Annotated in this window: 44 protein-coding genes and 7 pseudogenes (1 of these 51 cut by a window edge); 23 read left to right on the forward strand and 28 right to left on the reverse strand. The window is 63.0% G+C overall.

What is annotated here, in order from left to right; all coding sequences use genetic code 11:
* Positions 1 to 20: 20 nt before the first annotated feature.
* A pseudogene (locus RBRH_RS18075) lies at positions 21 to 1,308 on the reverse strand (helix-hairpin-helix domain-containing protein); the annotation flags it as partial.
* A 1,027-nt stretch (positions 1,309 to 2,335) separates the two neighbouring features.
* Here RBRH_RS18075 and RBRH_RS14355 point away from each other — a divergent pair.
* The 8 genes and pseudogenes from RBRH_RS14355 to RBRH_RS20680 all read left to right on the forward strand — a co-directional run.
* Entirely contained in the window at positions 2,336 to 2,920 is a 585-nt protein-coding gene (locus RBRH_RS14355) for a hypothetical protein (RefSeq protein WP_041754867.1), read from the forward strand.
* Positions 2,921 to 3,085: 165 nt separating this feature from the next.
* On the forward strand, positions 3,086 to 4,585 hold the full coding sequence (locus tag RBRH_RS14360; RefSeq protein WP_157864564.1) for an NfeD family protein: 1,500 nt from the start codon (positions 3,086 to 3,088) through the stop codon (positions 4,583 to 4,585).
* Complete coding sequence (locus RBRH_RS14365) at positions 4,585 to 5,349, forward strand: slipin family protein (RefSeq protein WP_013428839.1); 765 nt, start codon at positions 4,585 to 4,587, stop codon at positions 5,347 to 5,349. Before RBRH_RS14360 ends, RBRH_RS14365 begins: the two co-directional genes overlap by 1 nt.
* 205 nt (positions 5,350 to 5,554) lie before the next feature.
* Positions 5,555 to 6,616 carry an NAD(P)/FAD-dependent oxidoreductase gene (locus RBRH_RS14370; protein ID WP_041754868.1) on the forward strand — a complete coding sequence of 354 codons (1,062 nt, stop codon included), beginning with the start codon at positions 5,555 to 5,557 and terminating at the stop codon, positions 6,614 to 6,616.
* 375 nt (positions 6,617 to 6,991) lie between these two features.
* Positions 6,992 to 7,225, forward strand: a pseudogene (locus RBRH_RS19415) (Tn3 family transposase); the annotation flags it as partial.
* 259 nt (positions 7,226 to 7,484) lie between these two features.
* Complete coding sequence (locus RBRH_RS14380) at positions 7,485 to 7,739, forward strand: type II toxin-antitoxin system prevent-host-death family antitoxin (protein ID WP_013428844.1); 255 nt, start codon at positions 7,485 to 7,487, stop codon at positions 7,737 to 7,739.
* Entirely contained in the window at positions 7,736 to 8,161 is a 426-nt protein-coding gene (locus RBRH_RS14385; protein ID WP_013428845.1) for a type II toxin-antitoxin system VapC family toxin, read from the forward strand. Before RBRH_RS14380 ends, RBRH_RS14385 begins: the two co-directional genes overlap by 4 nt.
* A 154-nt stretch (positions 8,162 to 8,315) precedes the next feature.
* Positions 8,316 to 8,428 (forward strand): annotated as a pseudogene (locus RBRH_RS20680) (integrase core domain-containing protein); the annotation flags it as partial.
* Positions 8,429 to 8,573: 145 nt separating this feature from the next.
* Here the strand turns inward: RBRH_RS20680 and RBRH_RS20685 are convergent.
* Together RBRH_RS20685 and RBRH_RS20690 are read right to left on the reverse strand one after the other, a co-directional pair.
* Positions 8,574 to 9,443, reverse strand: coding sequence for a hypothetical protein (locus RBRH_RS20685; RefSeq protein WP_232509386.1), 870 nt, complete (start codon positions 9,441 to 9,443; stop codon positions 8,574 to 8,576).
* Positions 9,379 to 9,930 (reverse strand): hypothetical protein, encoded by a 552-nt coding sequence (locus RBRH_RS20690; RefSeq protein ID WP_041754871.1) that lies wholly within the window; start codon positions 9,928 to 9,930, stop codon positions 9,379 to 9,381. Before RBRH_RS20690 ends, RBRH_RS20685 begins: the two co-directional genes overlap by 65 nt.
* Before the next feature lie 178 nt (positions 9,931 to 10,108).
* Here RBRH_RS20690 and RBRH_RS19420 point away from each other — a divergent pair.
* A pseudogene (locus RBRH_RS19420) lies at positions 10,109 to 10,515 on the forward strand (hypothetical protein); the annotation flags it as partial.
* Positions 10,516 to 10,631: 116 nt separating this feature from the next.
* On the opposite strand, the gene RBRH_RS14405 reads toward RBRH_RS19420, so the two are convergent.
* Together RBRH_RS14405 and RBRH_RS14410 are read right to left on the reverse strand one after the other, a co-directional pair.
* Positions 10,632 to 10,943, reverse strand: a complete 312-nt coding sequence (locus RBRH_RS14405; RefSeq protein ID WP_049786552.1) for a hypothetical protein — start codon at positions 10,941 to 10,943, stop codon at positions 10,632 to 10,634.
* Between the two features lie 673 nt (positions 10,944 to 11,616).
* Positions 11,617 to 11,949, reverse strand: a complete 333-nt coding sequence (locus tag RBRH_RS14410) for a DMT family transporter (protein ID WP_013428850.1) — start codon at positions 11,947 to 11,949, stop codon at positions 11,617 to 11,619.
* Between the two features lie 492 nt (positions 11,950 to 12,441).
* Between RBRH_RS14410 and hpnD the strand changes: the two genes are divergently transcribed.
* From hpnD to RBRH_RS14425, 3 genes are all read left to right on the forward strand, one after another.
* Complete coding sequence (hpnD, locus tag RBRH_RS14415) at positions 12,442 to 13,251, forward strand: presqualene diphosphate synthase HpnD (protein WP_041755045.1); 810 nt, start codon at positions 12,442 to 12,444, stop codon at positions 13,249 to 13,251.
* 61 nt (positions 13,252 to 13,312) lie between these two features.
* Positions 13,313 to 15,313 (forward strand): squalene--hopene cyclase, encoded by a 2,001-nt coding sequence (shc, locus tag RBRH_RS14420; RefSeq protein WP_083813549.1) that lies wholly within the window; start codon positions 13,313 to 13,315, stop codon positions 15,311 to 15,313.
* The gene (locus tag RBRH_RS14425) at positions 15,313 to 16,083 is read left to right on the forward strand and encodes a phosphorylase family protein (protein WP_041754872.1); all 771 of its coding nucleotides are present in this window, start codon (positions 15,313 to 15,315) and stop codon (positions 16,081 to 16,083) included. Before shc ends, RBRH_RS14425 begins: the two co-directional genes overlap by 1 nt.
* Before the next feature lie 149 nt (positions 16,084 to 16,232).
* On the opposite strand, the gene RBRH_RS14430 is transcribed toward RBRH_RS14425, so the two are convergent.
* From RBRH_RS14430 to RBRH_RS14450, 5 genes are all read right to left on the reverse strand, one after another.
* The gene (locus RBRH_RS14430; RefSeq protein WP_013428854.1) at positions 16,233 to 17,387 is read right to left on the reverse strand and encodes a glycosyltransferase; all 1,155 of its coding nucleotides are present in this window, start codon (positions 17,385 to 17,387) and stop codon (positions 16,233 to 16,235) included.
* Positions 17,388 to 17,390: 3 nt separating this feature from the next.
* On the reverse strand, positions 17,391 to 18,386 hold the full coding sequence (gene hpnA / locus RBRH_RS14435; protein WP_013428855.1) for a hopanoid-associated sugar epimerase: 996 nt from the start codon (positions 18,384 to 18,386) through the stop codon (positions 17,391 to 17,393).
* Positions 18,386 to 19,507 (reverse strand): adenosyl-hopene transferase HpnH, encoded by a 1,122-nt coding sequence (hpnH, locus tag RBRH_RS14440; protein WP_013428856.1) that lies wholly within the window; start codon positions 19,505 to 19,507, stop codon positions 18,386 to 18,388. Before hpnH ends, hpnA begins: the two co-directional genes overlap by 1 nt.
* Positions 19,508 to 19,523: 16 nt before the next feature.
* Complete coding sequence (gene ispH, locus RBRH_RS14445; RefSeq protein ID WP_041754873.1) at positions 19,524 to 20,447, reverse strand: 4-hydroxy-3-methylbut-2-enyl diphosphate reductase; 924 nt, start codon at positions 20,445 to 20,447, stop codon at positions 19,524 to 19,526.
* Between the two features lie 119 nt (positions 20,448 to 20,566).
* Positions 20,567 to 21,199: an MlaC/ttg2D family ABC transporter substrate-binding protein gene (locus RBRH_RS14450; RefSeq protein WP_013428858.1), complete on the reverse strand. Its 633-nt coding sequence runs from the start codon at positions 21,197 to 21,199 to the stop codon at positions 20,567 to 20,569.
* A gap of 145 nt (positions 21,200 to 21,344) precedes the next feature.
* On the opposite strand from RBRH_RS14450, the gene hpnN reads away from it, so the two are divergent.
* On the forward strand, positions 21,345 to 23,999 hold the full coding sequence (gene hpnN / locus RBRH_RS14455) for a hopanoid transporter HpnN (protein ID WP_049786553.1): 2,655 nt from the start codon (positions 21,345 to 21,347) through the stop codon (positions 23,997 to 23,999).
* Between the two features lie 19 nt (positions 24,000 to 24,018).
* Here hpnN and RBRH_RS18100 read toward each other — a convergent pair whose 3' ends face one another.
* The 12 genes and pseudogenes from RBRH_RS18100 to RBRH_RS18105 all read right to left on the reverse strand — a co-directional run bounded on the left by RBRH_RS18100 (position 24,019) and on the right by RBRH_RS18105 (position 37,665).
* On the reverse strand, positions 24,019 to 24,471 hold the full coding sequence (locus RBRH_RS18100; RefSeq protein WP_013428860.1) for a hypothetical protein: 453 nt from the start codon (positions 24,469 to 24,471) through the stop codon (positions 24,019 to 24,021).
* Between the two features lie 202 nt (positions 24,472 to 24,673).
* Positions 24,674 to 25,756: a hypothetical protein gene (locus RBRH_RS14465; protein ID WP_013428861.1), complete on the reverse strand. Its 1,083-nt coding sequence runs from the start codon at positions 25,754 to 25,756 to the stop codon at positions 24,674 to 24,676.
* A gap of 146 nt (positions 25,757 to 25,902) precedes the next feature.
* Positions 25,903 to 27,807, reverse strand: a complete 1,905-nt coding sequence (gene dxs / locus RBRH_RS14470; RefSeq protein WP_049786554.1) for a 1-deoxy-D-xylulose-5-phosphate synthase — start codon at positions 27,805 to 27,807, stop codon at positions 25,903 to 25,905.
* Positions 27,808 to 27,921: 114 nt separating this feature from the next.
* Positions 27,922 to 29,001 (reverse strand): 2-aminoethylphosphonate aminotransferase, encoded by a 1,080-nt coding sequence (locus RBRH_RS14475; protein ID WP_041754876.1) that lies wholly within the window; start codon positions 28,999 to 29,001, stop codon positions 27,922 to 27,924.
* The gene (gene aepY, locus RBRH_RS14480; protein ID WP_041754877.1) at positions 29,001 to 30,170 is read right to left on the reverse strand and encodes a phosphonopyruvate decarboxylase; all 1,170 of its coding nucleotides are present in this window, start codon (positions 30,168 to 30,170) and stop codon (positions 29,001 to 29,003) included. The genes RBRH_RS14475 and aepY overlap by 1 nt, the downstream gene beginning before the upstream one ends.
* Positions 30,163 to 31,857: a phosphoenolpyruvate mutase gene (gene aepX / locus RBRH_RS14485; RefSeq protein ID WP_041754878.1), complete on the reverse strand. Its 1,695-nt coding sequence runs from the start codon at positions 31,855 to 31,857 to the stop codon at positions 30,163 to 30,165. The genes aepY and aepX overlap by 8 nt, the downstream gene beginning before the upstream one ends.
* Before the next feature lie 20 nt (positions 31,858 to 31,877).
* A complete protein-coding gene (locus tag RBRH_RS14490; RefSeq protein WP_013428867.1) occupies positions 31,878 to 32,654 on the reverse strand; it encodes a phosphocholine cytidylyltransferase family protein in 777 nt (258 codons plus the stop codon).
* An 86-nt stretch (positions 32,655 to 32,740) separates the two neighbouring features.
* Positions 32,741 to 33,742, reverse strand: a complete 1,002-nt coding sequence (locus tag RBRH_RS14495; RefSeq protein ID WP_041755050.1) for a lysylphosphatidylglycerol synthase domain-containing protein — start codon at positions 33,740 to 33,742, stop codon at positions 32,741 to 32,743.
* 8 nt (positions 33,743 to 33,750) lie between these two features.
* Positions 33,751 to 34,458: a HalD/BesD family halogenase gene (locus RBRH_RS14500; protein WP_157864629.1), complete on the reverse strand. Its 708-nt coding sequence runs from the start codon at positions 34,456 to 34,458 to the stop codon at positions 33,751 to 33,753.
* A 71-nt stretch (positions 34,459 to 34,529) separates the two neighbouring features.
* A complete protein-coding gene (locus RBRH_RS14505) occupies positions 34,530 to 35,207 on the reverse strand; it encodes a CDP-alcohol phosphatidyltransferase family protein (protein ID WP_415878044.1) in 678 nt (225 codons plus the stop codon).
* A 231-nt stretch (positions 35,208 to 35,438) separates the two neighbouring features.
* A pseudogene (locus RBRH_RS14510) lies at positions 35,439 to 37,212 on the reverse strand (cation:proton antiporter domain-containing protein).
* Between the two features lie 198 nt (positions 37,213 to 37,410).
* Entirely contained in the window at positions 37,411 to 37,665 is a 255-nt protein-coding gene (locus RBRH_RS18105) for a hypothetical protein (RefSeq protein ID WP_162145565.1), read from the reverse strand.
* 19 nt (positions 37,666 to 37,684) lie between these two features.
* Here RBRH_RS18105 and RBRH_RS18110 point away from each other — a divergent pair, with 19 nt between their 5' ends.
* The 8 genes and pseudogenes from RBRH_RS18110 to RBRH_RS14555 all read left to right on the forward strand — a co-directional run bounded on the left by RBRH_RS18110 (position 37,685) and on the right by RBRH_RS14555 (position 47,058).
* The gene (locus tag RBRH_RS18110) at positions 37,685 to 37,999 is read left to right on the forward strand and encodes a hypothetical protein (RefSeq protein ID WP_049786556.1); all 315 of its coding nucleotides are present in this window, start codon (positions 37,685 to 37,687) and stop codon (positions 37,997 to 37,999) included.
* A 518-nt stretch (positions 38,000 to 38,517) separates the two neighbouring features.
* Positions 38,518 to 39,802, forward strand: a pseudogene (locus RBRH_RS14520) (dicarboxylate/amino acid:cation symporter).
* A gap of 61 nt (positions 39,803 to 39,863) precedes the next feature.
* The gene (locus tag RBRH_RS14525) at positions 39,864 to 41,753 is read left to right on the forward strand and encodes a sensor histidine kinase (protein WP_013428875.1); all 1,890 of its coding nucleotides are present in this window, start codon (positions 39,864 to 39,866) and stop codon (positions 41,751 to 41,753) included.
* A 46-nt stretch (positions 41,754 to 41,799) separates the two neighbouring features.
* Positions 41,800 to 43,152 (forward strand): sigma-54-dependent transcriptional regulator, encoded by a 1,353-nt coding sequence (locus tag RBRH_RS14530; protein ID WP_013428876.1) that lies wholly within the window; start codon positions 41,800 to 41,802, stop codon positions 43,150 to 43,152.
* Positions 43,153 to 43,607: 455 nt separating this feature from the next.
* Positions 43,608 to 44,324: an ABC transporter permease gene (locus tag RBRH_RS14540; RefSeq protein WP_041754882.1), complete on the forward strand. Its 717-nt coding sequence runs from the start codon at positions 43,608 to 43,610 to the stop codon at positions 44,322 to 44,324.
* Between the two features lie 19 nt (positions 44,325 to 44,343).
* On the forward strand, positions 44,344 to 45,246 hold the full coding sequence (locus RBRH_RS14545; RefSeq protein WP_013428878.1) for a glycine betaine ABC transporter substrate-binding protein: 903 nt from the start codon (positions 44,344 to 44,346) through the stop codon (positions 45,244 to 45,246).
* A 13-nt stretch (positions 45,247 to 45,259) separates the two neighbouring features.
* Positions 45,260 to 45,913, forward strand: a complete 654-nt coding sequence (locus RBRH_RS14550) for an ABC transporter permease (RefSeq protein WP_013428879.1) — start codon at positions 45,260 to 45,262, stop codon at positions 45,911 to 45,913.
* Positions 45,910 to 47,058 carry an ABC transporter ATP-binding protein gene (locus RBRH_RS14555; protein WP_013428880.1) on the forward strand — a complete coding sequence of 383 codons (1,149 nt, stop codon included), beginning with the start codon at positions 45,910 to 45,912 and terminating at the stop codon, positions 47,056 to 47,058. Before RBRH_RS14550 ends, RBRH_RS14555 begins: the two co-directional genes overlap by 4 nt.
* An 886-nt stretch (positions 47,059 to 47,944) precedes the next feature.
* Here the strand turns inward: RBRH_RS14555 and RBRH_RS14560 are convergent.
* A complete protein-coding gene (locus tag RBRH_RS14560; RefSeq protein WP_041754883.1) occupies positions 47,945 to 48,406 on the reverse strand; it encodes an NUDIX hydrolase in 462 nt (153 codons plus the stop codon).
* A gap of 53 nt (positions 48,407 to 48,459) precedes the next feature.
* A complete protein-coding gene (locus RBRH_RS14565) occupies positions 48,460 to 50,715 on the reverse strand; it encodes an amylo-alpha-1,6-glucosidase (RefSeq protein ID WP_041754884.1) in 2,256 nt (751 codons plus the stop codon).
* 166 nt (positions 50,716 to 50,881) lie between these two features.
* Between RBRH_RS14565 and RBRH_RS18115 the strand changes: the two genes are divergently transcribed.
* On the forward strand, positions 50,882 to 51,076 hold the full coding sequence (locus RBRH_RS18115) for a helix-turn-helix domain-containing protein (protein WP_013428883.1): 195 nt from the start codon (positions 50,882 to 50,884) through the stop codon (positions 51,074 to 51,076).
* A gap of 53 nt (positions 51,077 to 51,129) precedes the next feature.
* Positions 51,130 to 51,357 (forward strand): annotated as a pseudogene (locus RBRH_RS19425) (IS5/IS1182 family transposase); the annotation flags it as partial.
* Positions 51,358 to 51,489: 132 nt separating this feature from the next.
* Here RBRH_RS19425 and RBRH_RS14570 read toward each other — a convergent pair.
* The 4 genes from RBRH_RS14570 to kdpA all read right to left on the reverse strand — a co-directional run.
* On the reverse strand, positions 51,490 to 52,656 hold the full coding sequence (locus RBRH_RS14570) for a porin (RefSeq protein WP_013428885.1): 1,167 nt from the start codon (positions 52,654 to 52,656) through the stop codon (positions 51,490 to 51,492).
* 470 nt (positions 52,657 to 53,126) lie between these two features.
* Positions 53,127 to 53,708 carry a potassium-transporting ATPase subunit KdpC gene (kdpC, locus tag RBRH_RS14575; protein WP_041755051.1) on the reverse strand — a complete coding sequence of 194 codons (582 nt, stop codon included), beginning with the start codon at positions 53,706 to 53,708 and terminating at the stop codon, positions 53,127 to 53,129.
* 100 nt (positions 53,709 to 53,808) lie between these two features.
* Positions 53,809 to 55,947, reverse strand: a complete 2,139-nt coding sequence (gene kdpB / locus RBRH_RS14580; protein ID WP_013428887.1) for a potassium-transporting ATPase subunit KdpB — start codon at positions 55,945 to 55,947, stop codon at positions 53,809 to 53,811.
* 13 nt (positions 55,948 to 55,960) lie between these two features.
* Positions 55,961 to 57,671: the 3' portion of a potassium-transporting ATPase subunit KdpA gene (gene kdpA, locus RBRH_RS14585; RefSeq protein WP_013428888.1), read on the reverse strand. 98 nt of this gene lie beyond the right edge of the window; only the last 1,711 of its 1,809 coding nucleotides appear in the window; its start codon lies beyond the right edge, outside the window; the stop codon is at positions 55,961 to 55,963.

Below are 57,671 nucleotides of genomic sequence, written 5' to 3' on the forward strand. Positions count from 1 at the left end.
TAGCGCTCATGTGTGCTGTATCAACAAAAATTGCGACTCGTTGTCACCAGTGAACCCAGTAAATGCGACAGATCCACCAGGCGCTGGGCGACTAAATGGGTCACCTCGCCTTGCCGTTGCCAGACGCCATAGACGGCAAGCAGCGACGCACCCAGCGCTTCCTTGCGCTGGCGCTCCAGCAAAGACGGCCAAATAATCACGTTCGTGTGGCCGCTCTCAACTTCGAGCGTCACAAACAGCACGCCTTTTGCCGTGCCGGGGCGCTGGCGCACCGTCACCAGGCCGCACGCGCGTGCCAGTTGCCCGTCGCGATAGCGTTGTAAGGCCGCCGCCGGCAGCAAGCGACGCTGAAGTAATTGTGCGCGCAGCAGCGCCCGAGCGTCAGGCCCAGCGCGCGATAGTCATGCGCAATAGCTTGCCCCTGCGTGAGCGGCGCAAACGCCGGTGTCGCGTCGTCAGCGCCAGCCGCACGAAGCGGATCCCTGTCAGGCACCGCGGCGAGCACGTGCCACAGCGCCGCGCGGCGATTGCCCGCGAGACTCGCCAGTGCATTGGCGCTGGCTAACGCCTGCAGATCGCGCCGCGTGAGCTACGCGCGCCGCGCCAAATCCGCGATGTACGCAAAGGGCTACACCGCACGGGCCAATTCGATGCGCGCGGCCGCGTCCTCTGCCAAGCCGCGAATCAGCGACAGGCCCAGCCGCATCGGCACCTCCAGGCTGTGTCTTTGTAGCGTGCTGTCCCAGTCGCTCACGGTCACATCCACTGGCAGCACCTTAACGCCATGCCGGCGCGCATCCTGCACCAGTTGTGACGGCGTATAAAAGCCCATCGGTTGGCTGTTCAATCTGCGCGAAGATCGATTCAGCGAACGCACGATCGCCACTTCGATGACCAAGTCGTAAAAGCAGCGCGGGCGCAGACGGGGCAACATGCTCATCTGCGCGCGCGATTCGATTTGGAACACGCCGACGGTGTCGGCACGGCTGATCATCTCGTAGGTAGCCGCATCCTCGGCGGGGATATCGTGCAGCTCGAACGGCTCGCCGCGCTGGGAGCAACGAGCGCCAATGCACGCCGGATCACCGGCAGCATGCCCAGCGCCAGAATGTCGATCTTCAGCAGCTCCAGCGCGTCAATGTCGTTCTTATCCCATTGAATCACCGAGCGATCGGGCATCGCCGCGGACTCAATCGGCACGAGCCGGCTGGGTTTGCCTCGGCTGATCACAAAGCCACCGCTGTGCTGCGACAAGTGCCGGGGAAACCCGAGCAACGTGGCCGCAAGCGTCGCCCATTGCTCAATGATCAATGCGCGTTCGAAGATTCGGCGGCAGGTGTGCATTCCGCGAGTTCGTTCGGCATCTTTACGCTCGGAATGTGGAACACATTGACCGAAGACAGGCTTCGGGAAGCCGGAGCATAAGATGCGATTCGAGATTTCGAAGACCAACGCCTTTGGGATCGGTTAACACGTCAGTTCAACGCACAGCACAACATTGCCAGCCGGTAAATTGCGATCGGCACGACCAACTCGTTCACCGCTCCCGCAGAGCACCTGGAAACGAGCGCAACCTGACACTGACCGAGTCATACCGAGTTCGATTTTGCCAGTCCATGCAATGGCTCCAGCAGGAGGCAACTCACAACGGAATTGGAATTACCAGTTGCCGTTTTTTAATGAACTGCCTATACTGGAAATGCCGCTGAAAACAGCAGCGGCCGGGTGTGACAATCCGATGATACAGGCGCACAGAAGCCGCGCCATCTTACGATTCGCGGCTTTTTTGTGCGTAACGTCTGGTCTCGTCTATGGCGGGCCGGGCGGGGCCAGCTTCGGCTGGGCCGGTTCCTGTATCCCGGTTTGTCACCCTCGTTCGGTCCGCCACCCTCCGTGACAAGAGGGCGCGGGTAAAAACCGTGATACAGGAGCCAGGCATGGATATTCCAACTCTTGGCGTTTGTCCGTCCGAATATCGCTGTCTGCATGTTCGTCGAACGCTGCTGCTTCCTTTCCCCCGTCTTTGCGCGTTTTGTGCGTCACTTGTTGCCTTTAAACGGGTGTCGAGCTATTTGGCCATAGCGCACCGAGCCGCGCAGCCACCGTAAAAGAGTGAAATCCTCCACCACTGCGACAAACTCAGCGGACGCGCTGCGCAACCGCTAGAACTATCAATCTAACAGCGTAAACGCCTTTTCTGCTTCTGCTCACATCGTGCCTATTGGCGCGAGGGGATGTGTTTTGCCCAAAGCAAGGAGAAGGTGCATGGCCCGCGTCGCTCCAGCGACGCAGGCCAACAGATACCGTGGTGGATCAAGGATTTTACGTCATTGCCATGGATCCGGCGCACGTGCGCTTCGTGGTGCCGCCGGTCGTACTTTCTAAACGAGAAGGCATAGGACTATGGCTGGCCGTCACGAGTCTGACCGTCACCGCGTTTCTCATGCGCCTTGACTTCGGCATCGTGGTCTTACTGAGCGAGGCGTGGACTGCCTGGCGGTGGCTGCGTCGGTTTGAGCCGGCCATGACCGAAAGCCAATTCAGCATCAGTGCCGCGGGGATCGTGTGGTTCGGCTCGAAATCGGGGCCCGCCCTTATTGCAATGCACCAGATAAGTCGCATTTGCCTGGTTGCGCCGCACAGGCGCCGCGTTGTCCTGCTGTCGCTACGCGCCACCTCCAGTGAGCCGCAGGCCTTGCCATGGCGGCGTCCCAATCGCAGGCATCTGGCCAAATGGGGCATCGTGGTCGAGGCCGATGGGCTCGATTATGCTATCGCACAGGGTCTATCGCGCCATACCGCCGTTCGTCTGGCGCGGGCAGTACGACGGGCACTGCATGCCGCGCTACGAGATGGGCATTGGGTTTGCCGCTCTTCTCATGCCGATATGTCGCGTATTGAGCACTGCTCAAAATATTAGCACGCCAGCTCAACGAGCAGCGCGACGTTGCCAGCTGGCGGCCAGCCGCCGATACGGCGCCCTGGCTTTGCCCAACCGCCAAGATTGACGCAATCGGTCATCGTGGCGCTGAAAAATAGTGCAAACCGACCTACGTTTGATAAAAGGGGTTTTCGGAATTCCGTCATGCTGCTGCGCGCACTCCGCAAGTTGTGTTTCGGGTGGATTCTCGCCACACTGGCTGCCGGTGCCGTGCCAGCGCCCGCGCCAGTCGTGCTGATCCCCGTCAGCGGTGCGATCGGTCCCGCGAGCGCCGATTTTATCGAGCGCGGGCTGGCTCGAGCGGCCAGCCTGCACGCGCAGTTGGCCGTAATCGAGTTGGATACGCCCGGCGGATTAGATCCGTCGATGCGCCAAATCATCAAGGCAATGCTCGCCTCGCCGGTCCCGGTGGTGACATTCGTCGCCCCGGCTGGCGCACGGGCCGCTAGCGCGGGAACCTATATCCTATACGCCAGCCACATCGCCGCGATGGCGCCCGGCACCAACCTCGGTGCCGCCACACCAATCCAACTCGGCATTGGCGGCGAGCCATCGCCACCGGGACCGGATAGCGACACCGCAACGGATACGCCCGGGAGCCGGTCCGCCGAGGCGGCCAGCGGCGCCGCGACAGCCGCGGCCGAGCCGACATCGTCGCCTACGCGATCCATCGGCGTGCCGGACGACCCGCGCCGCACCGGGGCACACAAGCAGATGCAGGACGCGGCCGCCTACATTCGCAGTCTGGCCCAGTTGCATGGCCGAAACGGCGAGTGGGCCGAGCGCGCGGTACGCGATGCGGTCAGCCTGCCGGCGAGCGAGGCGCTATCGCGCCACGTGATTGACGTGGTGGCCGGCGACCTGGATGCGTTGCTCGCGCAACTCGACGGCAGATGGGTCAGTACCGCGCACGGGGTGCGTACGCTGCAGACCGCCCATGCTCCTGTCGTGCGAATCGCCCCCGACTGGCGCACCCGTCTACTCGCCGTGATCACCAACCCGAATGTCGCGCTGATCCTGATGGCGATCGGCATGTACGGGTTGTTCTTTGAGTTCGCCAATCCGGGTTTCGTGCTACCCGGGGTGGCGGGCGCAATCAGCTTGCTGGTGGGGTTGTTCGCGCTGCACATGCTGCCGGTCAACTATGTCGGATTGATCCTGATACTGCTGGGCGTTGCCTTCTTGATCGCCGAAGCGTTTCTGCCGGCATTCGGCTCGCTCGGCTTTGGCGGAATCATCGCGTTCGGCATCGGCGCATTGATGCTGATCGACACCGAGGTCCCCGGCTTCGGCATCCCACTGCCGTTGATCATTGCACTCGCGTTGCTCAGCGCAACATGCTTCATCGCGATTTCCAGCATTGCACTGCGCGCACGCCGGCGTCCGGTCGTCGCGGGCGCCGAGACGTTGGTCGGCAGCACCGGCGTCATGCTTGGTGAGTTGGCGCCGTCCCACGCCGGCGACGGCGCCTCGGACACGGGCGAGGCGTCGAACGGCTGGGCTCGAATCCAAGGCGAGCAATGGCGCGTGCGCAGCGATCATGCACTGCCCGGCGGCGCGCCCGTACGTGTGACGGGGCGGCATGGCCTGACACTGAGCGTCGTACCGGCGGCAGCGCCGCCCAAACCAGGAGAACATTCGTAATGGATTTGACCTTCGGCTTCGCCGGCTTCGTTGTGCTGCTCGTGGCGATCCTTGTCGCAGCGATCCGAGTATTCCGCGAATATGAACGCGGCGTGGTCTTCATGCTGGGCCGCTTCTGGCAAGTCAAGGGGCCGGGCCTCGTGTTGATCATTCCCGGCGTTCAGCAGCTTGTCAGGATCGATCTGCGCACCGTTGTGCTGGACGTTCCGTCGCAAGACCTGATTACGCACGATAACGTATCGGTCAAGGTCAACGCGGTCGTGTACTTCCGCGTCGTCGATCCGGAAAAAGCGGTAATCCAGGTCGCACGCTACCTGGAGGCCACTAGCCAGTTGGCACAGACTACGCTGCGCTCGGTGCTCGGCAAGCACGAACTCGACGAGTTGCTGGCCGAGCGCGAGAAGCTCAACGATGATATCCAGAAGGTGCTCGATGCGCAGACGGACGCATGGGGCATCAAGGTCTCCAACGTCGAGATCAAGCACGTTGACCTGAACGAGTCGATGGTGCGCGCCATCGCGCGGCAAGCCGAGGCCGAGCGCGAACGCCGCGCTAAGGTCATTCACGCGGAAGGCGAGTTGCAAGCATCGGAAAAGCTACTGCAAGCGGCACAGATGCTCGCCCGGCAGCCGCAGGCGATGCAATTGCGCTACCTGCAGACGCTAACCAGCATCGCCGGTGACAAAACCTCGACGATTGTGTTTCCCGTCCCGATAGACTTGGTCGACGCATTGGCCGCCACCGCGCGCAAGTCCGGCAGCTAGCCGGCAAGACGCGGACCAGGAAAATCCAGCGCCGATCTTCAAAAGGACCGGCTGGTGGCACGGCATAGATAGCGGCCGTGCCAGCCTGCGCGTGTCATCCCCTCGCGGTGTGGTGTTATCGTTGCCGCCCGCGCTGCGCTCCGGTATGGTGTCCCCATGCTCACTGCACTGATGAACGTTGCGCGTGCCCGCAGCGTACCGTGAAATGCCTGATACCACTGAATCCGTCCATGAGCCGATCCGCACCGACGTACTGATCATTGGTGCCGGGCCGGTCGGGTTGTTCGCCGCCTTCGAGGCCGGCGTGATTGGACTAACGTGTGAGGTCGTCGACACGCTTGCGCAGATCGGCGGCCAATGCACCGAGCTGTATCCGGACAAGCCCATTTTCGATATTCCGGCGATTCCAGTCTGCACCGCGCGCGAACTGGTCGAGCGGCTCGCCGAGCAATGTCGCCCGTTCAACGTGCCGATCCGTCTGGGTCAGCGCGTGGTCCATGTCGAGCAACGCGAAGACGGCCGCTGGCGCGCTCGCACGGAGCAGCAACTGGAGTTCGATGCCGCGGCGATCTTGATCAGCGCAGGCAATGGCGCGTTCGTGCCGCAACGACTGGCGTTGCCCGACGCGGCCTCGCTGGAGGGCCGCCATCTGCACTACGCGGTGCGCAACCTCGATGACTTTGCGGGTCGGCGCGTAGTCGTGGCGGGCGGCGGAGACTCAGCGCTCGATTGGGCGCTCGCGCTGCGCCACATCGCCCAGCATGTGACGCTGGTACACCGGCGCAACGCATTCCGTGCAGCGGACTCGACCGTCGAACAGTTGCGCCGCGCCGCTGACGCCGGCGAGCTCGATATCGTAACGGGCACGATCACGGCATTGCGCACCGAGCACGGCGTGTTGCAGGCGGTGGATATCACACAGATCGGCGCGCAAACAAGCGTGCCGGCGGAACATGTCATCGCGCTATATGGACTAGTCGCCGATTTAGGACCCATCGCGCAGTGGGGCATGGAGATTCGCGCGGGACGCATCGCGGTGGACACGTCCAACTACGAAAGCTCGCGCCCGGGCCTGTTCGCGGTCGGTGACATCGCGATCTACCCGAACAAACAGAAGCTGATCCTGTCTGGCTTCCACGAGGCCGCGCTGGCGCTGCGCAAGATATACGGCTACGCGCATCCTGAACGCAAGCGCGTGCACGTCCACTCCAGCTACGATCCCACGTTGTCGGAGAAGATCCTCGGCACGCCGGCCGCGTCGGCGTAAGCCCCCCGCTGCACACCGACGCCCGCGCGCGCCGTCACCGCGCCGGGCGTGGGCCTTGCCGTCTTAGAAGTAATGTGTTGCTTGTGAGCCTGTCGAGATTCAGTTCCAGTGGCGCCCGCAGCTTCGCGACGCAAACGATGAAGTAGTCTTGGAAACCGCGATCAGTAATCGAGCCCATAGGTAATTCCTCCGTTTTTAACGGAGTCGGAAAATAGAAGCTATGCGGCCATGGCCGGCTGCTGTTTTAGCGTCAATCCGCCCAGAGCCATGTTTGGGCGGATCTGGCTGTCCGTGAATCTCGACTTTTTCATTTTGTAGACCCCTCAACGATAAAATTCTACTTCTGTTCCCGCTGGATTCTCGGGAGAATTACCAAATGGTCTCTCGCGCGCTCTGCGCAAACTCGGCCGCATCGAACGCACGCTTTTGCTGATTGACTGGCTGCTCGATCCAGCCTTGCGGCAACGCGTCGCCGCCGCACTCAGCAAGGGCGAGGCTCGCAATACGTTGGCCCGCGCCGTGTGCTTCAACCGACTCGACAAGCTACATGATCCCCCGTACGAACTGCAGTGCCATCGCGCCAGTGGCTTGAACCTTGCCGTCGCGGCGAGAGCCAATGGGGAATTGGCGTTCCCACATCCGCCCCCCAAATGCGATGCTCTCCGTGAAGTTCCGCAGCCACTGGCGACTGAACTGCTGCCGCTAGCAGAAATTAAGCTGAACTGTGACGAAAACACGACCTATTCGATCGTCTGCCGTGCCTCGCCCGGTCGGGGACGCATTCGCGATCGCGCGCCGGAACAAGCTTGCATGCCCATTCCATAAGTAGTAACATACCTACATTAAACGAGCGGCTTGGAGACATGCCATGACGATCACCACGCTATCGAGCCGGGAACTGAATCACGACGTGACCCGGGCCAAGAAGGCAGCCAACAACGGGCCGGTGTTCATTACCGATCGCGGCAAGCCTGCCCACGTACTCTTAAGCTTTGAGGCCTATCAAAAACTCACGCAACAGCGCCGCAATATTGCGGACACGCTTGCCATGCCCGGCGTGGAAGACATCGAGTTCAATCCGCCACGTGCTAATGTTCAAACGCGGCCGGCTGATCTGACTTGATGTACGTACTCGATACCAATGTTGTGTCCGAGTTACGCAAGGTTCGGGCGGGCAAGGCTGATGCCAATGTCACGGCATGGACTACCAGCGTGGATGCAGGTTGGCTTTTTGTGTCCGCTATTACCATCATGGAATTGGAAACGGGTGTCTTGCAAATCGAGCGGCGCGATGCCGATCAGGGCAGGATACTACGAGCCTGGATAGAGCATCACGTCCTGCCCGAGTTTGCAGACCGCGTTTTACCGATTGATATTCGTGTGGCGCAGCGCTGCGCCCGATTGCATGTACCCAACCGGCAATCAGAGCGAGACGCATTGATTGCTGCCACAGCGCTGGTACACGGGATGACGGTGGTCACCCGTAACGTGGCGGATTTTGCCGCGACCGGCGTCAATCTTCTGAATCCTTGGATGGACACGTAGCCTGAGGTGCTTGTACCTTTTACCCAAACGCTGAGAAACCGTGCCGATAGCCGCTACAGTGCCGCAGACGCCCCAGACCCAATGGCCACGATGAAAACGCCTCGGATTGCCCCGCGACGGCTTGACGCCTTTGCCCACCACGCTCGACGAGGTGCTCGACAAGTGGGCGTATGAAAGGGGTGTCAAGAATCGACTTCTCTCGTCCTGGCGCCCACCGATAACGCGAAGAAGGAGTCGTTCAACGGGCGCTTGCGTGAGGAATGCCTGGTCTGGCTAGCGCTGCGCAACGTCGTTGCCAAATGAATTCCGGATACGTTCTTCACCACTTGAATGTAGACGGTGGACTGGCATCATCCTGTCCGACTCGCGAAAGATCCCCCGGATAAACGAAGCATGCGGGTTCAGCTGCTGGTTAATGTGCCCGACTTCTGAGCCAAGGCACACTGTCCTGAATTCGCGCCCGGGCCGGTTCAGAGAACTGGTTGGCTTCCATAAAGCGGGTGATTTCACCCTTCGCTATATTCCATTGATGATCGTTTAAATTATTTAGCCAACCCGCGCCCCGAAGTCTGCTAAGCACATTGCATAAGGCAGCTTCACCCGCGCCATTCAATAGACTCAAGCCCTGCTGCCAGACCCACTTTACCAGTGCATCGTCTAAACTGTAGGCATACATTAGTAGGCCGAGTGCGACCTGCGCGCGCTGCGCTGGCAGTACGCGCAGCAATGCCGGCTCTAGTAACTGGAGTTCGTGTGCGTGATGCTCGCTCGGTAACCTCGTCAACCCCTCTGGAAGACCGCGTAGCGCAACGCCCAACTGCTCGTCAGGCAGTGACAGCGCCACATCACGCAGCTGCGTGTACGGTGCGAGCCGCTCCGCTTGCGGCAAAACCCATATGAAACTTGCTAACATGCCAACCGATGCGCCTTGCACAGAAGGCGGTAACTGCAGCGCTTGTCCGAATAACACCGCATACAGTTCAGGGCGGGGGTCGTCGCTTCCCCCAAAGTGAATCATTCGCAGACACAATACTGGGATCAGCTCCGCTTGCTCGGACACCCTCAAGGATGCAAGCCGAGCCACGAGCGCCTGATAACGCTCGACAAACTCAGGTGAGCCAAACAATAAGGATCCCAAACTCTCAGCTAGCTCCGTCCAGACATTCTCCTCCTCGGGCGCACGCCGCTGCGCCCTCGCATAAGCGAAGTCGAATAATTCATCGCGATGGCTCCAATGAAAATCGCGCAATGAGTGCAACAACAGCGCTTTTTGTATCTGCACGCCATCCTTCGGAATGCGCTGCGCCGCCGCGTATATGCGCTTGAAGGCTTCGGCCTTGCTCGCGATACGGCAACGCTTCCAAATGTTGGCGCAACGCCTCAAGCGGCTCGACATGCTGCGCCGGATCGGCGAGCGTGCCATCCATCTCATTGAGCAGTTGGTTGACCGACGCAAGACTGGCGACTTGGTTGGCTCGTTGCCAGTAGCGGTAGACTACGCGCCGACTGTGCATCGCATGATACGTACGACGATCGACTGCTGAAAAATTTCCCACGTCTTGAACGGGCACGTAGTCACCGATCTGCTGAATCAGTTCAAGCGGCAGGCCATGATATGTCGTGGGCCGGCTAGCCAACGGGTTCGCCAGCCCACCGCTTGCTGGTTTCAATGTCGGCGGGGGGGCCGACGCAGCAGTTTGTGGGTACAACTCCAACGCACATATGTAGGCTTGGTAGTCGTTCAAAGCGGCATTCAGATCAAAGTCCATCGGTAAGCTCGGCAGTTTATAAGAAAACGGCGCAATACGAAGCGAAGCCGCACAGTAGGTTAGCTAAAAGCGGGAAGCTGAGTACAGCGATGAACTGTGACCGCCATGTTCTTGGCGGATAGTGCAATGCCAATATGCGGAAGTTGTTACGTCGTCTGTTGGCAACGCACACTTTTAAAGAAAAATGGAGGCCCCGACGGACCGGCGCGAAGCGCTGGAAGTGCTGCCTCGGCGGGGGCTATCGCAACGCAAGGCATGTTGCTATCTGGGGCTGGGTCGTCGGGTGGCAACCTATACGCTTAAGCAACCACAGAAGAATCGGAGCGTGAGCGAGCGACTGATTGCGGCCGCTCAGGAAGTGCCGCGTTTGGGCTACCGGCGGATGTCGGTCTGGCTGGCGCTGGGCGAATCACACGTGCGGCGAATGTGGCGAGCGTTGCAGCTCAACAGCGACTGATGCGGCTGTACGGCAAGCCAGCGTTCATTCGGTCTGACAATGGCGCCGAATTTACCGCTGCAAGGTCATGCAGCTGGCTGCAAGATGCAGCAATCGGCCCGGCCTCCATCGCGCCCGGCAGTGCGTGGTAAAACGGGTTTGTCGAAAGCGGCTCTGCCTCCCGGAGACAGCACGGTGAATTCACCGTGCCTTTACCATGCCGTGACACTGTGACCGTGCTAGGCGGAACGACATGCACGGCAGGCTACGTCAGGCAGCGGGCCACGTGGAAACGCATTGTGGACTCCTCCGGCTCCGCGCCTCTGGCCGGTTGCGCAACGCTGACAATCGTGCCGCCCGTCGCCGACGGCGTCAGCAGGATTACCCAGCTACCCCGCCCGATGTCCAACTCCGTCGTCTCGCCACTGCGTGACGCGCGCACGTTCGGCAGGCGTTCGCGCAAGCAGGCGCTCACATCGCGCATAGAGCGCAGCGAAGACACATAGATCAGCGGCTTGTCCTGCGCGAGCGGCGACGCGTCATGTCCGCCGTTTGTCGCACTCGAGCATCCGGCCATGCTGAGCACTGTCGCAAATGTGAAACAACACCGGCGGATAAATGCGGAGTGGGAGGGTTTTCGCATAAGGCTGTTCCGAAAACTTTCTTTTTACGGCATAATCCGAGTCGTCGAAAGCCTGAACTTCTTTAAAAAGGAAACTTCTTCGCAATCGACACTGCGGTTCCGAGACGTTATAGGCGATTTGAGCAAACCAAAAGCGTCGAACCGAAAAAAAAGCCGGCACGAAGCCGGCTGAAGGGCTCTGGTCTTATTCCGAGGGCTTAACCAGAACCTGAGACTAATGCGAGGCGTGCCTCGCACAGGGCCGCAATTATCGCATATAAGCACTGGCACGTGACAAATTCCGCCCGCCAGTGCTTATTTTTTCGCAAAATCGTTGACTGCATCGGCTTTTAGCTCGCGCTGAGCAATTCAACTCCCATACCGAATTCCGAATTGGATTCGTTATCGGTGGCGTTGCGCGTGCGTGAGTTGACGCAGCGCCACGGGACCGACGAATCAATCCGAACTCAGCCGCGCAATGGTGCACTTCAGCCTGCTGTGGCACGAGAAACCGGCAACACAAGCAATCATGGCCGCCGAGTTGACCAAGGCGCTCGCCTAGCACAACGCGTCGATCGTGCTCCGGTAGCCAGGGACCATCGCGAACGCGAACGACAGATCAGCATTCCTAGTGAGCAGCGGTCTTCGAAAAGCCGTTCATCAACACGACGCCGGCGACGATGAACCCCATGCCGGTCACCGCCGGCCAATCGAGCCGCTGATCGTAGACGAAGAACGCAACCAGCGAAATCAATACAATGCCGACTCCCGACCAGATCGCATAGGCAATGCCGACCGACACCGAACGCAACGTCAGGGACAGGCAGTAGAACGCGACCGCGTAGCCGAGCGCAGTGATCACCGACGGCAGCAGCCGCGTAAAACCATCGGACGCCTTGAGCGCCGACGTGCCGATCACTTCGGCGACGATTGCAATCGCGAGATACAAGTAGGCAAGCATAGGTGGACATCGCTACGGCAACGACCACGATTATACGCATGCGCGCGATGCGCGAATGAATGTTGCGCGACCTCAGCACGCCGGTGAAACTGGGCTCCGATACGCACGAGCAGAGGGTCTGCGAAAGTCTGGCGAAGAACGCGCGGTGCATGGCCGGCTATGACAAGCGTCTGCCGCGCCCAAAGCTAGCACCAGCGCTCACGCGCTTCGCGCGACGCTTCCTGCGATAAGGGCGTGACGATGGCAGTGGCTTGCGCCAGTTCCCCAATAAACCGAGCAGAACGGCGCACGATCCGTGCCGAACCGGGTAAAATCCGGCGCGAACGGGGCAGGCAGCAGCAAACTATGCTACCTTTGCGGATATTTTGGCGCGCGCAGTCGCCATAGTGACGCCTGGGCGCGCCATCGTGACTGCGCGCAGTCAATCCTCACGTTTTATTGCACACCGAGGAGCCCGTGGGCATCGCCGAACCCATCGAAGCACATCACGCTATGACCAGCCAGCAAGCCGCGTCGGGCAGTTCATTTTATGCCGCGATGCGCATCCTGCCGCGCGCGCAGCGCGAAGGTATGTACGAAATTTATTCGTTCTGCCGACAGGTCGACGATATCGCAGACAGCGGTGCGTCACGCGAAAGCCGGCTGGCCGCGCTCGAGCAATGGCGCACCGCGATCGCCGCCTTGTACACCGGCAATGCAAGCCCGCAACTGGCCAAGCTTGCGCGCGTCGCGCAGCAATTCTCGCTGCGGCAGGACGATTTCATCGCGGTGATCGACGGCATGGAGATGGACGTGCTCGACACCATTGTCGCGCCGGATCGCGATACGCTGGACCTGTATTGCGACCGCGTCGCCAGTGCGGTGGGCCGCTTATCGGTGAGGGTTTTCGGGATGCCGGACGACGACGGCCGGCAGCTCGCGCACCATCTCGGACGGGCGCTGCAGTTGACCAACATCCTGCGGGATATCGACGAGGATGCCGATATCGGCCGCGTCTACCTGCCGCGCGACACGCTCGCGGCAGCCGGCATCGTGCACCTCACGCCTGACGCGGTCCGCGCCGCGTCGCTCGACCGCGCCTGCGCGCCCCTGGTTGCCGACGCGCGCGAGCACTTTGCACAAGCCACCACGATCATGGCACGGTATCCGCGCCGCGTGGTCATTGCGCCGCGCATCATGGCGCAAGCCTATCACGCGTTATTCGCGCAGTTGGTCCGGCGTGGCTTTGCTGCGCCGCGTGAGCGCGTGCGCGTGTCGCGTGCGCGCCTCATGCTGGCCGTTGCCAGACACTGGCTGTTCTGATCATGCGGCCGGCCCGCCGCCGGCCGTACGCCGCACGGCGGAATTGTTGCGAGGAATACGAATGAACATGTTGCATGAACCGTTGAATCCCGACGTCGATGACGCGCGCACCGCGCACGCCAGCGCGCCGCCGAACGAGCGTCTGGAGCAGGCAATCCGCTCGGCAACCAACGCGCTGCTGGACGCTCAGCATGACGACGGCCATTGGCTCTTCGAACTGGAAGCTGACGCGACGATTCCGGCCGAGTACGTGTTGATGGTCCATTATCTGGGCGAGACGCCAGACCCCGTGCTCGAAGCGAAAATCGGCGCCTACCTGAAGCGCATCCAGGGCGAGCATGGCGGCTGGCCGCTGTTCCACGACGGCGCCTTCGACATGAGCGCCAGCGTCAAGGCGTATTTCGCGCTGAAGATGATCGGCGAGCCGCTTGACGCACCGCATATGAAGCGCGCGCGTGATGCGATCCTGGCACGTGGCGGCGCAGCCAAGAGTAACGTGTTCACACGGATCCTGCTCGCGCTGTACGGCATACTCGACTGGCGGGCGGTGCCGATGATGCCCGTGGAGATCATGCTGCTGCCGACATGGTTTCCGTTTCACTTATCGAAAGTGTCGTACTGGGCGCGCACCGTGATCGTGCCGCTGCTCGTGCTGCAGGCCAAGCGGCCGCGCGCGCGCAATCCTCGCGGCATCGGCATCGACGAGATTTTTGTCGGTTCGCCACGCGACATCGGGCCGATATCGAAGGCTGCGCATCAGAGTCAGGGATGGTTTTCGTTCTTTTCGACCATCGACGCGCTGCTGCGCAAGCTCGATCCGTATTTCCCGAAACAGTCGCGCCAGAAGGCCATTGACGCCGCGGTGCACTTCGTCGACGCACGCCTGAACGGCGAGGACGGCCTCGGCGCGATCTTCCCGGCCATGGTCAACTCGGTGCTCATGTACGACGTGCTCGGCTACCCGCCGGACCATCCGCATCGCGCGATCGCGCGCAAGTCGATCGATAAGCTGCTGGTGATCCACGAACACGAAGCCTATTGCCAGCCTTGCCTATCGCCCGTTTGGGACACCGCGCTGACTGCGCACGCGCTGCTGGAGACCGGCGAGCCGCGCGCGATCGAGCACGCGGCGAAGGGGCTCGACTGGCTGCTGCCGCTGCAGGTCCTGGACACCCGGGGCGATTGGATCTCACGTCGCGCAACTGTGCGGCCTGGCGGCTGGGCATTTCAGTTCGCGAACCCGCATTACCCGGACGTGGACGACACGGCGGTGGTCGCGATGGCGATGGACCGCGTCGAGAAGCTGCAGGTGCGCGATCGTTACCGCAACGCAATCGACCGGGCCTGTGAGTGGGTGGTCGGCATGCAAAGCCACAACGGTGGCTGGGGCGCGTTCGAGCCGGAAAACACGCATCTATACCTGAACAATATCCCATTCTCTGATCATGGCGCGCTGCTGGACCCGCCGACCGTGGACGTGTCGTCGCGGTGTCTATCAATGCTTGCGCAACTGCCTAGCACGCCGCAGCGGCAAACGTCGGCTTCGCGCGCGAAGCACTACATCCTCGCCGACCAGGAGGATGACGGCAGTTGGTATGGCCGATGGGGCATGAATTACATCTACGGCACCTGGTCCGCGTTGTGCGGCCTGCGCGCTGCCGGCGTCGCGCCGGACACGTTGCCGCTGCGGCGCGCGGCGCACTGGTTGCGCTCGATCCAGAATCCGGACGGTGGCTGGGGCGAGGACGGCGACAGCTACAAGCTCGACTACCGAGGCTACGAACGGGCGCCGAGCACCGCGTCACAGACCGCATGGGCTTTGCTGGGGTTGATGGCGGCTGGCTGCGAACACGACGAAGCCGTCGCGCGCGGCATCGCGTATTTGTTGGACACGCAGAACGACGAAGGGCTATGGGATGAGACACTGTTCACCGCGACCGGATTCCCACGCGTGTTCTACCTGCGCTATCACGGCTACCGCAAGTTCTTCCCGCTGTGGGCGCTCGCACGTTACCGCAATCTCGCCGTACGCAACGCATGCACCGTAGCCTGCGGGATGTGATGCATGACGCACCCGTGGTGGTGGTCACCGGCCTCGCCTTCGAGGCCCGGATCGCCGCGGGTCCAGGCGTACGCGTGATCTGTCAGCAAAATGCCGGGCTGGCGACCACGCTTGACGCGATCGTCGCGCAGAGCCGGTCCTGCTCAGGGCTGGTGAGCTTCGGCACCGCAGGCGCACTGCTGGAATCGTTGCGCCCCGGCGCGTTGCTGGTGGCCCGCTCGGTGCTGGCCGCCGACCCGTGCCGCCTGCGCCAAGCGAGTGCGGCAGCGCGGGACGATGCGACGCCAGTCAGCGCGCAGCGCTACGCAAGCGACGAACCATGGTCCCACGCGTTGCTCGAGCGGCTCAACGGCGCGGTCCACGCCGATCTTGCAGGCATCACGACGCCCGTCAGCCAGGCGGCGGACAAGCAGCGGTTGCAGCACATGTGTGGCGCGTGGGCCGCTGACATGGAGTCGCACATCGTCGCGCGCGTCGCGTATGCGCATGGTCTGCCTTTCGTGTGCGTGCGCGCGATCGTCGATCCAGCCGAGCGCTCTGTGCCGCCGGCTGCGGTCGCGGCGCTCAACGACGACGGATCAACGGACCTGGGCGCCGTCCTGCGCTCACTGCTCGCCCATCCCGGTCAATTGCCTGCCCTGCTGGCGCTCGCGCGCGATGCGCGGGATGCGCGTCGCGCGTTGATTACGGCACGGCGCAGGATCGGCAACGCATTCGGTTTTCCGTCCCGCGCGTCCGGTCGCGCTGCGGTTACATCAGCAGGCGGCTAGCGGCGAAGCGTCAAGAGGTTATTTCTCGACGCACGAAGTTTTGTCATCGGTCCGTGCCACCGATGCCATCGCTGCTACTTATGCCACCGGAGCCGGCGCTCCTGCCGGTGAGGCCAGCAGCCCGCGCCCCAACGACATCACCGTCCAGTTCAACGCCTCGCCTGCGCGCGGCCCTTCCACATGCCACCACGGCCACGCCAGTGCTGCAGCGCGGAGTCCAATGTAAACGCGGTATATAACGCGGCGATGACCGGCAGGCATGGCCCCCACCAGCGTGAACGACCGTAAAAGCGCAACATGGGCAGGTACGCGAAGGTCATCGCTGCCCAGCCCAGCGCGCCCGCCACGCGGGCAAGCCCGCTGCCGAACAGGGCCAGGAGCGGCGGCGCGACGAAGGTGACCAGCAGTGACACGATCGTGCCGCACAGCAACCACGGCGAATAGTGCAGTTGCGCATACGCGGTACGCGCGACCATGCGGTGAATCTCGCCTAAGTTGTCATACGGCCGCACGCTGCGCGCCCGATTGGTCAGACCAAGCCAGATCGCGCCTTGCGTCTTCATCCGAGCACCCAGCGCACAGTCATCGATGATCTCATCGCGGATCGCCTCGATGCCGCCGGCCGCCCGCAATGCCTCCTCCTGTACCAGCATGCATCCGCCCGCTGCGGCCGCCATCGGATGGTCACGCCGGTTGACCCATGAAAACGGATACAGCATCTGAAAGAACAGCACGAAGGCCGGGATCAGCGCGCGCTCGAACCACGCGTCGCAGCGTAGCTTTGCCATCAGCGAAACCATGACGCGCCGGTCTACGATCGCGCGCGTGACCAGCTGCCGCAGATTATCTGGCGCATGCTCGATAGCGGCGTCCGTCAACAGCCACCACGCGGGCGGCGGATCGGTGGCATGCGCGGCCTCAATGCCTTGTCGAACTGCCCAGAGCTTGCCAGTCCAGCCGGCCGGCAGGGGCTCACCGCGCAGCACCGTAAGCCGCTCGGCGGCCCCCATGGCACGCGCTGCGTCACGCGCGAGGGCAGCGGTGCCGTCCTCGCTGTGGTCGTCAACGACCACGATCCGCACCGACCCCCGGTAGTCCTGGCGCAACAGGCTGCTCACTGTCTGCGCGATCGAAGCGGCCTCATTGCGCGCCGGAATCACCGCAACGACCGCCGGCCACGCATCAGGGGCACCGGTGGCGGGCGAATCCCGATCATCCCGTTCTTGCGCCTGCCAGAATCCGCCGCGCGCCACGAGCAGCACGATCCAGATCACCAGCGATAGCACTGCAATGGCGGTCAGCAAGCTTCACCTCAAGTAGCCGTTGGTGCGAAACCAGTCGAGCGCATCGCGCAAACCATCGCTATGAGGGCGGGCGCGATAGCCCAGCTCGCGCCGCGCCTTCGCGGAACTAAAAAACATGTGATAACGCGACATCCGCAATGCATCGACGGTCACGAACGGCTCGCGGCCCGTCCACTGCGCGAGGCCTTGCGCCGCTAACGCAATCGGATACAACGGCCAGCGCGGCAACTCGATCGACGGCGGCTTGCGCCCGACCATCCGCGCGATCGCCGCCAGCATCTCGCGCAGCAGCACATCGTCGCCGCCGAGGATATAGCGCTCGCCGATCCGTCCATGGTCCATTGCAAGCAGATGGCCCTGTGCGACATCGTCCACATGCACGAGATTCAAGCCGGTATCGACGAAGGCCGGAATTTTGCCGGTCGCCGCCTCGACAATGATGCGTCCGGTCGGCGTAGGCTTGATGTCACGCGGTCCGATCGGCGTCGACGGGTTCACGATTACCGCCGGCAGCCCTTGCTGCGCGACCATCTGCTCGACGATACGCTCGGCGGCCACCTTGCTGCGCTTGTAGACGCCGATCGTGCTCGCCTCGTCGGCCGGCGCGGTCTCGTCGAGCGGACCGGTGGCGCCGCTCACGCGCAGTGTCGCGACGCTGCTCGTGTAGACGACACGTTCAACACGCCGACGCAGCGCTGCCTGCATCACGCAACGGGTTCCGTCGGCGTTAGCACGCATGATTTCATGACTGTCGCGCGCCCACAACCGGTAGTCGGCCGCCACGTGGAATAACACATCGACCTGATCGAGCGCGCGCTCGACCGATGCGACATCGCGCATGTCGCCTTCGGCCAGCTCGATATCCAGGTCGCGCAAGTTGCCACGCGGGCTGCTCGCCCGCACCAGCGCGCGAACACGATAGCCGCGCGCGAGCGCGGCCCGGGCCAGCGCCGAGCCAACGAAACCGGACGCGCCGGTCACCAGCACGCGGACTGACATTACGTCTTGGACTGACGCAATTCGGCCAGCTTGATCTCGACGTGCCGCGAGAACACGTACTCGGCCGGACGCTGGCGATCGAACGAGACGTCCGGGGCGAATGGACCCTCAGTTTTCACGCCGCGCAGCGACACGCCCAGCGCACGCCACGGATGGGAGATCGTATCGTTCACCGCGGTCGCCTCGTAGCCACTGTGAACCATGCAATCCGCGCACTTCTCATAGTTGCCCGTGCCGTACCGGTCCCAGTCGGTCGTCTCCATCAACTCGCGATAGGTTTTCGTGTAGCCTTCGCCGAGCAGGTAGCACGGTCGCTGCCAGCCGAACACGGTGCGGGTCGGATTGCCCCACGGCGTGCAATGGTACGTGCGGTTGCCAGCGAGGAAATCGAGGAACAGGCTGGACTGGCTGAACGACCACGCCTTGCCGCCCTTGCCACGCCGCAGGATGTCGCGGAACAAGTTCTTGGTCTTTTCGCGATTCAAGAAATGCTGCTGGTTAGGCGCGCGCTCATAGGCATAGCCGGGCGACACGGTGATTCCGTCGATGCCGAGCCGCTTGACCTCATCGAAGAACGTCGCGACCTGCTCCGGCTGCGCGTCGTTGAACAACGTGCAATTGATGTTGACACGGAAGCCGCGCGACTTGGCCAGCTTGATCGCCGACACGCAACGGTCGTACACGCCCTCTTGGCAAACCGACTTGTCATGCATCTCGCGGTCGCCGTCCAGGTGGATCGACCAGACGAAGAATGGGCTCGGCTGGTAATCCTTGATCTTCTTTTCGAGCAGCAACGCGTTCGTGCACAAGTAGACGAACTTACGGCGCGCAATGATGCCCTTGACGATCTCAGGCATGTCCTTGTGCAGCAATGGCTCTCCGCCGGCGATTGAGACCACCGGCGCCCCGCATTCATCGACCGCCTCGAGCGCCTCGGCTACCGATACACGCTGGTTCAAGATGGGATCCGGGTAGTCAATCTTGCCGCATCCCGAACACGCCAGGTTGCAGCGGAACAGCGGCTCGAGCATCAGCACGAGCGGATAACGCTTGTTGCGCTTCAGTCGCTGCTTGACCAGGTAAGCGCCGACGTACGCCGATTGCAGAAATGGGATGGCCAACTTTGACTCCTTTGCTTCACGCGGTCAGTTCAGCCGGCAGCCTGAACTGGATGTTTTCTTCAATGCCGTCCATGACCGATACGTCCACCGGGCCGAGCCGACGCAGCGCGTCGATCACATCGTTGACCATCGATTCCGGCGCCGACGCGCCCGCGGTCAGCCCGATGGTGTTCGCCCCACGGACCCACTGTGGATTGAGTTCACTGCCGTCGGCGAGCAAATAGCTTGGCACGCCCGATTCGGCGCCGATCTCACGGAGCCGATTCGAGTTCGAGCTGTTGGTTGCGCCCACCACCAGCAGCACATCCGCGCGCTTGCACAGTTCGCGCACCGCGGTCTGCCGGTTTTGCGTCGCGTAGCAGATGTCCTTCGTATCCGGACCGACAATATCGGTGAAACGCCGCTTCAACGCCGCAATGATGCCGCGCGTCTCGTCGACCGACAGCGTCGTCTGAGTCACGTAGGAGACTGGCGTATCCACCGGAATGTCGAGCCGCTCGACGTCTGCCTCGGTCTGCACCAGCGACACCGGCCCGTCGATCTGCCCCATCGTGCCAAGAATCTCCGGGTGGCCGGCGTGGCCAATCAGGATCACCTGACGGCCGCTCTTCAAATAGTTCTTGCCCTGCAGATGGACCTTGGTCACCAGCGGACAGGTCGCATTGAGCACGCGCAGGCCCCGCTCGTGAGCCTCGTCCTCGACCGCTTTCGCAACGCCATGTGCACTGAAAATCGTCACCGCCCCCGGTGGCGCCTCGGACAGCTCATCGATGAAACGCGCGCCCTTGGCCTTCAGCGATTCCACCACATGCCGATTGTGGACAATTTCATGGCGCACATAAACAGGGGCGCCATATTTCTGCAACGCGCGTTCGACGATTTCGATCGCGCGAACCACGCCGGCGCAAAACCCGCGGGGTTGAGCAAGAATAACTTGCATAGAGTTCTCCATAGGCGGTGGGCGATTTTAACGCTCATGGCCGATTCATGCAGGTGCAGCGGCGCCGCCTGTTGCAGGAAACGCAACCATTCGCCGCAAACAGCTTGAATCAAAAGAAGCTACTGACCGAAGCGCGCATTGTGCGCACTAAGGTACTGGATCAGCCCGTCGATGCCGCCTTGCGCAATCTGGCTCGCGAACTGCTGCTGATAAATCTGGATCAACCACGCACCCATCATGTCGATGTCGTAAATCCTCCAGCCGTCCCGCCCCTTACCGAGCCGGTAGCCCACATCCATGTCATCGCCGCTGCCTTGCACGCGGGTCTTGACCACCGCATCCGTCCCCTTGGCACTGAGCGCCGCTGGCTCGAAGCGAAACCGCACATTCTGATCGCGGATCTGCGTCAACTGCAGCGCGTACGTATGCACGAGCAGCTTCTGGAACTGCTCGACCAGTTGCTTGCGCTGCGCCGGCGTCGCCTGCTTCCAGGCCGCCGCGCCAACGGCAATACGCGTCGTCCTAGCAAAGTCGGTGTACGGTAGGAACTCACGTTCGACAATCTTGGATGTCGCGTTGACATCGCCACTGCGCGCGGCGACATCGGCACGCGTGGCCTTGACCACGTTTTCCACCGCGCTGCGTACCGCATCGCTCGGGCTCGCGGCACCGCCTTTCGACGTCTGGGCGAGCGCCGTACCCGCCGTACCGAATACACACAGCGCCACCAGGAAAGTCAACCATTTGTTCATCGCAATTTTCCCACGAAATTCATCTCGACTACCTCGACTCCACCTTTTGCCGCAATAACCGGCGTTCCGCGGCCGTAGCTTAACGCAACTCGGCTTGCCGCACCCTGTATACTCGGCGCCGAACCCCGAATTTCAGGCCATCCCCATGCTGACTTCGCTCCTCGTGCGCACCGTGCGTTTTTCGGCGCGACATGCGTACTTCGTCATCGCGGTGTCGATCTTGCTGTGCGCCGCCAGTATCGTGTACATCGCGAAACATTTTGCAATCGATACCGACGTCGCCGGGTTGATCGACCAAAACACGCCGTGGGCGCAGCGCGGCAAGGCAATCGACGACGCGTTCCCGCAGCGGGCCGACGTCACGCTGGCGCTCGTCCAGGCACCGGCGGCCGAGTTCGCGCAACGCGCGGCGGCCGAGCTGGCCGTGCGGCTCAAATCGGAAACCGCTTACTTCTCGTGCGTGACACGCCCGGACGGCGGCGCGTTCTTCGAGCGTCATGGACTGCTGTTCATGTCGCAGAACGAATTGACCGAGTTGACTGGCAAACTGGTCGATGCGCGACCTCTGCTGAATCGGCTCGCACACGACCCGTCGCTACGTGGCCTATCCAGCCTACTGTCGGTCACGCTGCTCACGCCGCTGCAGACCGGCCAGGTCACGCTGCCCGGCATGGCCAAGCTGCTGGGCCGCAGCGCCGACACGATCGACGCGGTGCTCGCCGGACAGCCGGCCGGCCTGTCGTGGAGCGGACTGGTCGCGCCAGAGCTGCCCTCGCGCGCGTTTGTGCAAGTGCAGCCGCTGCTCGACTACCGGTCGCTGGAGGCAGGGGCCGCAGCAGCGGCACGGATCAAGCAGGTGGCGGCCGAGTTACAGCTGGCGCAGCGTTATGGCGCGAGCGTGCAATTGACCGGCCCACGGCCGCTAGCCGACGAAGAGTTCGGATCGGTCCGCGAAGGCGCGGTGCCCAATGCCATCGGGACATTGCTCACAGTACTGGTCATTCTGTGGTTCGCGGTCCGCTCGCGCCGGATGGTGTTCGCCGTATTCGTGACGCTACTGGTCGGGCTCACGATCACCGCCGCGCTCGGATTAATGATGGTCGGCGCATTGAACATGATCTCGGTCGCGTTCGCCGTGCTGTTCGTCGGGATCGGCGTGGACTTCGGCATTCAGTTCGCCGTACGCTATCGCGAGCAGTTCCACCTGGGCGGCCACCTGGAGCGCGCGCTGGAGGGCACCGCGCGCTCGATCGCGATGCCGCTGTCGCTCGCGGCCGCGGCCACCGCCGCGAGTTTTTTCTCGTTCCTGCCGACCGCATACCGCGGCATATCAGAGCTTGGGCAAATTGCCGGGGTGGGTATTCTGTTCGTCGCGTTGCCGTCCTGCGTGACCCTGCTGCCGGCGCTGATCTCGGTGCTGCGGCCAACCGGACGCGGCGCGGCGCCCGGATTCAAGTCGTTCGCCCCACTGGACGAATTCACCGAGCGCCATCGCAAACCACTACTGCTTGTCACGCTTGCGCTGATCGCGGCAGGTTTGCCACTGCTTACGCAACTGCGCTTTGACTTCAATCCGTTACATTTGAAAGATCCGAACAGCGAATCGATGCGCACGCTCGCCTCGCTGGCCAGCGCGTCCGACACCGGCGTCAACGATGTCCAATTGCTGGCCGCATCGCTAGGCGATGCGCAGCAGGCCGCCAACAAGCTGCGCGCGCTGCCGGAAGTGGGCCGTGTGGTGACGGCCGCCAGTTTTGTGCCCGACGACCAGCCGCAGAAGCTGACCACGATCGCGCAGGCGGCACGACAATTGTTGCCCGTGCTGGAGCAAACGCCATCGGACCCCGCACCCGACGGGGCACGCGTGTCAGCGCTGCGCAACGCGGCTGCGATGCTGGAGAGTGCGGCACTCGATCATCCGGGGCCCGGTGCAAAAGAGGCCGAACATCTGGCGGCGTCGCTGCGTAAGCTGGCGGCAGCGGATGCAGCCACGCGCGATCGTGCCGAACGCGCGATCGCCAAGCCACTGCAATGGTCGCTCGCGTCGCTGGCGAACCTGCTCAAACCCACTTCGATCACGCTGCAGACGTTGCCGGCCGAGTTGCGTTCGCAGTGGGTCACTTCTGACGGGCGTGCCCTCGTGCAGATCTCGCCCAAGCTGGCCACCAGCATGAACCCCGACGATGATACGAAGCTACGCGCATTCAGTGCCGCCGTGCTGGCCGCCGAGCCGCAGGCCATCGGCGGACCGATTTCGATCCTGCACTCGGCCGACACGATCGTGCACGCGTTCGTGCAGGCTGGCGTGCTGGCGCTGGTGTCAATCACGGTGCTCCTGTGGATCGCGCTGCGAAGCCTTGGCGACGTGCTGCGCACGCTGGTGCCCCTACTAGTCTCAGCGGTCGTGACGCTCGAGCTGTCGGTCGTGCTGAATCTGCCGTTGAACTTCGCGAACATTATCGCGCTACCACTGCTGCTGGGCGTGGGCGTCGCGTTCAAGATCTACTACGTGATGGCATGGCGCGCTGGGGCGACGAAACTGCTACAGTCCGGATTGACCCAGGCGGTGATTTTGTCGGCTGGGACCACGGCGACCGCGTTCGGCAGCCTGTGGTTATCGCATCATCCGGGCACTTCGAGCATGGGCGAATTGCTCGCGCTGTCGCTCGTGTGCACGCTGATCGGCGCGGTGTTCTTCCAGCCGGTGCTAATGGGCAAGCCTCGCGAGCAAGCCGCGCGCACGGCTGCGTCGCAGCGTACCCACGACAAGCCACGCGCCGACGACGCAAAATCACGCTAGCGCGTGGTCGCGTTGACTGTCATGCGGCGGGTGCCGCGTGGCCGATGATGTCGCACCGACCCCATTGCGCCGATGCACGCGTGACCGGTTCTGATGGAGAAGGCACGGCATCGGCATACGCCAAGATGTCCGCTCTATCATCGTCGCTGAGGCTGCGCGATGCCTGTTCGCGCTCGTACGGCAATGGCGGCAGCGGCCCCAGGACAAACGGCGGCAGCCCAGCGCTGCCTTGCTGGGCTGTCGCCGCCGCGCTGTGGGTGGCTAATCCGGAATCCCGTGCCGCGCCAGCGGCCGACACCAGTTCGGGTAAAGGAAATGTGCTGAGCCCCTCAAGCGGTGCGGGAAGCAGCGTGGCCGTGCTGGCATGGGGTACGGCAGACGGCAGCCGGTCTGATTCGCGCTCCGGCCGCAGGATCGGGGAATCGTCAGGATAAATCCCAGCAGGCTGGCTGGCTTGTGCGGGAGAGGGCACGGGTCACTCCTTAAATAACAAGGCGGCCAGCATACCGCACATATATCGTAGTGCAGAGAATCTGCACGATGCAGCTTATCGCAGATACGAATACACGGTGGAACGCAACGCTCCAGCTAGCCTCATGTCGGTGGCCGGCGCCTCCATGCAATGCCATGCCATCCTTTATGCTAAGCCATCCTTTATGTCACGCTATCCTTTGCTAAACCGCACGCGGATAGCTTCCCACGCGGTAGCCGAGCAGTGACGCCAGCCGATTGGCTGCGGCAATGTACTGGTCTTCCGAAATCGTGCCGTTCGCCTGTAGCGCCTCCAACGCAGACATCGCTTGCTGCGCGTCATCCGCCCCCGCCTCGTCGCCCTGTCGCGGCACTGGCGCGATCACCCCGCCAGCCTCTTTGGCCCGCTGGCGCAGCGGCTGGGTCATCCCGTCCGGCAGCAACACCAATTCCGCCAGATTCATCGGCAGCCGACCATCGACGGCGGCAGCCCCCAACATGGCCTTCAGCGTGCTGTCGGACACCGGGCCGGCCAATGCCGGCTCGCCGAATACGGGTGCGTACCGGCACACGGCCTGTCGTAGTGCGCGGGTGGAGCGCGGGCACATGTACTGCCGGATGGCTTCGCGTAGCGTGCTGCGATACGTCGCCCCGTCATTCAAATCGGCCGGCGGCGCGATCGCGTGCGCTGCCCGCTGGGCAGCGCGCAACATTGCACGCAGCCGGCGACGCTCGACATGCTGCGTCAGCGAACGCACCAGTGCACGCAAGTCATCATGGGTCAGCTTGTCCGACGGGCGTGGCTCACCGCCATCGGCGCGCACGCCGGACGTGCGAGGCTCGTCGTCATGGCTCGATGCATTCAGCTCGAGCCCAAGTTCACTGAGCGGCATGCCGTGTGCGGCCAGATATCGGGCGGACGGCAACAGCAGCAACGCATCGCGCCGCTGCGCGCCGATCGATGACAGCGGCGACGCCGGCTCGGCTTGCCAAACCGGAAGCGGATCCCAGGCGCTGGCCGGCTCCATGGCGGCTTGCGTCCATGGCGCATGATAGAGCGGATGCCAATCAGTATCAAAATGCGCGTCCAGCTGTCGCGCCAGGGAGTCGCGCCGCGTTGCTGGGATATCAACGCCGTCAGCTGCGCTCGAGCGGCGGCGTTGCAGTCCATCGAGTATGAGGTGCGTGTGCTGTGCCGAAGCGGTGACCGGCGAGCGTTGCAGCGAAGCGTTTCGTTCATCCGATGGCGACGCGATGCGGACCGAACGTATGGGTGGTATCGACATCGATTCCTCCGTCGACATGTAAAACGCCGGGAGGATAGCGCCGCGTCATCGTTGCCGCGACGCAGAAGCGATGTCGCGGCCAACGCCCGCGAATGTCAACGTCTTATCCGGTTGACCGGCAACGGGCCAATAGCACAAGAATGGGGCTACGCACTTCGCTTGCCCTGTGTCACGCGAACCGGTGGGCGGGACAGACGATCAGTGATGCCGCGGCGAATCGACGCGGCAATGCCGGTCGCGTCGAGCCCCACTGAGGCAAGCTGCTGCGCAGCATCGCCATGGTCAATGAACGTATCGGGCAAACCAAGCTGCATCAGTGGCACGAGCTTGCCGTGACACGCCAACGCTTCCGCGACAGCCGAGCCAGCGCCACCCATCAACGTCCCCTCCTCGACGGTCACGAGCAACTCGTGCGTGTCGGCGAGCTGCCGCACGAGCGCCTCGTCCAGCGGCTTCACGAAGCGCATGTTCGCCACCGTCGCGTCAAACTCCTGCGCCGCCGTCAGGCTCGGCGCCAGCATCGAGCCGAACGCCAGAATCGCCACCCGGTGGCCAGCCGGCGCCTGCGACTGCCGCCGGATCTCCCCCTTGCCCACCGGCATCGCGCTCAGCCGCTTGTGCGTGGCCACCCCAGGACCCGTGCCTCGCGGATAGCGCACCGCGCTCGGCCCCTCGATCTGCAATCCCGTGTGCAGCATCTGCCGGCACTCGTTCTCGTCGGCCGGCGCCATCACCACCATGTTCGGGATGCAGCGCAGGTACGCCATGTCGTAGGCACCCGCATGCGTGGCCCCGTCCGCGCCCACCAACCCCGCGCGAGCCAGCGCGAACACCACCGGCAGGTTCTGCAGTGCCACGTCGTGGATCAACTGGTCGTAGCCTCGTTGCAGGAACGTCGAGTAGATCGCCACCACCGGCTTCAACCCTTCGGCCGCCAGCCCGCCGGCGAAGGTCACCGCGTGCTGCTCGGCAATGCCCACGTCGAAATAGCGTTGCGGGAAGCGCTGCTCGAACTCGACCAGCCCCGAGCCCTCGCGCATCGCCGGCGTGATGCCCACCACCCGCGGGTCCAATTCCGCCGCATCGCACAGCCATTCGCCGAAGACCTGCGTGTACGTCTTCTTCGACGACGCAGCCGGCTTGATGCCTTCAGCCGGATTGAACTTGCCCGGGCCATGGTACAGCACCGGATCGGCCTCAGCCAGCTTATAGCCCTGGCCCTTCTTCGTCACCACGTGCAGGAACTGCGGACCACGCAAGCCACGGATGTTCTGCAGCGTTGGGATCAGCGCATCGAGGTCATGCCCATCAATCGGGCCGATGTAGTTGAAGCCAAATTCCTCAAACAGCGTCGCCGGCGTGACCATGCCCTTCGCATGCTCCTCAAGCTTGTGTGCGAACGCCAGCATCGGCAGCGGCAGAATCTTGCGCACCCCCTCCTTCGCATTCGCATAGAAGCGTCCGGACATCAGCTTGACCAAATACTGGTTCAGTGCGCCAACCGGCGGCGAAATCGACATGTCGTTGTCGTTCAGGACCACCAGCAACGGGATGTCCTCGCACACGCCGGCGTTGTTCAGCGCCTCGAACGCTTCACCGGCGGTCATCGCCCCATCGCCGATCACCGCGATCGCACGATGATGCTCGCCCTTGAGCTGGCTTGCCACCGCCATGCCCAGCGCCGCCGAGATCGACGTGCTCGAATGGGCGGTACCGAACGCATCGAACTGCGACTCCGAGCGGCGAGGGAAACCCGATATGCCGTTCCACTGGCGCAACGTGCTCATCTGGTCCCGCCGTCCGGTCAGGATCTTGTGCGGATAGGTCTGGTGGCCGACGTCCCAGACAATCCGGTCCTTCGGCGTGTCGAACACGTAGTGCAACGCGATCGTCAACTCGACGGTGCCAAGATTAGACGACAAGTGGCCACCGGTACGCGACACGCTGTCGAGCACGAAGGCCCTAAGCTCGTTGGCCAGCGCCTTCAAATCTGTGCACGACAGCGAACGCAACTGGGCAGGATGGTCGATCGTGGGAAGTAGTAGAGTCATTGGGTTAGCCGTACTGACGCCAGGCTGTGCCGGCCTGCTGTGTCGATTTTTCTGTGCTGCCACACCGGAGCCGGACTGTGTCGTCGCGCCTGGGCCGGAGCGATGCGCGCCGCCTCACGCCAGCCACTGCCCGAACGCGCGCAGCAGCCGGTCCATGTCATGCGCCGTCAGATTGCCCATCGTCGAGATGCGGAACAACTCGGCCGACAAGCCGCCCTGCCCCGCATAAATGACGAATCCATGCAGCTTCAATGCATCGTGCAACTGGGCGTAGTCGATCTTCGGTGGCAAGCGGTACGCGCGCAGCACGACAGACGATTCCTGCGGCGACAGTACGCCATCCACGCCTAGTCGCGCCAAGCCGTCGCGCACTTGTTCGGCCAGCTTGCGATAACGCGCATGACGCTCGCGCCAGCCGCCCTCGTCCTCCAGCTCGCGCAGTGCCTCGACCAGCGCGTAATACGCGTGCACCGACGGCGTGAACGGTGTATTGCGCTCGTCCTGCAAGCGCGCCAGCCGCCCGAGGTCCAGGTAAAACGCCCGGCTTGCCGCGTCGGCTAGCGCCGCGCGACGCACCACGACGAATGATGCCCCGGGCACCCCATGCAAGCATTTGTTCGCTGTCGCCGCGACCGCGACGAGCGCAGGGTCGGCAAAGTCGATGGCCTCCGCGCCGAAGCTGCTGACGCCATCCAGCAGTACGCCGACGCCGCGTGCGCGGCATGCGGCAAGCACGCCACCGAGTTCGTTCAAGCGGCCCGTGGTCGTCTCATGGTGCACCAGCGCAACGTGGGTGAACGGCCGTTGCGCACGCGCTGCGTCATCCAGCCGCGCCGCCAACGCCTGGACGTCGGGCGCGTCGATCCATCGATGCGCAGCTACCTCGTGGTCAATCCGATAGTGACGTGCAATGTGCGTGATACGCTCGCCATATACACCGTTCTCGACCACCAGCAAGCGGCCATGCTCGGGTACCAACGCGGCAACCATGCTCTCCACCGCGCCCGTGCCCGACGCAGTCATCAGGACTGCTTGCCATTCGGCTGAGTCAAGCGCATAGACGCCCACCAACCGTTCGCGCGCCTCTTGCTGCAAATCGTAGAATTCGGGCTCGCGATGGCACAGGTCGGGCTGCAGCAAGCTCTGTCGTACGCGCTCCGTCAGCGTGACCGGCCCCGGGTTCAGTAATAGCATCAGCGGCCTCCCGCATACTGTGCGATGTGGTTCATCAAACGCTTCTTCACTTGCTCTGGCGTCACGCACGGTCGTGGCAGGTTCTCTGACGAGCCGGGCCGTATTTTGATACACGCGAAACGTGGACCGTCGCCAAGCGGCTCGGCGTTGAAAACCCGCCGCAGCACACCGAGATCGTCCCCGTCAATCACGAGCCCGTACCCGCACGCCGCGGCCACGCCCGCGAACGACATGCCAGGTGATACGCTCGCCTGGCCACCGGTCGAATCGTGCACGCCGTTGTCTAGCACGATATGCACGAGGTTGGATGCCCCATAAGCGCCCAGCGTCGCAAACGCGCCCATGCGCATCAACGCGGCCCCATCGCCATCGAGCGCCACCACGCGCAGGTCAGGCCGCGCCAGCGCGAGTCCGAGCGCGATCGTCATCACGCAACCCATCGAGCCAACCATGTACAACTGGTTTGGCCGGTCGTGCAGCGCATACAGTTCGCGACCACAGAAACCGGTGGACGCCAATACCACGCTGCCCTGCACCGGTGTTGCGTCGATCACCGCACGCAGTACGTCGCTGCGCGACGGCAATCCTTCACGCGTCACGCCGCGTAGCATCGATTCGATCGGCACCGCCGCGCGCCGTGCGCGGGCCGTGGCGCCGCGCAGCGGATAGGGTGCGACGCTCCCCTTCTGCATGACCAGCGCATAGGGCCGACCGGTGGCGTCCATATGCGCGATCGCTCGGTCCAGCGCCGCACGGATACTGCCTGCGTCGGTCGGAAAAGTCTCCCATGGAATCTCCATCGTCTGGAGCATGACCGGGGTGATCGGCCCCATCAACGCGTGCTGCGGCTCATCAGCCACGCCTGGCTGGCCACGCCAGGTGATGACCAACAACTGCGGCAGCCGGAACGTCCAAGTCAGCGAAGTCAGCGGACTGACGGCGTTGCCGAGCCCGGAGTTCTGCATCATCGTGACACCGCGCCGGCCAGCCAGCGTCGCGCCTGCAATCAGCGCCACCGCATCACCCTCGTTTGCTGCACTCAGGTAATGCAGCGACGGCGCCTGCAACACGTAGTTGATGAAAGGCGTCAAGAACGAGCACGGCACACCCGCGTACCAGTCAAATCCGCGTTCGCGCGCCGCGTCGACGAACTGCGCCGCGTCAATCATTGCCGCCTCCGGCGCTCGCCTCCGCGATCGGGACCTGCGTATGGGCGAAATCCGCCGCCCGGCGAAAATCGTCCAGGTCATTAACGCCACGCCAGTGTCCATGCACATATTGCACTTCGATCTGCTCACCGGCATCAACCAGCGCATTGAGCAGCGCCGGCATGTCCAGTGAATCGAAGTCGCCGCGCTCGCGCAGCGTCGCAAAAATACGCTGAAGTTTCTCGCGTCCTTCACCATGCACGCCCAGCAGGCCAATCCAGCGCCCGTGCGGCGCCGTGCCATCCGGCGCGGTTGCCTCGCTGCTCACGCGCCGCAGCACGACCTTCTGCCCGAACAGGCCCCGGTCGTCGCCACTGGAGCAGTACGCGAAATCGCGCACGCTCTGGTTGGTCGGCTGCGTCTGCGACGAATCGACGATCACGCAAAAGTGTGCATCGCTTTCGACCAGGTCGTGCAGGATATAGCTGCGAAACAATAGATCACCATACGAGATGACGGTATCGTGCTCGAACGCCTGCGTCGCACACGCGAGCGACGCCAGCTCGCCGGTCGTCTCGTGCCGCTCGTTGACCACCAGGCGAATGCCCGCCGTGTCGATCGCATCGGCACGGTAGCCGCCCACGACCGTGATATCGTTCACGCCCTGCTTCTTGAAGCCATCGACGAGCCAGCGTAGCAACGGCTTACCCGCGATGGGCAACATCACCTTGGGCCGCTGCGCGGTGACCGCCTCCAGTCCACGCCCCCGGCTCGCGGCCAGCACGAGCGCCGTGCGCGGTGCGCGTGCGGTCAGATAGACGCGCTCGGCGGCCGAATATTCGTCCGCGCCTTGCAAGCGGAAAATCTCATTGACCGACGCGACCCGGTCCTCGACGCCGACCAGCGTCTCGCTGTCGTGAATTTCCTTGGCGACGGCCTGCATCGCCGATGTAGCCGCGCGTATCAAGTGATTCGCCCAAATCACGACGCTGATACCCGCATTGCGGAAGACCTGCGTCGGCGTACTGTAGTACTTCGTCGGCACGATCACCAACGGAGCACGATGGGCCCATTCACGCGCAAATGCCACGATTTCGTCGGCTCGCGCCAGCTTGCTGTGGATCAGAATCGCATCGGCCCCGGCCGCATGATACGCCTCGGCGCGGCGCAGCGCCTCGTCCATGCCCCAACCGGCAATCAACGCCTCGACCCGCGCGACAATCGAAAAGTCCGGGTCGCCCTGCGAATCCTTGCCGGCCTTGATCTTGCCGCAGAACTCGTCAACGTCCGCTAGCGGCTGCCGTTCGCCGCCGATGAAGCTGTTGGTCTTCGGGAATTGCTTGTCCTCGATGCACACGCCGGCCACGCCGCGCTGCTCCAGCTTTTTGACCAGCCGCCGCACGTTGTTGAAATTGCCGTAGCCGGTATCGCCGTCAAGCAGAATCGGTAGGTCGCTCGCATCGACCATGAATTCCAGCGTGTCGACCACCTGTGTCCAGCTCGCCTCATTATTGTCGCGCACGCCGTATTGCGCCGAGATCGCTAGGCCCGACGCCCAAATGGCGTCAAAGCCCGCTTCGCGCACGATCCGCGCGGACAGCCCGTTGTGCGCCTCCATCATGAATTCCAGCTTATCGGAGGTCAGCATGCGGCGCAGCCGCGCCGCACGGCTTGGCGCGCGTGCGACAAAGGTATCGGGGGCGTTCATGAATTCAACCAGCTCCTGTCTCAACGTGATGCGTTCGTGCTCGCCACGACCACCGGCTGCAGCAAGGGCAGTACCTGCGTTCGCGCGCGCTCGACATCCGCGGCAAAATCGATTTCGATCCATGGCGCACCGGTCACGTCGGCCGCTTCGAAGACATGGCTGCGCTCGAGCAGCAGGTCCCGCAGCGCTTCCTCGTGTGGCAAGTTCGCGCGGCCGCTGCCGACATAGTCGGCAGCGATCTGCGCCAGACGTTGCGCGGCCCCCTCAGTCAGGCGGAAGAACCCCACCGACTCGCCCATCGTGTCGTATCGCAGGTCGGCCGCGACCTGCTTGCGCAACTCGATGGGCACCCCGTCGCGCAAGCACAGCTTGACTGGTTCGTCGCCCGGCTCGACATCACGATCAATCAGCAACCGGTTCACATGCTTGCCGGCCACCAGCGGCGCCATGATACGCTCGTCATACAGCACGTCGGCATCCATCAGCAACACATCCCCACCCGCGCACAGCGCGTCGGATACCACGTGCACCGTCAGCACGCTGCCCAACTCGTAATCCGGGTTAAGCACGATGCGCGGCGGCGGCGCCCAACCCAGGCGCAGCAACTCGGCCTCGATCGTCTCGTGGTGAAAGCCTAGGGCCAATACGATTTCGCCCACACCGACCGCCCTGAGCAACTGCAAATGGCGCTCGAGCAGTGTCATGCCGTCGAACTGTAGCAGGCATTTGGGCAACTGCTTGTTCTCGGGCTGGACCAAGCGCAGGCCGCGGCCCGCAGCGAGAATAATGGCGCGCATTGATACTCCCGTGTGATTCTTCTACGGCTGTTGATTTGCAGATCCGGGCGAGGCGCCCAAATCGACGCGTTGCGCTACCCGACACACTAGTCGGCTGCCGGCATGCGCACAGCACGGCGGCGTTGCCAGCGATGCTCGGAAAAATGCAGGTACACCAGCCCCGGCACGCCAAGCAGGATCTCGCGGGCGCGCTTGGCTAGCGACAGCGCGAGGGCCGTGTCCGGCGGCAAGCCGACCAGCGGCGCAAGCAGCAAGTACCCGCCCTCCTGCACCCCAAGCGAGCCCGGGATCATGAACGCTGCGCCGCGGATGGCCTGCCCGATGCTCTCGAGCAACAGTGCGTCGCCCCAGCCGACCGGATGTCCAATCAGCTTTAGGATCAGCCAGACTTCCCCGGTGCCAACGATCCAGCCGGACAGGCTCAATGCGAAGCTTACCGCCACCGCACGCGGCTGCCGATACAGCGCGGCCACGTGCGCATCCACCGCATCGGCGCGATCGAAAAGCGCTGACCAGTCGCGTCGCGCCGACAGCTTGGACATCACGCGCGATAGCCGCCCGAACAAGCGCCGCCGTTGCGCCATGTAAAAACCGTACAGCAGCAGCGCAAAGCCCGTGCTCGCAGCCAGCAACGGCGTGCGCAGATTGTCAAGTGCACCATGCGCCGCATCAGCCGCGAACACGGCCAGGCCCAGCAACGCAAACACAACTTGCGCGATCGTTTGCCACGTCGTGCTGACGGTAATCACCGCCGCCGATTCCGGTAGCGACAATCGACGCTGCGCCAGATGCCGCACCATCAGCAACGGCCCGCCGATCTGGCCGGCCGGCAGTAAGCTGTTGACCGATTCGCCGGCCCAGCGCGTCAGCACTGCGTCACCGATCGTCACGCCGCCGCGGTCACCCGCCAGCACACGGATCGCCGCCGCATCGAGCACCACTGGCAAACCATGGAACGCGGCTACGAGCAGCAAGCCGAAGCCGGCAGCCGACAACGCGGCCATCAACGGTGCGATACCCTGCCATGCCAGTAGCGCGACGAACAGCGACGCGCCGATCGTCAACGAAATCCACGCTGCACGTGTCATGTGCGTGTTCACTTGCCGGCCCACTGCCGGAATACTTGCCGGAAACCGAAGTAGGCGATCGCGTCCTTCATGTTCGATACGAACCGCTGGAGCCGCCCCATGCTCGGATCGGTCACGTACTCGAATGTCAACGATACGCGCCTCTCGTTCACGCCCAGCGGCGTGATCCGATGCTGCAGCTTGTCTCCATCGAAAAAGACCAGCCCGCCGGGCGGCAACTGCACTGCCGCCTCGACGACGGGCAGGCCCGGCTCGCGAGTGTGCAGCCGGTATTCCAGCTTGCACGACGATTCGTCAACCACGCCCAGCAGCAGCGTGTACCGCTGGCCATGGTAGTACGACGTATCGTAGTGCCAGCCGATATGATCGCCGGGCTTGGTATAGAAGTAGAGTGCGTATGCATGAGGATCCGTGTCGGGACAGGCCATTAGGCGGTCTCCGCACAGTGCCTCCAGCCAGCGAATCAACGCCGGCGAACGATACAATTGGGCGATCACCGGTGCAAGCCGGTCGATCGTATGCCTGCTGACACTGCCGCCTTGCTTGTGCCCAGGCAGGTAGTTGCGATTCACTTCGCCGTCGACCCGGCGCACCGCGTCCACCAGCCGGGTGGTCATGTCCGGCGCCAAGAATGTGTCGAGGAACAAGAACGCGCCCTGCTCGCCGAACGTCTCGCGCAGCCGCTCGGTATCGAGCGTCGCGATACGCTCGTGCATCGACGCGTCCACTATCGTGCTGCACTGATGTCCGACGCCCGCGCCGTCGCGGGCCAGCCCGGCCGTGGCATTCATGGCGCCGAGCCGCAATGGCTCGCCGCGGCAGTCTGCGTGCCCCGTCGCATCGTGCGGCGGTAGTCAAGCGCGACCCACGCCGCGAACAGCGGCGCGCCGATTGCCGCCACCAACAGGAACGGCGTCACGCCATCCAGCAACGTGACCAACGGCAGCAGGTAAAGTACGTCCTCGGTTTCGAAGCCGGCCAAAAACGCCTGGCGCGTGCCAGCCTTGCCCGCACGCTGCTCGATGCGCATGCGCAAGAAGAAAATCAATGCCACGGCGAGGCCGGCCACCCAACCGAGCCACACGGGCACCGCCGGCAGCGACGCGTGTGCATCGGCGGGGACACCCAACCCCATGCCGACGAACAACCCGATTGTGACCAGCGCGTCTGCCGCCAGGTCGTAGAAGTGGCCCAGCCGACTCGATTTACCGCTGATGCGGGCCAACTCGCCGTCCGTATGGTCGACGAAATTGGACAACACGATCAGCAACGCGCCGACGTTGGCCCAGCCGTATCCGCCGGCGGCCAGCGCCGCCGCGCCGGCCAAGCCGATCAACAGGCGCAGCGTCGTCAGGTGGTTCGGCGTGACCGAGGTGTCTTTCAGGGGCATCACGAGCCGGCGAGCGAGCCGTGCATCCCATTGCCGAGGCGGCGCTGGCATGTCGGATGACGTCCCGAATGCCATGTTCTGTCTTTTTTCCATCCCGGAAATATATCCCTTCTGTGCGCCCATTGCAGTCCAGGGCCACGTACGCAACGCGGCGATGCCGAGGGGAACCCCAGATTGACTAGGTTTCGGCTGGGTTCACCACAGGTTTATCCACAGAAACTGTTGATAACTTTTACCCCTATTCGGCCAACATTGTTATGCTTCGCCCCACGACTTGACATCCGGCCAAACTCGATGTAGCCGTCATCACAGATGGCCCGACGCGCTGGTGGCATCGACGCCCACCCCGGTCGCGGCGCTCGTCATCCGCGACAGCACGTGCGCGGTCATGCCGCGCGCCAACTCGCTATCCCCAATAAACACGGTGCCGACTCGCTCTGATTCGAGCAACGCGGCCTCGTCGTCGTTATCGGTGCACAACACCGCTTCGATAGACGGGTTCAGCGTGCGGGCTGTATCGACGATCTTGCGAACATCGAAGGTGTCCGGCAACGTCACCACCAGCATTCCGGCGCGTGCGACGTGCGCCTGCACCAGCACCATCGGATCGGACGCGTCGCCGCACACAGCGGGCACCTGCTCGGCGCGCAGCTTCTCGACGATATCGCGATGCTGTTCGGCCACCACATAGGGGATCCGATGCATGGCCAGCGTCTGCGCGACACGGCGGCCGACCCGGCCATAGCCGACGATCACGACTTGGCCGGTCAGGTGCGCCTGCGGCACCGTCATCGGCAGCGCGGCGAGCGGATCTTCGCGGCATTCCATCCGTCGCGCCAGGCTGGAACGATTACGGATCCATGCCTGCGCCGGCTCGATCGCGGCGAACACGAGCGAATTCAACGCAATGGAGATCAGCGAGCCGGCCAAGATCAAGTCCTGCCCCTCTTTCGGCAACAAGCCGAGCGACATCCCTAGTCCGGCCAGGATGAACGAGAACTCGCCGATTTGCGCAAGGCTCGCGCCGACGGTCAACGCGCTATTCAGCGGATAGCGGAAGGCGAGCACCAGCGCCACCGCCGCCACTGTCTTGCCGACCATGATGATCGCGACCACGCCGAGCACGTGTAACGGCGCGTTGATCAGCACATGAGGATCGAACAGCATGCCGACCGATACGAAGAACAGTACCGAGAACGCATCGCGCAACGGCAACGTTTGGTCCGCCGCGCGATGGCTGAACTCGGACTCGCGCATCATCATGCCAGCGAAGAATGCGCCCAGCGCGAACGACACATCGAACAGACGTGCCGAGCCGTACGCCACGCCCACTGCGGCGACAATCACGCACAATGTGAAATAGCTCGCGCGAACCGGTGCGGGCCACCAGGAACAACAGGCGCGGGAACACCCGGCGGCCAACCACCAGCATCAGTGCGATGAAGGCGGCGACCTTCGCGAACGTTACGCCAACCATTGCCCACAGGCTGGGCTGCGGCGCGGCGGCGCGCGCCTGCGTCAATTCCGCACCATGGTTGCCGTCCAACGAGCCGCCAAGCAGGCCAGCCAACGGTGGAAGCAACACCAGCACGAGCACCATGACCAGGTCCTCGACGACCAGCCAACCGACCGCAATACGGCCGTTGGCCGAATCAAGCTGGCCGCGCGCCTCCAGCGCACGCAGCAACACAACGGTGCTGGCCACCGATAGCGCCAGCCCGAAGACGAGTGACACGCCAATCGGCCAGCCCCACCACATCGCCGTGGCCATGCCGAGCGCCGTCGCCACCGCGATCTGGACGATTGCGCCGGGCACGGCGATGCGCTTGACGGCCAGCAGGTCGTCGAGCGAGAAATGCAGGCCGACGCCGAACATCAGCAGCATCACACCGATCTCGGAAAGCTGGCCAGCAAGCGCCACGTCGCCGACAAAACCCGGCGTCGCAGGTCCGCACAGCACGCCGGCCAACAGGTAACCGACGAGCGGCGGCATCCTAAACCACGACGCGGCGTAGCCGAGGATCATCGCGAGCCCGAGCCCGGTTGCGATCAGGGTGATGAGGCTGATGTCGTGAGGCATGCGACTCCTTCAAAAATCCGGGGATAAGCTTACAAAAGCCTTAATGATACGGGAGCTTAACGTCTCTATGGCGATCGACGTGCTAGAAATGGCTGGAATTACGCACAAAAATGACGCGCGATGGGCTGGCCGAGCACCGTGCCCGGCGCGTCGAGTAAAATTGCCGTCCCATCTCAATCAGGGCAGCAGTATGGAGCTTCACGAACAGATCGACGCGGTGCAACGGCTGATTGACCGCCTCGCCAGCGCCGTGCCGGCGGCTCCGGCGGCTCCGGCGGCTTCAGCGGCTCCGGCGGCTTCAGCGACTTCAGCGACTTCAGCGACTTCAGCGACTTCAGCGACTTCAGCGACTTCAGCGACTTCGGCGACTTCGGCGACTTCGGCGGCTTCGGCGGCTTCGGCGGCTTCGGCGACTTCAGCAACTCCGGCTGACTCGACAAAAGAAACAGCCAATGATCCCACACCGCCTCAGTTGCACTTCAATCGTCCATCGCAAAACGAAATCGTCGTGACACTCGGCGAGCACTCCGTTACGCTCGGACCCGCCGATATTTCAGCGATCATTGAGGAGCTAGCGATCGCGCGTGCCTCAATGACGCCTGAGCCGCCCGCTGCACTGCCGCCGGGCTGGCGCTTCGCGGCAACACAGGATCCGGCGATCGCCACGCAATCACGCAACAATGGCTCGAAACTTGTCGTGTTCCGCCATACCGGCTATGGTTGGGTGCCGTTTACCTTTACGCCGAACATGGTGATGAACCTGCTAGCCGCGCTATCCGCGAAGTAGCGCATCGCCACAGCGATATGCCACCCTGCTACTTGTCGATGCACGCGCCCACGCGCCATACGGGTCAATGTCGATGGGCCAATGCCGATCCGGCGAGATGCCGCTTCATCTCGCGCAAATCGAGGGCCGTGAACTCAACGCTTCAACGCAGGATCAGCGCCGACACTCGCGCTATAGCCTTCCCGCATTCAAGCCAAAGGGATCTTGTCAATGCATTCTGGATATCCAGATTCCCCATCGACACTTTCCAGAAATCCGGAAAATACGGCATTTCATTTCATCCTCATAACCCTTAACAGTCAAAGACTTATACCAATCGGACGAGGTTGGCATCAGCCTTGCACATAAGTGCCCACGGCCACCAAGCCAAGACACAACTACAGCCAGGAGACATCGCATGTCCGTTCGTCGTTCCCGCTCACGCTGAACCCGCGCAGCGCACGCAACGCGTTATCCGCGCACGCCTGTGACAAACCTGTCCGGGCCTGCGATTCTTATCACAAACGATAAGGGTATCTATCGTGAAAAAACCCCTCTACAAGGTCCTTTACGTCCAGGTGCTATTTGCCATCGCATTGGGCATCCTGCTAGGCCATTACTACCCACAATTAGCGATACAAATGAAACCGCTGGGTGACGCGTTCATCAAGCTGATCAAGCTGGTGATCGGACCGATCATTTTCTGCACCGTGGTGTCCGGCATCGCCGGCATGCAGGACATGAAGAAGGTGGGCCGCGTCGGCGGCAAGGCGTTGCTGTACTTCGAGGTCGTCTCGACGTTCGCCCTGCTGATCGGCCTGGCCGCTACGCATATCCTAAAGCCCGGCGTGGGCTTGAACGTCGATCCGGCCACGCTCGACAGCAAGGCGGCGTCGATATATGTGCAAAAAGCGCATGGCCAGACGACAGTCGACTTCCTGATACACCTGATCCCCGACACATTCTTTAGCGCCTTCGCGCAAGGCGACATCCTTCAAATCCTGCTAATCGCGATCCTGTTCGGTAGTGTGCTGGCCCACCTGGGCGAGCGCGGCGCCAAAGTGTCCGCATTCATCAGCAGCATCTCGCAGGTGTTCTTTGGCATGGTGCACCTGATTACGAAGGTTGCACCGCTCGGCGCGTTCGGCGCAATGGCGTTCACGATCGGCAAGTATGGGGTCGGCTCGCTGCTGCCGCTGCTCAAGCTAATAGGCACGTTTTACCTGACGTCATTGCTGTTCGTGCTGGTTGTGCTCGGCACGATTGCGCGTGCCGTCGGCTTCAGCATCGTGCGTTTTCTCGGCTACATTAAGGAGGAGTTGCTGATCGTGCTCGGCACCAGTTCGTCCGAGGCGGCGCTGCCGCACCTAATGGAAAAGCTCGAGAAGCTCGGATGCTCGCGCTCGGTCGTCGGCCTGGTCGTGCCGACCGGTTACTCGTTCAATCTCGACGGCACGAACATTTATATGACGATGGCCGTTCTGTTCATTGCACAGGCGACCCCATACTGACCTGACATGGGGCCAGCAGCTGACACTGCTGGCCGTCGCGATGCTCACATCCAAAGGCGCGAGCGGCGTCACCGGCGCCGGGTTCATCACGCTCGCCGCGACGCTGGCAGTCGTGCCGACGATTCCGCTCGCCGGCATGGTGCTGATCCTTGGCATCGACCGCTTCATGAGCGAGTGTCGTGCGCTGACCAACATCATCGGCAATGGCGTGGCAACGGTCGTCGTGTCCGCGTGGGAGCATGAGCTCGATCGCGACAAGCTCAAGCGCGTGATGCGCCAGCCGGCAAGCATCGAAGCGGAAGCGACCGCATAGGCGAGCGCACGGCGTTGTGCCACAATGATGCACCCATCCGCTGCTCTCCTGACATCTCGCCGTGCTACGCCGTACCGCCGTATTGCTGGTGCTCGCCGCGGTTATCATCGCAAGCTGCGTCGCGGCCTGGTCGAGCGCGCGCACCCATGCGATCGACCGCTTGCGCGAGGCGTCGGCCGCGCGCGCGGCACGCACGAGCGCCACACTGCAAGCCGCGCTGGACCGCTACGAGCCCCTACCGTACCTGCTCTCCACGCATCCTCTGGTGCAGGATGCGCTGCGGCAGCCAAACGGTGAAGCGGTCGCCCGCGCGAATCGCTACCTGGAGGAAATCGCACAGCGCTCGAAGGCGTCACAAGCCTACCTGATCACCGGCGACGGCCTGTGCGTAGCAGCCAGCAACTGGCGCGAACCCGACAGCTTCGTCGGGATGCGCTATGTTTTCCGGCCATACTTCGTCGCCGCGGTCGCGGGACGCGAGGACCACTTTTTCGGGATCGGCACGCGCTCGCATCAGGCCGGCTACTATATTTCCCAGCCGGTCTCATACAATGGGACTCAAATCGGCGTCGTGGTGATCAAGATCGACCTGAGCTGGTTCCCGCCGCAAGACCGGTCCGAGCCGCTGTTCGTCACCGATGCCAACGGTATCGTCATCCTGTCATCGATCCCATCGTGGCGGTACCATACGACGCGCCCGTTGTCGAACCAGGCGTCGGCATGGATTCGCGACACCGAGCAGTACAGTGACGAGCCGTTGAAGCCGTTGCCGCTGACCAAGGTGCGCACGCGCGCGGCAGGGGCGGAGCTAGTACGGTTCGGCTCGGGCCCACCGGCACCGCTGTATCTACAAACCGAACAGCCGCTGAGCGAGCTTGGCTGGCAGTTGACGGTACTGTCGCCGCTGGACGATGTCGATGCACGGGCGCGCGCGATGACGGTGGCGACCGGTTTGGCGCTGCTGATTGCCGCGCTGTTGGGCTTTTACTGGCGGCTACGACGGGCCAAGCTGCGCGAAATGGAGTACGGTCGCCGGATGCTGCAGAGCGCCTATGCAGAGTTGAACCAGCGCGTCGCGGAGCGCACCGCGGACCTGTCGGCAGCCAACGAGCAACTCACGCGCGAAGTCAGCGAGCGCACGCGCGCGGAAGCGGAACTGCGCGCTGCACAAGACGAACTCGTGCAAGCCAGTAAACTGGCTGCACTCGGGCAAATGGCCGCTGGCATCACCCATGAGCTGAACCAGCCGCTCGCCGCGCTGCGCACGTTTTCGGATAACACACGGGTGCTGATCGAGCGTAACGCGCTGGATGCGGCACGCGAGAACCTGCAGGCCATCGCGACACTGATTGACAGGATGGGGCGCATCACGAACCAGTTGAAACTATTCGTCAGCAAGCGGCGCCCGCGCGATGCACACGCCATCGTCGCGCAGGCGCTGCGCAACGCATTGGTGATGTTGCGCGACAAGCTTGCCGGCATCGACGTGCGAGTCGTGAGTGTGCACGCCGGTGGCAAGCGCGCGCCATTCGATTTGAATGCACTTAATACGTCGCCCGCTGTGCGATGTGATGACCTGCGCGTCGAGCAGGCACTGATCAACCTGATCGGCAACGCAGCCGATGCGCTCGCCAGCCACCCGACGGCGCGCATTATCATCGAAGTCGACACGCGCCCCGACGTCGTAGCGATCGCCGTCATCGACAACGGTCCCGGCATCGCCGCCGACCTGCTGCCCCGGCTGTTCGAGCCATTTTTCACCACCAAGGAAATGGGGCAAGGGCTGGGGCTCGGGCTGGCGATTGCCGCGTCGATCGTGCGCGACGCGGGCGGCACGCTGAGCGTGGCCACCGCGCGCGACAAGGATCGCGATGCGACGGCGCGCGGCGCATGCTTCGTGATGACGCTGCCACGCGCGTATGCGCGCTCGAGCCAGGACGCGCCGGCATGACCACGCATCACCCACGCCATTGACCACCGCATGAACAACCACGACCATGACCGACGGCTTGCAGGTATTGTTCATTGAAGACGACGAGCTGGTACGGCACGCCAACGTGCAGAGCCTAATGCTCGGCGGCTTCGACGTGACCGGCTATCCGAGCGTAGAAGCCGCGCTAGACGCGATGCACGCTGCCGGCGCCAGCGTGCCCGGCGCGATCGTCACGGATGTCCGGCTGCCCGGGGCGAGCGGCCTGGAACTGCTGTCGCTGATGCGCGAGCGGGCGCCGGATGTGCCCGTGATCGTCGTCACGGGTCATGGCGATATCTCAATGGCGGTGCAGGCGATGCGCGAAGGCGCGTACGACTTTATTGAAAAACCCTTTTCGTCGGAGCGCCTCGCCGATGCCGTGCGCCGCGCGCTCGAACGGCGCGCGTTGCAACTAGAGAACCGTGCACTGCGCCGAGAGCTGGCGGCCCAGCGTCCCGACACCGTGCACATCATCGGCACGAGCGCGGCGATCGACCAGGTCCGCACGATGATCGCCAACGTCGCGCCGACCGATGCCGCCGTGCTGATCAACGGCGAAACCGGCACCGGCAAGGAATTGATCGCACGGGCATTGCATGAACAATCCGCGCGCCGCAACCGACCGTTCGTCGCGATCAACTGCGCAGCACTACCCGAGTCGATGTTCGAGTCGGAGATGTTCGGCTACGAGCAAGGCGCCTTCACGGGTGCGACGCGACGCCGCGTCGGCAAGCTCGAATATGCATCGGGCGGCACGCTGTTTCTCGACGAAGTCGAAAGCATGCCGCTCGCGCTGCAGGCAAAGCTGTTGCGCGTGCTGCAAGATGGTGTACTGGAACGGCTGGGCTCGAACACGCCAGTGCACAGTGACGTACGGATCATTGCAGCGGCCAAGGGAAACATGAACGAGCATGTGGCGGCCGGCACGTTCCGACGCGACCTGCTGTACCGCCTGAATGTCGTGACAATCACCCTGCCACCGCTCAGCGAGCGTCGCGAAGACATCATGCCGCTGTTCGAGCATTTTGTGCTCGATGCAGCGCTGCGCTACCAGCGCCCGGCGCGCGTGCTCACCGACGCGCAGCGGCACGCGCTGATGCAGCAGGACTGGCCGGGCAACGCGCGCGAGTTGCGCAACGCCGCCGATCGCTTCGTGCTCGGCATCGGCTTGGACGATGTGCGGCACGCCATCCGTGCGGACAACGACGCGCAGCCCCTGAAAGAGCGCGTCGAGCAGTTCGAGCGCGCGCTGATCGCACAGGCACTGGAGGCGTACGGTGGTGCCGTATCGACTGCGGCCGAGCGCCTGCAAGTCGGTAAGGCGACACTGTACGAGAAGATCAAACGCTACGGGCTCACCACGCGCGGCGAGGCGTAAGCACAACCTGCGTCCAGCGACGCTCGGACGGCGGTGACTGCATTTTCCCTGCCAACGCTGGACTTTTGCGCAAAGATTTAATAGAATGTTATCGTCTGCAATACAAGATCGTGGTAATTACTGCGTAATTCAGGCTTTTTCGCGCAATTTCAATACGGTTGCATGAAAGGTGGGTCCACATCGGCGGACCCTTTCATCTGCCCGGCCGTGCCGGGCGCTTTAGTGGACTCGGCGGCGCGTTGCGCCCGGTCCTTCCGCCAGTCGTCCACGGACGACATTCTGCCCGTCCAGCGGCCATCGTCGCACATGCGACCGCGCAGCGGGCAACCGTGCAGCATGTGACGGCATTGTGCCGTCCGCCTCCAGCGTGCCGGGCCTCGTGCCCGCGCGTGGTCCGCCATTGTCTTTGCTTTAGGGCGCGTGCTGTATCGGCAACCCACGAGGAGAACTCAACGATGACGAGTCGTCGCGCGAAGCTATTGTCGAGCTTCATCGTGCTGACACTGATCGTGACAGCGCTGGTCCGCGCAATCGGGCTGGATGTGCTGTGCAAGTATCACGCTGATTTACTGTACTACACCGGCGCGCACCTGCTGCTGGTCGGCGCGTCGATCGCGCTCGCGCTGCTCACCGGCATCCCCGCGGGCATCTTGCTGAGCCGCGCGTCGAACCCACGGCATGCGGAGCGGCTAATGCAGGTACTGAACGTGGGCAACACCGTGCCGTCATTGGCGGTGCTCGCGCTGGCCCTCGCGGTGCTGGGCATCGGCGCCGCGCCGGCGATCGTCGCACTGTGGCTCGCGTCGTTGTTGCCGATTGCCCGCAACGCATACGAAGGCATGCGCGCGGTGCCGCCCGCGTGGCGCGAGGCGGCGCGTGGCCTGGGCATGACATCGCTGCAATCAATGTTCAAGGTCGAACTTCCCAACGCGATGCCGATCATCATCGGCGGGGTGCGCACCGCGCTCGCCATCAATGTTGGCACCGCGCCGCTGGCTTTCCTGATTGGCGCCGATAGCCTCGGCACATTGATTTTCCCGGGAATCTATCTAAATGATCCGGCCATGCTGCTGTTGGGCGCCGCATCAACTGCTGCGCTGGCGCTCGCGCTGGACGCACTCGTTGCCGGCATCGCTCGCGCCGCGCTAGCGCGGCGCGGACTGGCACTGTAACGCAAGCACAGGAGAACTTATGACCCGTTTGCTTAAATGCGTCATTGCTTGGCTGCTCGCCAGCACCGCGCTGGCGGGCGTGATACCGGCACACGCAGCGACGCTGGTCGTCGGCGGCAAGAATTTCACCGAGCAATTGCTGCTCGCGGAAATCACGTCACAATACCTGCGCTCACGCGGCTACACGGTCGAGAGCCGCAGCGGCCTGGGCAGCGTGCTGATGCGCAGCGCGCTCGAGAATCGGCAATTGGACATCGTATGGGACTACACCGGTACGGCACTGATCGTCTACAACCGAATTCATGAGAAGCTCGATCCGCAGACCGCGTACCGCCGCGTACGCGATCTGGACAAACCGCGTGGCCTGGTGTGGCTCAAACCGTCGGCGCTAAACAACACATACGCGCTGGCGATGCCTAGCGAGCGCGCCAAACGCGACGGCATCCATACGATCTCGCAACTGGCCGCGAAGATCCAACAAGACGACCCGCGCAAGCGGCACTGGTTTGCGATGGACGCGGAGTTTGCGAACCGGCCCGACGGGTTGCGGCCATTGCAGGCGCTGTACGACTTACGACTGCGTCGCTCAGATATCAAGCAAATGGACTCCGGGCTAGTCTACACGGCGTTGCACAACAACCAAGCCATGTTTGGACTCGTCTACACGACCGATGGACGCATCAAAGGCTTTGGTATCACGGTGCTCGACGACGATCTCGGCTTTTTCCCAGCGTACAACGCAACGCCGGTGGTGCGCCGCGACGTGCTAGACCAGCACCCAGAACTCGCGAAGCAACTCGATGCACTGTCCGCGCAGATCAACAGCGAAGTGATGTCTGAGATGAACAAGCGCGTGGACATCGACGAGGAATCGATCAGCGCAGTCGCCGCCGATTTCCTACGCACGCACGCGTTGCCTTAAGCCAGGAGAACCGATGGACCTGATGAACTATTTCTCGAACAACTGGCAGGAACTGGCGTCGCTCACCTTGCAGCATCTCGCGCTGGTTGGTACCGCCGTGGGCTGTGCGATTCTCGTCGGCGTGCCGCTCGGCATCCTGATCAACCGATGCGCCTGGTTGGCCGGTCCGTTGCTCGGCTGCGCGACGATCGTGCTCACGCTGCCGTCGATTGCGCTGTTCGGCCTGATGATTCCGCTGCTGTCGCGCTGGGGTGCCGGCATCGGCCCCGCTCCCGCAATCGTGGCGGTATTCTTGTACTCGCTGCTGCCAATTATGCGCAACACCTACCTGGCGCTGCGCAATGTCGATCCTAGCATCCGCGAAGCGGGTACCGGCATCGGCATGACGCGGTGGCAACGGCTCAGGCTCGTCGAGCTACCGCTCGCCGTGCCGGTAATCATCGGCGGCGTACGCACGGCCGTCGTCATGAACATCGGCGTGATGACCATTGCCGCAGTCATCGGTGCCGGAGGCCTCGGCGAGTTGGTACTGCGCGCGATCAGCCAAAGCAACATGACGCGGCTGGTGATCGGGGCGGTGCTCGTGAGCGTGCTGGCCATCGTCGCAGACCTGCTGCTGCACGCACTGCAGCGTGCATTGACACCGAAGGGAGTAGCGAAGACATGATCGAACTTGACCACTTGACGAAGACCTTCACGCGCAAGGACGGCAGTGCGGTACGGGCGGTCGACGCCGTCAGCCTGACCGTTGCCGAGGGCGAAATCTGCATTTTTCTCGGCCCTTCGGGATGCGGCAAGACCACGACATTGAAAATGATCAATCGGCTGATCCAGCCGACCGGCGGCCGGGTGCTGCTCAACGGCGAGGACACCGCGAACGTCAACGAAGTGGAACTGCGTCGCCATATCGGCTACGTGATCCAGCAGGTCGGCTTGTTCCCGAACATGACGATCGAGGAGAACATCACGGTCGTGCCACGGCTGCTGGGCTGGGACAAGTCGCGCTATCGCGAGCGCGCGACCGAACTGATGTCGATGGTCGCGCTGGACCCGAAGCTGTACCTAAAGCGCTATCCGCGCGAGCTTTCTGGCGGTCAGCAACAACGCATCGGCGTGATCCGCGCGCTCGCGGCTGATCCGCCTGTGATGTTGATGGACGAGCCGTTCGGCGCGGTTGACCCGATCAACCGTGAGTCGATCCAGAACGAATTTTTCCAAATGCAACGTGCGCTGAAGAAAACGGTGATCATGGTCAGCCACGATATCGACGAGGCGATCAAGCTAGGCGACAAGGTCGCCGTGTTCCGGCGCGGCCAGTTGGTGCAGTTCGATCATCCCGACACGTTGCTTGCCCATCCCAAGGACGAATTCGTCAGCGCGTTCGTGGGCCACGACAGCACACTCAAGCGCCTGCTGCTGGTCAAGGCGAGCGACGCGGCAACCCACGCCCAAACCGTGCACGTCGATACCCCGCTTGCCCAAGCGCTCAGCGTCATGGATGATACCGACAATCGCTATGTGACGGTCACCGACGACGCGCGGCGCGCACTAGGCTACGTATCGCGTCGTGCCGCGCGTGAAGGCGCATCCACCCCGGCACGTTGCGGCGACAAAATGCGTGAATTTGCGACCACCGTGAATGCGGAGGATAACCTGCGCGTGGTGTTGTCAAAGATGTTCGAGGTTAACTCGCCGTGGTTGCCGGTCGTCGATCCGGAAGGCGGCTATCTCGGCGAAATCACGCAGGACTCGATTGCCGAATATTTGAGTTCGGGCCGCTCGCGCGGCGTGCCGACCGCTGCTGGCATGTAATCCTCGCCGGCTTGGCCGGCCGGCAAAGCACACTGCTTCAAGATAGCGAAACGTTGTTCGACTGGCCGGCAACGCTATTCGACTGGCCAATCTGTCGGTCAGTCGCTGCGCCGGCCACTCATAATTGTCCTGCGGCACTTCACTGGCTCAACCCCGTCAACGTCGCGTGTCATCAGTATCGAAGACCGTTGCATAGGGTGCTCACACACGGCTACACACCGCTCGTATCGGCGATCGAAAAGCCGGGGCTACGCACGCTGCGCAGACAGCCGGAAAGTCCATCCCGATCGGAAAGGCGCGCACGCGCACGACACGCGGACCAAGCTCCAATTCGGGATCTTGAAGTCACGGCGGCGCCAGCTCGCATCACGCGTCCTATCGGGAATGGAAGGTGCTTAGCACTGAGCATGCGGATTTGACGTAGTCGTGAAATGTGCTTAGATGTAAGGTGACCTGTCCAACCACAAGGAGTGCGTTATGTCAGGAGCGAACCGGCCAGCAGGCCCAGCTACCCCAAAATCTCGACAATTGGCAGAACAGATTACCCGCGACGAGATGGAGCGCAATCTCCCGGATGCATTATGGGGTCAAGACCGCGACAGTGAAAACGGCCACGGCGGGCCGGACGGCCCACTGCCCCACACACGCTCCGTCGGCAAGCCTCGCAGTTCGGCGAGGACACCCGACGGCAGTTGAATGCAAGGCAGCGCATGGGCCAACCGCCCGTGCGTCGCCCACCGTACCCCTGCGGGCCCCCGGAAAATGCGGCCCGACTCACTCTTGGTCAGCCCGCGTCCGCGGGACCACGTGGCCCGGGCGAGGACGGACGCCGGCCGGGATCCACGGCAAGAAGCGCGAACCTTCCCTGATCAACGAATAACGCAGATCACGCTGCTGCACCGCTCAGTTGGCGGTGCAGCGCCGGCAGCGAAAGTTTGGTTTCGAACAGTCTCGTGAGGCTGGCGCTAGTGTAGCGGCTCACTTCGGTCGGCTGCACCCACCGGAACGCGTCCATTTCGGGAATCATTTTTCCGTTCCGGTAGCTCGGAAACAGGCACGTGCATACGCATTCGCGGATATCGACGTCGCACGTCGAGACGCGGGTCGCGAACAAGTGCAATTCCTTGTCAGATCGATAAGAAAACGCCCCCAGCTCGACCAGCGCTGCTGCGTCGAGCGTCAAGCCGGTCTCTTCGCGAGTCTCGCGCAGCGCTGCGTCGATCGGTGCCTCGCCCGGATTGGGCTGACCCTTCGGGATGTCCCAGTGTCGCGTCTCGGTTGCGTGACACAGCAACACGCTACCGAGTTCGTTGAGTATCACGACGCCACACGAGGTCTGTTTTGGCATAACGATCCAGTTTCGCGTTCTGGTACGGCTTCGATGCATCGATCCGTACCGCGCTAAAGCAACGCGATCACGCGCGCGTCACCGCGGTCCACCGCCGGCACCACCTGCTCCCCCACGCGGCGGAACGTCAACGATATAGTCCGGCTGCCCACGCGTAGATCGCCGACTTCCAGCCAATCAATGCCTTCCGGCAACCGCGGGCGCTCGATACGGATTTCCTCCCGCTGCGCGTCCACGGTCACGCCCAGGCAAGCCTCGAGCATCATGAACGGCGAACCTGCCGCCCAGGCCTGAGGCAGGCACGCGACCGGATAGGCGGTCGGCGGTTCGCCGCGCCGCCGCGTGAAGCCACAGAACAGCTCCGGCAACCGCATGTCGAAGTGGACCGCTGCCTCGAACAGGGCCTGCAGCAACCGCACCGCCGCGTCCTTTTCGCCGTAGCGCGCCATGCCGCGCGCACACAGCGCGGTATCGTGCGGCCACACCGAACCGTTATGGTACGACATCGGATTGAATCGGGGCTGGCCGCTGGCCAGCGTGCGCAGGCCCCAGCCGGTGTAGAACAACGCGGATTCGAGCGTATGCGCGACCTGCTCGCCACGCGCCTTGTCCGGGAGCCCGAACGCCAGCAGATGCCCGGCGTTCGAGGCCAGCACGCGGCACAGCTGACCATGCCCGTCCAATGCAATCCCATAAAAACCTTCCTGGGGCATCCAGAACATCGCCTCGACCCGTTCGCGCAGCGCCTGGGCACGCGTCGTGTAGCGGGCGGCGAGCGTGGCGCTGCCGCGGTGCTGCGCCAGCCGCGCCATTGTCTCGAACGCCGCACACGCGTACGCCTGTACCTCGACCAGTGCGATCGGTCCGTCCGGTATGCGCCCGTCCGAGTGGAACACCGAATCGTGGCTGTCCTTCCAGCCCTGGTTGGCCAGGCCGCTGTCCGCCGCGCGCTGATAGTCGAGCAATCCAAACGGGTTGCGATCGCATACCCGTGCGATCCATTGCGCAGCCAACTCCAGCGCCAGCCACAATTCGTCGATCAATGCCCCATCGCCGGTCCTCTCAAGGTAGGCTCCGGCCAACACGATGAACAGCGGCGTCGTATCCACGCCGCCGTAATACAGCGCAAACGGCACTTCTCCGGTCGCCGCCATCTCGCTCTTGCGCATCTCATGCATGATTTTGCCCACCGCGGCATCACGAAACGCCGAATCCTCGCGCGCCTGCTGGGCCGCGAGAAAGCGAAGCACGCCACGAGCCAGCGCCGGCTGCACCCACAGCGTCTGCAAGGACGTCATCACCGCGTCCCGCCCGAATGGCGTTGAGAACCACGGAATGCCCGCATATGGATAGGGTCCGGTGTCCCGATCCGTGGTCAACAATCCCAGATCGGCAAACGAGCGTTCCATCCAAGCATTGAACAATGGATTGCTCGAGCGCAGCCTTGCACTGGCGCGACGCCTATCGCGCATCATTCGGTGCGACTCGGCCAGCGCGGCGCGTACCGCCGCCCGCCCCGCGCCGCTCAAGCCGGCTGGCGGCTTCGACACCGGACCGGGCACCGGCGCGGCGGTCTCGTTGATTGGCCGGGTAACAACCGTGACCTGCAGGTAAACCGACAGGCACGCCTCGGACGGCAACGTCAACGTATAGTCGGCGCGCCCCGGCATCAGCTTGTCCGGAGCAGGAGAAAAAGCGATGCGCACAATCCGCTCGACATTGTCCAAACCCTGGTAGCTAAACACGACCTCGCCCTTGTCGACATAGGGCGTCGCCAGCGTGCCGCGCCGGCCGCGCGGCGAGCCGCGCACTTCGAACATGTCTAAAAAATCGCTGGCAAATGAAAGCGACAGCGGTACGACCGCCGGCTCGGTGCCGTAATGGGTCAGCGTGATCGCCTCGTTCAATACATTACCGCACAGCACCCTCAAACGCTCGACATGGATCACGCCCTGCGGCGTATGCCCGCCACCCAATGGCGGCAGCGACCGGTTGGTCAAGTGGGCGGTGAACGCCGTGTTGTCGCTGCTCACGCTGCTCGACAGCAGCGATGGCGCCCGGCCGCCAAACGTGAGTTGCAGTTGCGACAGCACCCGCGTGTCGTTGACGAACAGGCCGTCGTCATGGCCTAGAATATCGCCATTCGGATCGTTGACGACGAACGTGTCGCCCGACTTCAGCACGTACCGCCGGCCGGAGGTGACATTCGCGTGCTCCGGCGCAATGAACACGCCGTCGTCGCCGCCGGTCTCGGCGCCCTGCTCCGGCAGCTTCGCGAGCCCGCCGGCGGTCGGTTCTGGCTCCTGCATGAGTTGGCTCCCTTTCAAACACCTGCGTTGTCACAGCACCGCTCGCGCGCTGTCGATTGTATGACCATGGCACAACGCGATCGTGCATTCGCACAAGGATGTTCGTCCCATCACCCAGCTCTCATATAACATGCAAACCTGATACGTTGCATACTCGACCTTTCCGATGTCGGCCAGACCTCACCCATTGACCGAACATGATATCGAGCAATGGATCGCCGCCATTTCATCCGGCCAATATCCGGTGGGCACAAAGCTGCCCGCCGGCAGGGTGCTTGCGCAAATCCACGGCGTCAGCCAGGCGGTGATCTGCGATGTCGCAGGAGGACTGCAGGCAGAAGGATTCGTCGATACGCGCTAGGGTGCCGGCGGCACAATGCGCTCGCGCACATCCGCCCGCGGGTATCGCTCTAATTGCACGGGCATCGCCATGCCAGAACGCATGGGCTTCGCAATGTGGCCGAACAGTGTTGCTGGCAGCCGCGGCACGGAACATCAAGAAGATTGCGCTACTGCTGGCGCGTCCGCTGGCGCTTTTACACGTCTTCTGGCGCTCACGCACCGTTGCAGCGGTTAATCGCTAATCTCGCGATCCTGCTTGGCCCGAGCACACAAAACCGTGCCAACATCGCGCCCGTCTAAAGACGAAACCCCACGCTGCGAAAAACGTGGGGTTTCGTCAGCAGTCCGAGCGCAGGTCAAGCCTGCGCTTTTGTTGCCCGCTGCGTCGAACCGGCCATGCTGGTCCCCCCGCAGGGGCAGGTTGCGTGCCGCTTAGAACCTGTGGCGCAGGCCCAGCGCAACGTACTCTTGCGCGCCGCCGTTCGCACCGGCAAAACCGTACGAGCTAATCGAAGCCTGAGCTTGCGAGCCCGCACCGTCCTGCTGACCGGTGGCCTTTTGCCATGCGCTCACCAGGTACACGTCGGTGCGCTTGGACAGGCTGTAGTCGGCGCCCAGGCTGACCTGGTTGTACTTGGCCGACGCGTTGCCCGAACCCTTCGTGTAGCTGTAGCCAATGCCCGTGAGCAGCGCCGGCGTGGCCTGGTAAGTCGCGAACGCGTTGCCAGTGTTGTACTTCTGCGTCTGGCCGAACGACGAAGCGGAGTCCGCCGTGTACTGCGCATTGCTGTACGACGCGCCGACGTTGACCGGGCCGATTGTGTACTGGCCGGCGACACGGGCGATCTTGAGCGACGCAGCCGACGTGTAGGCACCATTGACCGGGCCGTTGAAGATCGAGTCGGTCGTTGTGTTGGTTGCCGTCGTGGTGGAATCTGAGAAGTCCCGCACGCCGTTGGTAACCTTGCCGCCGTTGTAGTACTGATAGCTCGCTGCCACGGCGATCGGGCCGTTCGTATACGCCAGCGCAGCGCCCCACGCACGGCGGTCGCCAAACGAGCCGGCCTGATTACCGAGCGCGTATAAGCCTTCGAATTGGAAGCCGGCCCAGACCGGGCTCGTGTACTTGACCGAGTTGTTGACGCGGACGCTGTTGTCGTAGTTGTCGACGTCGCCCGGCGTTGCGAACCCGGAGCCGAAGTAGTTATCGCCCGTGATGCTTTGTACCAGATCCGTATCCGGCACATATTGGCGACCCAGCGTTACCGAGCCGTATACATCATTCTGCAACCCTACATAAGCCTGACGGCTGAATTCGCGGCCACTTTGGCCAAGACGGCCATTGTTTGGGTTAAAGCCGTTTTCCAACTGGAAGATCGCCTTCAAGCCGCCGCCCAAATCTTCCGCACCCTTTAAGCCCCAGCGCGACCCCTGTAGGTTGCCGGAAACTGTGGACCATTGGTTCTTGCCGCCTTGGTTATGTAAGAAGGTAATGCTTTCATCGATAACGCCATACAACGTCACCGAGCTTTGGGCGTGGGCTGCTGAGGTAGCGGCGAGCACGCCGAGTGAGATGGCCGAGAGTACCAGTCGTTTCATTTAATCTTCTCCGAACGATCGTTCATTTAATTTTCCGTGCGGCCGAAGCATACCTCGACACCTGTAGAAGAAAGAAATAAAAGCGTGTCCAACGTTGCTAAATTTAGACGGTATGAATTCACAATCGCCATTTTCGGCAGACGGTGTGATAGCCCGGGCTGCACATGCAAATTCCCGCAGGAAATGGGCCGTTGCGGCTCACCCGCGCGCCGCGCACAACACCACCCGATTCAGCGAGCACGGGCGGTGCTACGGTTTGTCGTGCTCCACCCTGGCGCACCAATGGAGCACAGGATTTATCGTGTCCCCCCGGAGCACCAATGGAGCACAGGATTTGTCGTGTTTCGCTTCCAAGGCCTCTATGAAGCACAGGGTTTGTCGCGTTCCGCCCCGGAGCACCCATGGGGCCCAGGGCCAGCGGCGCCACGCACCTATATATAGGGCGGGTCCATTATCATTGCGCCGTTTCCTCAATGCGCCGGCTTGATCTGATCCAGCGCCAGATTCAGCTTGAGCACGTTCACCCGCGGCTCGCCCAGCAAGCCAAACTGCCGACCGGTCGTATGGCGGGCAATCAACTCGTCGACCCGCGCTTGTGAAAGGCCTCGTGCCCGCGCCACGCGGGGGGCCTGGTAAGCTGCCGCCGCGGGGCTGATGTCCGGATCCAAGCCACTGCCTGATGAAGTCACCAAGTCCACCGGCACCGGCGCCGTGTTGGTTGGATCGGCTTCATGTAAGGCGGCAAGCCGTGCCTTCACCTCGTGCGCCAGCGCCGGATTGGTCGGGCCTAGGTTCGATCCGCTCGAGCTTTGCGCGTTGTACGGATTCGGTGTCGTCGCCGACAGTCGGCCCCAGAAGTAGTCGTTTCTATCGAACTGCTGTCCGATCAGCGCCGAACCGATCAACTTGCCGTCCTTTTCGATCAGGCTGCCGTTGGCCTGGATTGGAAAAATAGCCTGTGCGATCGCCGTGACCGCGGCAGGATAGACGATGCCCGTGATCACCGTCAGCGCGACGAACAGCACCAGTACGGGACGCAGTAAAGTGTTCATGATCATGATTCACAATGGAGCAGCGCGCCGCCCCGAAAAAGGCCGGACGGAGGCAAACGAAGAGACGCCGACCCGCCCGGCAAGGGTTGCACGGAACGGATCAGGCCCAGCCCAGGGCCGTGATCGCCATATCGATCAACTTGATGAACGGGAACGGCAGCACAATGCCACCCAACCCATAGATCAACAGATTGCGCCGCAGCAGCGAAGCGGCACCCAGCGGCCGGTACTTAACCCCCTTTAGCGCGAGCGGAATTAGAAACACGATGATCAGCGCGTTGAACACCACCGCCGACAAAATGGCGGAGGAAGGCGAAGTGAGCCGCATCACGTCGAGCACGTGCAACTGCGGATAGGTGGTCGCGAAGGCCGCCGGAATGATCGCGAAGTACTTCGCTACATCGTTGGCGATCGAGAACGTGGTCAGCGAGCCGCGCGTCATCAACATTTGCTTGCCGATCTCCACGATCTCGATCAGCTTGGTCGGATTCGAGTCGAGATCGACCATGTTGCCCGCTTCCTTTGCCGCCTGCGTGCCGGTGTTCATCGCGACCGCGACGTCGGCCTGCGCCAGCGCCGGGGCGTCGTTCGTGCCATCGCCGGTCATCGCCACCAGCCGCCCGTCGGCTTGGTACGCGCGGATGGTCGCAAGCTTGGTTTCTGGCGTGGCCTCGGCCAAAAAATCATCGACGCCGGCCTCGGCGGCAATCGCTGCCGCGGTGAGGCGATTATCGCCAGTCACCATCACCGTCTTGATCCCCATCTTGCGCAACTCGGCAAAGCGCTCCTTGATCCCACCTTTGACGATGTCCTTTAGCTCGATCACGCCGAGCACGCGGGCTTGGCCACCAGCGCCTAGCTGCCGCTGCGCGACGACCAGCGGCGTACTGCCGCGGCGTGCTACGTCATCGACCGCCGCGCGCACTTCCTGAGGAAAGCGCCCTGCATGCGCCTGGACATACTGCTGGATCGCGTCAGCCGCACCCTTACGGATCTCGCGCTCCGGCAGATCAACGCCGCTCATCCTCGTCTGCGCAGTGAAACCGAGGAACTGCGCATGCAGGCTGGCCATATCCCGCTCGCGAATGTTGAAACGCTGTTTGGCAAGGACCACGATGCTGCGGCCTTCCGGCGTCTCGTCGGCCAGCGACGCCAACTGTGCGGCATCGGCCAGCTCCTGCTCGGACACGCCCGGTGCCGGCATGAACGCCGACGCCTGCCGGTTGCCAAGCGTAATCGTGCCGGTCTTGTCCAGCAACAGCACGTCGACGTCGCCGGCAGCCTCAACGGCGCGGCCGGACGTGGCGATCACGTTCGCCTGCATCATCCGGCTCATGCCGGCCACCCCGATCGCCGACAGCAATCCACCGATCGTGGTCGGTATCAGGCACACCAGCAACGCGACCAGAACCGTGATCGTCACGACGTGACCGGATTTCATCGCGGAGATCGAGAACATCGAGAATGGCAACAGCGTCGCGGTCGCGAACAGCAGCACGAGCGTCAACGCCACTAGCAGGATGGTCAACGCGATTTCATTGGGCGTCTTTTGTCGCTTCGCGCCCTCGACCATCGCGATCATCCGGTCCAGGAAGGCCTCGCCGGGATTCACGCTGACCCGCACCACGATCCAGTCCGACAGCACCCGTGTGCCGCCGGTGACGGACGAGAAGTCTGCGCCAGACTCGCGGATGACGGGTGCCGATTCACCGGTAATCGCCGACTCGTCGACCGACGCGACGCCTTCAATGACTTCGCCGTCCGCCGGAATCGTGTCACCCGCCTCGACCAACACCACGTCGCCGCGGCGCAAATCCGTGGACGTTATGATACGGATCGGCGCTTTCGGGTGAGGCTCGTTCAGCTTCTTGGCCATCACATTGTGCTTGGCGCTGCGCAGCGACGCGGCCTGGGCCTTCGAGCGGCCCTCCGCCAACGCCTCGGCGAAGTTGGCAAACAGCACCGTGAACCACAACCACAACGCAATGGCCAAAATGAAGCCGGCCGGCGCCTCGGCCTGCCCGGCAAGCGCCGCGATCCACAGCACTGTGGTCAGGATGCTGCCCACGTAGACACAGAACATTACCGGATTGCGCAGTTGAGTCCGCGGCGCGAGCTTCTTGAACGCATCGACGATGGCCGGCTTGAGTAGCACCGGATCGAACATCGAATGGACCGCGGTACGGGCCTGCCCGAGGTTGTCCGCGCGATGGGCAGGCGATGGATTGACGTTAGTCATGCTTTCCTCGAAATCAATGGCCGGCGATCATCATTAACTGCTCGACGATCGGTCCCAACGCCAATGAAGGCACATAGGTCAGCGCGCCGACCAGCACGAGCGTGCCGAGCAGCAACACGACGAACAACGGACCGTGCGTGGGCAACGTGCCCGGCGTCGTGGCAATGCGCTTCTTGCTTGCGAGCGAGCCCGCGACCGCCAGCACCGGCACGATCGTGCCGAAGCGGCCAAACCACATCGCAATCGCCAACAACACGTTGTAGAACGGCGTATTGACCGACAGCCCGCCGAACGCGCTGCCATTGTTGTTGGCTGCCGAGCTGAACGCATACAGCACTTCGGAGAAGCCGTGCGGCCCGGGATTGGCGATACCGGCCACGCCCAACGGCGAAAGCACCCCGATCGACGTGCCCACCAGCACCAGGAACGGCGTGAGCAGCACCACAAGCGCCACCATCTTGATTTCAAACGATTCAATCTTCTTACCGACGTACTCCGGCGTGCGCCCGATCATCAATCCCGCGACGAACACGGCGAGCAACGCGAACACGAGCATGCCGTAGAGCCCGGAGCCGACGCCACCGAAGATCACTTCGCCCAGTTGCATCAGCAGCAGCGGCACAAAGCCACCCAGCGGCGTGAGCGAATCGTGCGTGTTATCCACCGCGCCGCACGATGCTGCCGTGGTCGCCACCGTGAAGATGCCGGACTGCGCGATGCCCAAGCGCACTTCCTTACCTTCGGCGTTGCCGCCCGCTTGTAGCGCCGACGCCTGCTGGTCCACGTGCAGCGACGCAAACAGCGGATTGCCGGATTGTTCCGCGGAAATTTCCGCAAAGCATGCCACCGCAAATGCGATCGTCATCGCCGCGAGCACCGCATAGCCCTGCCGGCGGTCGCCCACCATGCGCCCGAAGACGACGCACAATCCGGCCGGGATAATTAAAATCGACAGGATTTGCACGAAGTTGGACAGCGGCGTTGGGTTCTCGAACGGGTGGGCCGAGTTTGCGTTGAAGAAGCCACCGCCGTTGGTGCCCAGCATCTTGATCGCTTCCTGCGATGCGACCGGCCCCATGGCCAAGGTCTGCTTGTCCACCTTCGCATCCTGCATCACCACATTGCCGTGCGCGTCCTTGACCGGATTGCCTTGCGCGTCGGTCCTGGGCACCGGATAAGTCGTTACCTGCAGCGTCGATACCTGCTGGTACGGCTTCAGGTTCTGCAGCACGCCTTGGCTCACCAGCACCAACGACACGACGATCGCCAGTGGCGCGAGAATGTAAAGCGTAACGCGCGTCAAATCGACCCAGAAATTGCCGATGGTGCGCGCGGTATGGCGTGCAAACCCACGGATCAGCGCGACCACCACCGCGATGCCGGTGGCCGCGGACAAGAAGTTCTGCACGGCCAGGCCCGCCAACTGGGTCAGGTAGCTGACCGACGACTCCGGTGAGTAGTTTTGCCAATTGGTATTGGTCACGAAACTGACCGCCGTGTTGAACGCGGCATCGGGCGGCATCGCGCCGAGTCCCTGCGGATTGGCCGGCAGCCATTGCTGCAGTCGCAGCAGGCCATACACCACGACGGCCCCCAGCGCGTTGAACAGCAGCACCGCGAGCGCATAGTGCTTCCACGACATCTCGGCCTGCGGATCAACGCCCGCGACTCGATACAGCCCGTGTTCCAGCGGGCGGCCCAGCTTGCGCACGAGCACCGACGAG

Source organism: Mycetohabitans rhizoxinica HKI 454 (genome assembly GCF_000198775.1).
In the GTDB taxonomy this organism is placed as follows: domain Bacteria; phylum Pseudomonadota; class Gammaproteobacteria; order Burkholderiales; family Burkholderiaceae; genus Mycetohabitans; species Mycetohabitans rhizoxinica.

Excerpts from the sequence above, each read along its gene's own strand:
- RBRH_RS14545 (WP_013428878.1), top strand. The coding sequence starts at position 44,344 with ATGACCCGTTTGCTTAAATGCGTCATTGCTTGGCTGCTCGCCAGCACC.
- RBRH_RS14355 (WP_041754867.1), top strand. The coding sequence starts at position 2,336 with ATGGATCCGGCGCACGTGCGCTTCGTGGTGCCGCCGGTCGTACTTTCT.
- RBRH_RS14370 (WP_041754868.1), top strand. The coding sequence starts at position 5,555 with ATGCCTGATACCACTGAATCCGTCCATGAGCCGATCCGCACCGACGTA.
- kdpC (WP_041755051.1), bottom strand. The coding sequence starts at position 53,708 with ATGAACACTTTACTGCGTCCCGTACTGGTGCTGTTCGTCGCGCTGACG.
- kdpB (WP_013428887.1), bottom strand. The coding sequence starts at position 55,947 with ATGACTAACGTCAATCCATCGCCTGCCCATCGCGCGGACAACCTCGGG.
- RBRH_RS14365 (WP_013428839.1), top strand. The coding sequence starts at position 4,585 with ATGGATTTGACCTTCGGCTTCGCCGGCTTCGTTGTGCTGCTCGTGGCG.
- hpnD (WP_041755045.1), top strand. The coding sequence starts at position 12,442 with ATGACCAGCCAGCAAGCCGCGTCGGGCAGTTCATTTTATGCCGCGATG.
- RBRH_RS20690 (WP_041754871.1), bottom strand. The coding sequence starts at position 9,930 with ATGGACTTTGATCTGAATGCCGCTTTGAACGACTACCAAGCCTACATA.
- RBRH_RS14540 (WP_041754882.1), top strand. The coding sequence starts at position 43,608 with ATGACGAGTCGTCGCGCGAAGCTATTGTCGAGCTTCATCGTGCTGACA.
- RBRH_RS14475 (WP_041754876.1), bottom strand. The coding sequence starts at position 29,001 with ATGCTATTACTGAACCCGGGGCCGGTCACGCTGACGGAGCGCGTACGA.
- RBRH_RS14560 (WP_041754883.1), bottom strand. The coding sequence starts at position 48,406 with ATGCCAAAACAGACCTCGTGTGGCGTCGTGATACTCAACGAACTCGGT.
- RBRH_RS14505 (WP_415878044.1), bottom strand. The coding sequence starts at position 35,207 with ATGGCATTCGGGACGTCATCCGACATGCCAGCGCCGCCTCGGCAATGG.
- shc (WP_083813549.1), top strand. The coding sequence starts at position 13,313 with ATGAACATGTTGCATGAACCGTTGAATCCCGACGTCGATGACGCGCGC.
- aepX (WP_041754878.1), bottom strand. The coding sequence starts at position 31,857 with ATGAACGCCCCCGATACCTTTGTCGCACGCGCGCCAAGCCGTGCGGCG.
- RBRH_RS14555 (WP_013428880.1), top strand. The coding sequence starts at position 45,910 with ATGATCGAACTTGACCACTTGACGAAGACCTTCACGCGCAAGGACGGC.
- RBRH_RS14405 (WP_049786552.1), bottom strand. The coding sequence starts at position 10,943 with ATGGCCGGATGCTCGAGTGCGACAAACGGCGGACATGACGCGTCGCCG.
- RBRH_RS14530 (WP_013428876.1), top strand. The coding sequence starts at position 41,800 with ATGACCGACGGCTTGCAGGTATTGTTCATTGAAGACGACGAGCTGGTA.
- RBRH_RS14495 (WP_041755050.1), bottom strand. The coding sequence starts at position 33,742 with ATGACACGTGCAGCGTGGATTTCGTTGACGATCGGCGCGTCGCTGTTC.
- RBRH_RS14500 (WP_157864629.1), bottom strand. The coding sequence starts at position 34,458 with ATGCACGAGCGTATCGCGACGCTCGATACCGAGCGGCTGCGCGAGACG.
- hpnA (WP_013428855.1), bottom strand. The coding sequence starts at position 18,386 with ATGTCAGTCCGCGTGCTGGTGACCGGCGCGTCCGGTTTCGTTGGCTCG.
- RBRH_RS14465 (WP_013428861.1), bottom strand. The coding sequence starts at position 25,756 with ATGTCGATACCACCCATACGTTCGGTCCGCATCGCGTCGCCATCGGAT.
- RBRH_RS14550 (WP_013428879.1), top strand. The coding sequence starts at position 45,260 with ATGGACCTGATGAACTATTTCTCGAACAACTGGCAGGAACTGGCGTCG.
- RBRH_RS18115 (WP_013428883.1), top strand. The coding sequence starts at position 50,882 with ATGTCGGCCAGACCTCACCCATTGACCGAACATGATATCGAGCAATGG.
- RBRH_RS14410 (WP_013428850.1), bottom strand. The coding sequence starts at position 11,949 with ATGCTTGCCTACTTGTATCTCGCGATTGCAATCGTCGCCGAAGTGATC.
- RBRH_RS14380 (WP_013428844.1), top strand. The coding sequence starts at position 7,485 with ATGACGATCACCACGCTATCGAGCCGGGAACTGAATCACGACGTGACC.
- ispH (WP_041754873.1), bottom strand. The coding sequence starts at position 20,447 with ATGCAAGTTATTCTTGCTCAACCCCGCGGGTTTTGCGCCGGCGTGGTT.
- RBRH_RS14425 (WP_041754872.1), top strand. The coding sequence starts at position 15,313 with ATGCATGACGCACCCGTGGTGGTGGTCACCGGCCTCGCCTTCGAGGCC.
- RBRH_RS14565 (WP_041754884.1), bottom strand. The coding sequence starts at position 50,715 with ATGCAGGAGCCAGAACCGACCGCCGGCGGGCTCGCGAAGCTGCCGGAG.
- dxs (WP_049786554.1), bottom strand. The coding sequence starts at position 27,807 with ATGACTCTACTACTTCCCACGATCGACCATCCTGCCCAGTTGCGTTCG.
- RBRH_RS14360 (WP_157864564.1), top strand. The coding sequence starts at position 3,086 with ATGCTGCTGCGCGCACTCCGCAAGTTGTGTTTCGGGTGGATTCTCGCC.
- RBRH_RS14570 (WP_013428885.1), bottom strand. The coding sequence starts at position 52,656 with ATGAAACGACTGGTACTCTCGGCCATCTCACTCGGCGTGCTCGCCGCT.
- aepY (WP_041754877.1), bottom strand. The coding sequence starts at position 30,170 with ATGATTGACGCGGCGCAGTTCGTCGACGCGGCGCGCGAACGCGGATTT.
- RBRH_RS14490 (WP_013428867.1), bottom strand. The coding sequence starts at position 32,654 with ATGCGCGCCATTATTCTCGCTGCGGGCCGCGGCCTGCGCTTGGTCCAG.
- hpnN (WP_049786553.1), top strand. The coding sequence starts at position 21,345 with ATGCTGACTTCGCTCCTCGTGCGCACCGTGCGTTTTTCGGCGCGACAT.
- RBRH_RS14450 (WP_013428858.1), bottom strand. The coding sequence starts at position 21,199 with ATGAACAAATGGTTGACTTTCCTGGTGGCGCTGTGTGTATTCGGTACG.